General features: G+C 63.1%; 57 protein-coding genes (1 of these 57 running past the window's edge). 21 read left to right on the top strand and 36 right to left on the bottom strand.

Annotated features, from left to right (window positions below):
* The 34 genes from rpsH to AC1RQP_RS38865 form a co-directional block, all read right to left on the bottom strand.
* Positions 1-69, bottom strand: the 5' portion of a protein-coding gene (gene rpsH / locus AC1RQP_RS39030; RefSeq protein ID WP_131867594.1) for a 30S ribosomal protein S8. Its footprint begins 330 nt before the window's first position; 69 of the gene's 399 nt are visible here — the first part of the coding sequence; its start codon is at positions 67-69; the stop codon falls past the left edge of the window.
* A 14-nt stretch (positions 70-83) separates the two neighbouring features.
* Positions 84-389, bottom strand: a complete 306-nt coding sequence (gene rpsN / locus AC1RQP_RS39025; RefSeq protein ID WP_024342455.1) for a 30S ribosomal protein S14 — start codon at positions 387-389, stop codon at positions 84-86.
* 46 nt (positions 390-435) lie between these two features.
* Complete coding sequence (gene rplE / locus AC1RQP_RS39020) at positions 436-993, bottom strand: 50S ribosomal protein L5 (RefSeq protein WP_018647250.1); 558 nt, start codon at positions 991-993, stop codon at positions 436-438.
* On the bottom strand, positions 986-1300 hold the full coding sequence (gene rplX, locus AC1RQP_RS39015; protein ID WP_028177970.1) for a 50S ribosomal protein L24: 315 nt from the start codon (positions 1298-1300) through the stop codon (positions 986-988). Before rplX ends, rplE begins: the two co-directional genes overlap by 8 nt.
* Positions 1300-1668: a 50S ribosomal protein L14 gene (gene rplN / locus AC1RQP_RS39010; RefSeq protein WP_007603030.1), complete on the bottom strand. Its 369-nt coding sequence runs from the start codon at positions 1666-1668 to the stop codon at positions 1300-1302. The genes rplX and rplN overlap by 1 nt, the downstream gene beginning before the upstream one ends.
* A gap of 84 nt (positions 1669-1752) precedes the next feature.
* The gene (gene rpsQ, locus AC1RQP_RS39005) at positions 1753-2001 is read right to left on the bottom strand and encodes a 30S ribosomal protein S17 (RefSeq protein WP_028177969.1); all 249 of its coding nucleotides are present in this window, start codon (positions 1999-2001) and stop codon (positions 1753-1755) included.
* A 13-nt stretch (positions 2002-2014) separates the two neighbouring features.
* Positions 2015-2221 carry a 50S ribosomal protein L29 gene (rpmC, locus tag AC1RQP_RS39000; RefSeq protein ID WP_492942934.1) on the bottom strand — a complete coding sequence of 69 codons (207 nt, stop codon included), beginning with the start codon at positions 2219-2221 and terminating at the stop codon, positions 2015-2017.
* Positions 2222-2226: 5 nt separating this feature from the next.
* Entirely contained in the window at positions 2227-2640 is a 414-nt protein-coding gene (gene rplP, locus AC1RQP_RS38995; RefSeq protein WP_008136349.1) for a 50S ribosomal protein L16, read from the bottom strand.
* A 30-nt stretch (positions 2641-2670) separates the two neighbouring features.
* A complete protein-coding gene (gene rpsC, locus AC1RQP_RS38990) occupies positions 2671-3396 on the bottom strand; it encodes a 30S ribosomal protein S3 (protein WP_237861444.1) in 726 nt (241 codons plus the stop codon).
* Positions 3397-3413: 17 nt separating this feature from the next.
* Positions 3414-3797 carry a 50S ribosomal protein L22 gene (gene rplV, locus AC1RQP_RS38985; protein ID WP_492942932.1) on the bottom strand — a complete coding sequence of 128 codons (384 nt, stop codon included), beginning with the start codon at positions 3795-3797 and terminating at the stop codon, positions 3414-3416.
* A gap of 10 nt (positions 3798-3807) precedes the next feature.
* Positions 3808-4086: a 30S ribosomal protein S19 gene (rpsS, locus tag AC1RQP_RS38980; RefSeq protein ID WP_008136357.1), complete on the bottom strand. Its 279-nt coding sequence runs from the start codon at positions 4084-4086 to the stop codon at positions 3808-3810.
* Between the two features lie 12 nt (positions 4087-4098).
* On the bottom strand, positions 4099-4932 hold the full coding sequence (rplB, locus tag AC1RQP_RS38975; protein WP_239624447.1) for a 50S ribosomal protein L2: 834 nt from the start codon (positions 4930-4932) through the stop codon (positions 4099-4101).
* 12 nt (positions 4933-4944) lie between these two features.
* Positions 4945-5247, bottom strand: a complete 303-nt coding sequence (locus tag AC1RQP_RS38970; protein ID WP_007603019.1) for a 50S ribosomal protein L23 — start codon at positions 5245-5247, stop codon at positions 4945-4947.
* Entirely contained in the window at positions 5244-5864 is a 621-nt protein-coding gene (rplD, locus tag AC1RQP_RS38965) for a 50S ribosomal protein L4 (RefSeq protein ID WP_018647243.1), read from the bottom strand. Before rplD ends, AC1RQP_RS38970 begins: the two co-directional genes overlap by 4 nt.
* A 1-nt stretch (position 5865) precedes the next feature.
* Positions 5866-6579, bottom strand: a complete 714-nt coding sequence (gene rplC / locus AC1RQP_RS38960) for a 50S ribosomal protein L3 (RefSeq protein ID WP_239624449.1) — start codon at positions 6577-6579, stop codon at positions 5866-5868.
* A gap of 98 nt (positions 6580-6677) precedes the next feature.
* Positions 6678-6986, bottom strand: a complete 309-nt coding sequence (gene rpsJ, locus AC1RQP_RS38955) for a 30S ribosomal protein S10 (protein WP_002712302.1) — start codon at positions 6984-6986, stop codon at positions 6678-6680.
* Positions 6987-7069: 83 nt separating this feature from the next.
* Positions 7070-8260, bottom strand: coding sequence for an elongation factor Tu (gene tuf / locus AC1RQP_RS38950; protein WP_028177965.1), 1191 nt, complete (start codon positions 8258-8260; stop codon positions 7070-7072).
* A 40-nt stretch (positions 8261-8300) separates the two neighbouring features.
* Positions 8301-10373, bottom strand: coding sequence for an elongation factor G (gene fusA, locus AC1RQP_RS38945; RefSeq protein ID WP_239624451.1), 2073 nt, complete (start codon positions 10371-10373; stop codon positions 8301-8303).
* A gap of 33 nt (positions 10374-10406) precedes the next feature.
* Positions 10407-10877, bottom strand: coding sequence for a 30S ribosomal protein S7 (gene rpsG, locus AC1RQP_RS38940; RefSeq protein ID WP_018647239.1), 471 nt, complete (start codon positions 10875-10877; stop codon positions 10407-10409).
* Positions 10878-10892: 15 nt separating this feature from the next.
* A complete protein-coding gene (rpsL, locus tag AC1RQP_RS38935; RefSeq protein WP_007603006.1) occupies positions 10893-11264 on the bottom strand; it encodes a 30S ribosomal protein S12 in 372 nt (123 codons plus the stop codon).
* Positions 11265-12115: 851 nt separating this feature from the next.
* The gene (locus AC1RQP_RS38930) at positions 12116-14140 is read right to left on the bottom strand and encodes an ABC transporter ATP-binding protein (RefSeq protein WP_239624453.1); all 2025 of its coding nucleotides are present in this window, start codon (positions 14138-14140) and stop codon (positions 12116-12118) included.
* 115 nt (positions 14141-14255) lie between these two features.
* Complete coding sequence (locus AC1RQP_RS38925; protein ID WP_239624455.1) at positions 14256-16310, bottom strand: FAD-dependent oxidoreductase; 2055 nt, start codon at positions 16308-16310, stop codon at positions 14256-14258.
* 194 nt (positions 16311-16504) lie between these two features.
* Positions 16505-20701: a DNA-directed RNA polymerase subunit beta' gene (gene rpoC, locus AC1RQP_RS38920; RefSeq protein WP_492942927.1), complete on the bottom strand. Its 4197-nt coding sequence runs from the start codon at positions 20699-20701 to the stop codon at positions 16505-16507.
* A 128-nt stretch (positions 20702-20829) separates the two neighbouring features.
* Positions 20830-24954 carry a DNA-directed RNA polymerase subunit beta gene (gene rpoB, locus AC1RQP_RS38915; RefSeq protein WP_492942925.1) on the bottom strand — a complete coding sequence of 1375 codons (4125 nt, stop codon included), beginning with the start codon at positions 24952-24954 and terminating at the stop codon, positions 20830-20832.
* A gap of 483 nt (positions 24955-25437) precedes the next feature.
* Entirely contained in the window at positions 25438-25815 is a 378-nt protein-coding gene (gene rplL / locus AC1RQP_RS38910) for a 50S ribosomal protein L7/L12 (protein WP_028177960.1), read from the bottom strand.
* Between the two features lie 54 nt (positions 25816-25869).
* Positions 25870-26388 (bottom strand): 50S ribosomal protein L10, encoded by a 519-nt coding sequence (gene rplJ, locus AC1RQP_RS38905; protein ID WP_025037001.1) that lies wholly within the window; start codon positions 26386-26388, stop codon positions 25870-25872.
* Between the two features lie 588 nt (positions 26389-26976).
* The gene (locus AC1RQP_RS38900) at positions 26977-27930 is read right to left on the bottom strand and encodes a 2-hydroxyacid dehydrogenase (protein WP_492942922.1); all 954 of its coding nucleotides are present in this window, start codon (positions 27928-27930) and stop codon (positions 26977-26979) included.
* Positions 27931-28020: 90 nt separating this feature from the next.
* On the bottom strand, positions 28021-28713 hold the full coding sequence (gene rplA, locus AC1RQP_RS38895; protein ID WP_018647230.1) for a 50S ribosomal protein L1: 693 nt from the start codon (positions 28711-28713) through the stop codon (positions 28021-28023).
* A 6-nt stretch (positions 28714-28719) separates the two neighbouring features.
* A complete protein-coding gene (rplK, locus tag AC1RQP_RS38890) occupies positions 28720-29148 on the bottom strand; it encodes a 50S ribosomal protein L11 (protein WP_011088164.1) in 429 nt (142 codons plus the stop codon).
* A 134-nt stretch (positions 29149-29282) separates the two neighbouring features.
* Positions 29283-29837, bottom strand: coding sequence for a transcription termination/antitermination protein NusG (gene nusG, locus AC1RQP_RS38885; protein ID WP_028177956.1), 555 nt, complete (start codon positions 29835-29837; stop codon positions 29283-29285).
* Complete coding sequence (secE, locus tag AC1RQP_RS38880) at positions 29837-30028, bottom strand: preprotein translocase subunit SecE (protein WP_007611620.1); 192 nt, start codon at positions 30026-30028, stop codon at positions 29837-29839. The genes nusG and secE overlap by 1 nt, the downstream gene beginning before the upstream one ends.
* Before the next feature lie 338 nt (positions 30029-30366).
* Positions 30367-31635, bottom strand: a complete 1269-nt coding sequence (locus AC1RQP_RS38875; RefSeq protein ID WP_492942919.1) for a methyltransferase domain-containing protein — start codon at positions 31633-31635, stop codon at positions 30367-30369.
* An 82-nt stretch (positions 31636-31717) separates the two neighbouring features.
* A complete protein-coding gene (locus AC1RQP_RS38870; protein WP_492942917.1) occupies positions 31718-32740 on the bottom strand; it encodes a lysylphosphatidylglycerol synthase transmembrane domain-containing protein in 1023 nt (340 codons plus the stop codon).
* A 12-nt stretch (positions 32741-32752) separates the two neighbouring features.
* Positions 32753-33340 carry an SIS domain-containing protein gene (locus AC1RQP_RS38865; protein WP_492942915.1) on the bottom strand — a complete coding sequence of 196 codons (588 nt, stop codon included), beginning with the start codon at positions 33338-33340 and terminating at the stop codon, positions 32753-32755.
* A gap of 165 nt (positions 33341-33505) precedes the next feature.
* Between AC1RQP_RS38865 and AC1RQP_RS38860 the strand changes: the two genes are divergently transcribed.
* The 21 genes from AC1RQP_RS38860 (at position 33506) to AC1RQP_RS38760 (ending at position 55207) form a co-directional block, all read left to right on the top strand.
* A complete protein-coding gene (locus AC1RQP_RS38860; RefSeq protein WP_239624466.1) occupies positions 33506-34534 on the top strand; it encodes an SDR family oxidoreductase in 1029 nt (342 codons plus the stop codon).
* Positions 34535-34618: 84 nt separating this feature from the next.
* Complete coding sequence (locus AC1RQP_RS38855; protein WP_239624471.1) at positions 34619-36184, top strand: PfkB family carbohydrate kinase; 1566 nt, start codon at positions 34619-34621, stop codon at positions 36182-36184.
* Positions 36185-36210: 26 nt separating this feature from the next.
* On the top strand, positions 36211-37212 hold the full coding sequence (locus AC1RQP_RS38850; protein WP_492942913.1) for an NAD-dependent epimerase/dehydratase family protein: 1002 nt from the start codon (positions 36211-36213) through the stop codon (positions 37210-37212).
* Between the two features lie 5 nt (positions 37213-37217).
* Positions 37218-37829 (top strand): HAD family hydrolase, encoded by a 612-nt coding sequence (locus AC1RQP_RS38845; RefSeq protein ID WP_492942911.1) that lies wholly within the window; start codon positions 37218-37220, stop codon positions 37827-37829.
* Positions 37826-38863 (top strand): phosphotransferase, encoded by a 1038-nt coding sequence (locus AC1RQP_RS38840; RefSeq protein WP_492942909.1) that lies wholly within the window; start codon positions 37826-37828, stop codon positions 38861-38863. The genes AC1RQP_RS38845 and AC1RQP_RS38840 overlap by 4 nt, the downstream gene beginning before the upstream one ends.
* Positions 38838-39686, top strand: a complete 849-nt coding sequence (locus AC1RQP_RS38835; protein ID WP_239624478.1) for a transketolase — start codon at positions 38838-38840, stop codon at positions 39684-39686. Before AC1RQP_RS38840 ends, AC1RQP_RS38835 begins: the two co-directional genes overlap by 26 nt.
* Positions 39687-39696: 10 nt before the next feature.
* Positions 39697-40656, top strand: coding sequence for a transketolase family protein (locus AC1RQP_RS38830; RefSeq protein ID WP_492942907.1), 960 nt, complete (start codon positions 39697-39699; stop codon positions 40654-40656).
* Positions 40657-40664: 8 nt separating this feature from the next.
* The gene (locus AC1RQP_RS38825) at positions 40665-41771 is read left to right on the top strand and encodes a DegT/DnrJ/EryC1/StrS family aminotransferase (RefSeq protein ID WP_239624482.1); all 1107 of its coding nucleotides are present in this window, start codon (positions 40665-40667) and stop codon (positions 41769-41771) included.
* Positions 41761-42879 (top strand): DegT/DnrJ/EryC1/StrS family aminotransferase, encoded by a 1119-nt coding sequence (locus tag AC1RQP_RS38820; RefSeq protein ID WP_492942905.1) that lies wholly within the window; start codon positions 41761-41763, stop codon positions 42877-42879. The genes AC1RQP_RS38825 and AC1RQP_RS38820 overlap by 11 nt, the downstream gene beginning before the upstream one ends.
* Entirely contained in the window at positions 42876-43682 is an 807-nt protein-coding gene (locus tag AC1RQP_RS38815) for a sporadic carbohydrate cluster 2OG-Fe(II) oxygenase (protein ID WP_239624485.1), read from the top strand. Before AC1RQP_RS38820 ends, AC1RQP_RS38815 begins: the two co-directional genes overlap by 4 nt.
* Positions 43675-44067 carry an LIC12192 family sporadic carbohydrate cluster protein gene (locus AC1RQP_RS38810; RefSeq protein ID WP_492942903.1) on the top strand — a complete coding sequence of 131 codons (393 nt, stop codon included), beginning with the start codon at positions 43675-43677 and terminating at the stop codon, positions 44065-44067. The genes AC1RQP_RS38815 and AC1RQP_RS38810 overlap by 8 nt, the downstream gene beginning before the upstream one ends.
* 25 nt (positions 44068-44092) lie before the next feature.
* Positions 44093-44758: a class I SAM-dependent methyltransferase gene (locus AC1RQP_RS38805; RefSeq protein WP_492942901.1), complete on the top strand. Its 666-nt coding sequence runs from the start codon at positions 44093-44095 to the stop codon at positions 44756-44758.
* Entirely contained in the window at positions 44736-45308 is a 573-nt protein-coding gene (locus AC1RQP_RS38800) for a WbuC family cupin fold metalloprotein (RefSeq protein ID WP_239624489.1), read from the top strand. Before AC1RQP_RS38805 ends, AC1RQP_RS38800 begins: the two co-directional genes overlap by 23 nt.
* Before the next feature lie 17 nt (positions 45309-45325).
* Positions 45326-47077 carry a hypothetical protein gene (locus AC1RQP_RS38795; protein ID WP_492942899.1) on the top strand — a complete coding sequence of 584 codons (1752 nt, stop codon included), beginning with the start codon at positions 45326-45328 and terminating at the stop codon, positions 47075-47077.
* 344 nt (positions 47078-47421) lie between these two features.
* Positions 47422-49350 carry a hypothetical protein gene (locus AC1RQP_RS38790; protein WP_492942897.1) on the top strand — a complete coding sequence of 643 codons (1929 nt, stop codon included), beginning with the start codon at positions 47422-47424 and terminating at the stop codon, positions 49348-49350.
* 244 nt (positions 49351-49594) lie between these two features.
* A complete protein-coding gene (locus AC1RQP_RS38785) occupies positions 49595-50812 on the top strand; it encodes a class I SAM-dependent methyltransferase (protein WP_492942895.1) in 1218 nt (405 codons plus the stop codon).
* On the top strand, positions 50805-52010 hold the full coding sequence (locus AC1RQP_RS38780; protein WP_492942893.1) for a class I SAM-dependent methyltransferase: 1206 nt from the start codon (positions 50805-50807) through the stop codon (positions 52008-52010). The genes AC1RQP_RS38785 and AC1RQP_RS38780 overlap by 8 nt, the downstream gene beginning before the upstream one ends.
* A 3-nt stretch (positions 52011-52013) precedes the next feature.
* A complete protein-coding gene (locus AC1RQP_RS38775; RefSeq protein ID WP_492942891.1) occupies positions 52014-53054 on the top strand; it encodes a Gfo/Idh/MocA family protein in 1041 nt (346 codons plus the stop codon).
* Positions 53055-53282: 228 nt separating this feature from the next.
* The gene (locus tag AC1RQP_RS38770; protein WP_492942889.1) at positions 53283-53789 is read left to right on the top strand and encodes a hypothetical protein; all 507 of its coding nucleotides are present in this window, start codon (positions 53283-53285) and stop codon (positions 53787-53789) included.
* Between the two features lie 107 nt (positions 53790-53896).
* Positions 53897-54304 carry a hypothetical protein gene (locus tag AC1RQP_RS38765; protein WP_492942888.1) on the top strand — a complete coding sequence of 136 codons (408 nt, stop codon included), beginning with the start codon at positions 53897-53899 and terminating at the stop codon, positions 54302-54304.
* Between the two features lie 141 nt (positions 54305-54445).
* A complete protein-coding gene (locus AC1RQP_RS38760; RefSeq protein ID WP_492942886.1) occupies positions 54446-55207 on the top strand; it encodes a glycosyltransferase family 2 protein in 762 nt (253 codons plus the stop codon).
* Between the two features lie 397 nt (positions 55208-55604).
* On the opposite strand, the gene AC1RQP_RS38755 is transcribed toward AC1RQP_RS38760, so the two are convergent.
* The gene (locus AC1RQP_RS38755; protein ID WP_492942884.1) at positions 55605-56486 is read right to left on the bottom strand and encodes a hypothetical protein; all 882 of its coding nucleotides are present in this window, start codon (positions 56484-56486) and stop codon (positions 55605-55607) included.
* A 213-nt stretch (positions 56487-56699) separates the two neighbouring features.
* Positions 56700-57554, bottom strand: a complete 855-nt coding sequence (locus tag AC1RQP_RS38750; RefSeq protein ID WP_492942882.1) for a hypothetical protein — start codon at positions 57552-57554, stop codon at positions 56700-56702.
* Positions 57555-57671: the final 117 nt, after the last annotated feature.

The following is a 57671-nucleotide window of genomic DNA, read 5'->3' as shown; positions in this document are numbered from 1 at the left end:
GGACTTCGAACGCATCTGCGCGTTGCGGATACGGGTGATCAGATCGCTGATTGGATCGTGCGTTGACATCTAAACGACCCTCCTTACCAGCTGGACTTCACGAGGCCCGGGACCATGCCCTTGGAGCCAAGGTCGCGCAGCGCGATACGGGACAGCTTGTTCTTGCGGTAGTTCGAGCGCGGGCGGCCCGACAGCTCGCAGCGCAGGCGGATGCGGGTCGCCGACGAATTGCGCGGCATTTCCGCCAGCTTCAGGGTCGCGGCGAACCGCTCCTCCATCGGCAGCGTCTTGTCGGCGATGATCGCCTTCAACCGCTCACGCTTGGCGGCGGCGTTCTTCACCATCCGCTTGCGCCTGTTGTTCTTCTCGACTGAACTCTTCTTTGCCATGCTTGGCTCCTGGGTATCCGCGTTTGAGAGGCTCTAGGTCAGCGTCTCACTGCCGGAACGGGAAATTGAAAGCGGTCAACAAGGCCCTCGCCTCTTCGTCGGTCTTGGCCGTGGTGCAGACGGTGATGTCCATACCGCGGGCTTCCGTGACCTTGTCGAAGTCGATCTCGGGGAAAATGATGTGTTCCTTGATGCCGAGCGAGTAGTTGCCGCGGCCGTCGAAGCTCTTCGGGTTCAGGCCGCGGAAGTCGCGGACGCGCGGCAGCGCGACCGTCACCAGGCGATCGATGAACTCGTACATGCGAGCCTTGCGCAGCGTGACCTTGCAGCCGATCGGCTGGTTCTCACGCAGCTTGAAGGTCGCGATCGCGATACGCGAATAGGTCACGATCGCCTTCTGGCCGGCGATCTGGGTCAGCTCGGCAGCGGCGGTCTCGGCCTTCTTGCGGTCGTTGACGGAATCGCCAACGCCCATGTTCAGCACGACCTTGTCCAGGCGCGGAACCTGCATCACGTTCTCATAACCGAACTTCTCGGTCAGAGCCGTGCGGATCTTCGCATCATATTCCGCGCGCAGGCGCGGCGTGTAAGCGGCCTCAGCCATCGATCTCAGCTCCCGAGCTCTTGGCGATGCGGACCTTCTTGCCGTCCGCCAGAATCTTGAATCCGATGCGGGTCGGCTTTCCGTCCTTGCCGACATACGCGATGTTGGACAGTTGGATCGGCGCCTCTTTCGAGATGATGCCGCCCTCCTGGGCCTGCGTCTGCTTCTGGTGACGCTTGACCACGTTGATGCCGCGCACGAGCGCGGTCCCGGCGTCGGGACGCACCTCGAACACTTCGCCGGTGCGGCCCTTGTCGCGGCCCGTCAGCACGACGACCTTGTCGCCCTTGCGGATCTTCGCAGCCATCACAGCACCTCCGGCGCGAGCGAGATGATCTTCATGTGGTTCTTGGCGCGCAGCTCGCGCGGCACGGGCCCGAAGATACGGGTGCCGACCGGCTCGGACTGGTTGTTGATCAGCACGGCGGCGTTGCGGTCGAAGCGGATGACCGAACCGTCGGCGCGGCGGATGTCCTTGCGGACGCGCACCACGACGGCCTTCATCACGTCGCCCTTCTTCACCTTGCCACGCGGAATCGCTTCCTTGATCGACACGACGATGATGTCGCCGATCGTGGCGTAGCGGCGCTTGGAGCCTCCGAGCACCTTGATACACATGACACGGCGTGCGCCAGAATTGTCGGCCACGTCGAGGTTGGTCTGCATCTGAATCATTGATGCACCTCGTCCTCTTTCTCTTTGCGCCAGCCCAGCCGGCGCTCAACATTTCCCTGAAGTCAGTCGGCTAAAGCCAACAGATCAGGCGCTTTTCTTGTGTTCGCCCCGGATCACGACCCAGCGCTTCAACTTCGAAATCGGCTTCGTTTCCTCGATCCACACCATGTCGCCCGGCTTGAACTCGTTGCTCTCGTCATGCGCGTGGTAGTTCTTCGACCGGCGGATGGTCTTCTTGTAGATCGGGTGCGTGAAGCGGCGATCGACACGCACCACAATGGTCTTGGCTTGCTTGTCGCTGACGACCACGCCCTGCAAAGTACGTTTCGGCATCTTCGTAAGCCTCTTACTTCTTCTTGACGCGCGACTGCGCGGCGACGGTCTTGATCCGGGCGATGTCACGGCGGGCCTCGCGCAGGCGCGAGGTGTTCTCGAGCTGCCCGGTGGCGCGCTGGAAGCGCAGGTTGAAGCGCTCCTTCTTCAGGTTCAGGATGGCGTCATCCTGCTGGTCGGGGCTCATCGCGCGGATGTCTTCGATCTTCATCTGGGCCATGGCCATTACTCCGCAATGCGCTCGACGAAGCGCGTCTTGATCGGCAGCTTGGCTGCCGCCAGGGTCAGCGCCTCACGCGCCGTCTGGGTGTTGACGCCGTCGATCTCGAACAGCACCCGGCCCGGCTTGACGCGCGCGACCCACAATTCCGGCGAACCCTTGCCGGAGCCCATGCGGACTTCGGCCGGCTTCTTCGACACCGGAACGTCGGGGAACACGCGGATCCAGACGCGGCCGGCGCGCTTCATGTGGCGGGTCAGCGCGCGACGGGCGGCTTCGATCTGGCGCGCGGTGACGCGCTCAGGCTCGGTCGCCTTCAGGCCGAACTGGCCGAACGCCAACGTCGCGCCCGAAGACGCAACGCCGTGGATGCGTCCCTTGTGCGCCTTCCGGAACTTCGTTTTCTTAGGTTGCATCATGGCTTCAAGCCCTCAAATTCTTGGTGCAGCTCAGGCTGCAGCCGTGTCGCGGCGCTGACGGCCACCGCGATCGCCACCGCCGCCCGTCTCGCCCTCGGCCATTCTCTTGTCCTGGGCCATCGGATCGTGCTCGAGGATCTCGCCCTTGAAGATCCAGACCTTGACACCGCAGGTGCCGAAGGTCGTGAACGCGGTCGCAACGCCGTAGTCGATGTCGGCGCGCAGCGTGTGCAGCGGCACGCGGCCTTCACGGTACCACTCCATGCGCGCGATCTCCGCACCGCCGAGACGTCCCGAGCAGTTGATGCGGATGCCTTCCGCGCCGAGACGCATCGCCGACTGCACGGCGCGCTTCATGGCGCGGCGGAACGCCACGCGGCGCTCCAGCTGCTGCGCGATCGACTCGGCCACCAGCGTCGCATCGAGCTCCGGCTTGCGGATCTCGACGATGTTGATGACGACGTCGGACGAGGTGATATCCGCGACCTTCTTGCGCAGCTTGTCGATGTCCGCGCCCTTCTTGCCGATTACCACGCCCGGACGGGCCGAGTGGATGGTGACGCGGCACTTCTTGTGCGGACGCTCGATCACGATGCGGGCGACGGCCGCCTGCTTCAGCTCCTTGTGCAGGATCTCGCGGATCTTGACGTCCTCGTGCAGCAGCTTGCCGTATTCCTGCTTGCCGGCGAACCAGCGGGAATCCCAGGTCCGGTTGATGCCGAGACGCAGACCGATCGGATTGATCTTTTGACCCATCGTGTTCTCCTGCGCCCTTAAGCGGCTTCAGCTTCGACCTGACGAACGATGATCGTCAGCTGCGAAAACGGTTTGTAGACACGGCCCGAGCGGCCGCGGCCGCGGGCGGCAAAGCGCTTCATCACGAGGCCGTTGCCCACGAAGGCCTGCGCCACGACGAGATCGTCGACGTCGAGGTCGTGGTTGTTCTCGGCATTGGCGATAGCCGATTCCAGGCACTTCTTGACATCGACCGCGATCCGCTTGCGCGAAAACTGCAGGTCGGCGAGCGCAGCAGCTGCCTTCCGGCCGCGAATGAGCTGGGCAACCAGGTTGAGCTTCTGCGGGCTCACCCGCAGCATCCGGGCGACCGCCTTGGCCTCGTTCTCGGCGAGGCTCCGTTCGCGCTTAGGTTTGCTCATCGTTTGATCCTCAAGCCTTCTTGGCTTTCTTGTCGCCGGAGTGGCCATGGAAGGTCCGGGTCGGCGAGAACTCGCCGAACTTGTGACCCACCATTTCCTCGTTGACGGCCACCGGCACGTGCTTCTGACCGTTGTAGACGCCGAAGGTCAGGCCGACGAACTGCGGCAGGATCGTCGAGCGACGGCTCCAGATCTTGATGACGTCGTGACGGCCGGACGCGCGCGCGGCATCTGCCTTCTTGAGCAGAGAACCCTCGACGAACGGGCCTTTCCAGACTGAACGAACCATGTCCGGCGTTCCTTACTTCTTCCGCTTGTGGCGGCTTAGGAGAATGAATTTGTTGGTCGACTTGTTGGTGCGGGTCTTCTTGCCCTTGGTCGGCTTGCCCCACGGAGTGACCGGATGACGGCCGCCCGAGGTACGACCTTCACCACCGCCGTGCGGATGGTCGATCGGGTTCATCGAAACACCGCGGTTATGCGGCTTGCGGCCCAGCCAACGGTTACGGCCGGCCTTACCGATCGAGGTGTTCATATGATCGGGGTTCGACACCGCGCCGATCGTGCCGCGGCAACGGCCGTGCACCAGGCGCTGCTCGCCCGAGTTCAGGCGGATGATGACGTAGTCCTGATCGCGGCCGACGAGCTGGGCGTAGGTGCCGGCGGAACGGGCGAGCTGGCCGCCCTTCCCGATCTTGACCTCGATGTTGTGGATGATCGTGCCGACCGGCATGTTGCCGAGCGGCATGACGTTGCCCGGCTTCACGTCGACATAGTTGCCGGCGACGATCGTGTCACCCACGGCCAGGCGCTGAGGCGCCAGGATGTAGGCCTGCTCGCCGTCCTGATACTTGATCAGCGCGATGAAGCCGGTGCGGTTGGGATCGTACTCGAGACGCTCGACGGTCGCGGGGACGTCGATCTTCTCGCGCTTGAAATCCACGGTGCGCAGCGTCCGCTTGTGACCGCCGCCGCGGAAGCGCACGGTGATGCGACCGGTGTTGTTGCGACCGCCCGCGGAGTGCTTGCCCTCGGTGAGCGCCTTGACCGGCTTGCCCTTGTACAGGGCCGAACGATCGACCATGACCAGCTGGCGCTGGCCCGGCGTCGTGGGATTGAATGTCTTCAGTGCCATCGTCGTACGACCTTACAGACCGGTGGTCACGTCGATTCGGTGACCCTCTTCGAGGGTCACGATCGCGCGCTTGGAATTCGACTGCGAGCCGAGATTGCCGCGGAAGATCTTCGTCTTGCCCTTCCGGACCAACGTGTTGACGCTCTTGACCTTGACGTCGAACAGCTTCTCGATCGCTTCCTTGATCTGCGGCTTGGTCGCCTTTGCGGCCACCTTGAACAGCACCTTGTTGTGCTCCGAGGCGATCGTCGCCTTCTCGGTCACGACCGGCGACAGGATCACGTCGTAGTGGCGAGGCTCGATGTTCTTCGTCATTTGAAGCGCGCCTCCAGCGCATCGATGGCGGCCTTGGTCAGAACGAGCTTCTGACGGCGCAGGATGTCATAGACGTTGATGCCCTGGATCGGCAGCACGTCCATGTTCGGGATGTTGCGGGCCGCGGCGGCAAAACCGTTGTTGAGCTCGGCGCCGTCGATGATCAGCGCGTTGGTCAAGCCCAGACCCGAGAAGTGACCGAGCAGCGCCTTGGTCTTGGCGGCTTCCAGCGCGGCCTTCTCGATCACGACGAGATCGCCGTCCTTGGCCTTGGCCGAGAGCGCATGCTTGAGGGCGAGCGCGCGGACCTTCTTCGGCAGGTCGGTGGCGTGCGAACGCACCACCGGACCGAAGGCACGGCCGCCGCCGCGGAACTGCGGCACGCGGGCCGAGCCGTGACGAGCACCGCCGGTGCCCTTCTGCTTGTACATCTTCTTGCCTGTGCGCCATATCTCGGCGCGACCCTTGGCCTTGTGCGTGCCGGCCTGGCGCTTGTTGAGCTGCCACTGCACGCAGCGCGCGATGATGTCCTCGCGCGGCTCGAGGCCGAAAATGGCGTCGGAGAGCTGGACCGAGCCGGCTTCCTTACCTTCGAGGGTGGTGACCTTCAATTCCATCTCACGCCTCCTGCGCAGCCGGAGCGGCTTCCGCGTCGCCAGCAACCTTGAACTTGCCGGGCTTCGGGGCTTCCTTCGGCAGCGGCTTCTTGACGGCGTCGCGCACGCGGATCCAACCGCCCTTGGAGCCGGGAACGGCGCCTTCGACGAGGATCAGGCCGCGCTCGACATCGGTCTGGACGACGCGAAGGTTGAGCGTGGTGATGCGGTCGACACCCATGTGGCCGGGCATCTTCTTGTTCTTCCAGGTCTTGCCGGGGTCCTGACGGCCACCGGTCGAACCGATCGAGCGGTGCGAGATCGACACACCGTGCGTGGCGCGCAGACCGCCGAAGTTCCAGCGCTTCATGCCGCCGGCGAAGCCCTTACCGACCGAGGTGCCGGTGACGTCGACGAACTGGCCGACGACGAAGTGATCCGCCTGGATCTCGGCGCCGACCGGGATCATCGCATCCGCGCTGACCCGGAATTCCTCGACCCGGCGCTTCGGCTCGACCTTGGCGACCGCGAACTGGCCGCGCTCGGCCTTCGGCATGTAAACGGTCTTGCGGCCGCCAGAACCGAGCTGGAGCGCGACGTAACCGTTCTTCTCTTCGGTGCGGTGGCCTACGACCTGGCAATTGCCGAGCTTCAGCACGGTCACGGGGATATGTTCGCCGGCCTCCGTGAAGACCCGCGTCATCCCGACCTTTTGTGCGATCACTCCGGAGCGCATCGGCTTGCTTCCTGTTCTTTCTGTCCTTGCGGACTAGCTAATCTTCGTAGTGAGCAAGACCCGGTCCGAGAACCGGTGCCCACTTCTCGGGGTCTTGCTCAGAGCTTGATCTCGACGTCGACACCGGCGGCCAGGTCGAGCTTCATCAAAGCATCGACGGTCTGCGGGGTCGGATCGACGATGTCGAGCAGGCGCTTGTGGGTGCGCATCTCGAACTGTTCGCGGCTCTTCTTGTCCACGTGGGGCGAACGGTTGACGGTGAACTTCTCGATGCGCGTGGGCAGCGGAATGGGTCCGCGGACCTGCGCGCCGGTGCGCTTCGCCGTGTTCACGATCTCGCGGGTCGACGTATCGAGGATACGATGGTCGAACGCCTTGAGACGGATACGAATGTTTTGGCCGTTCATTGCCGTGCTTTCTCTAGTGAGTGGCGAGTAGCGAGTAGCGAATAGAATCCCCTATTCGCCACTCACCATTCCCTATTCGCTTGTTACTCGATGATCGAGGCGACGACGCCGGCGCCGACGGTGCGGCCACCTTCGCGGATCGCGAAGCGGAGCTTCTCTTCCATCGCGATCGGCACGATCAGGTGCACTTCCATCGCGATGTTGTCGCCCGGCATCACCATCTCGGTGCCTTCCGGCAGGTGCACGACACCGGTCACGTCGGTGGTGCGGAAGTAGAACTGCGGACGGTAGTTGGTGAAGAACGGAGTGTGGCGACCGCCCTCTTCCTTGGTGAGGATGTAGGCCTCAGCCTTGAACTTGGTGTGCGGCTTGACCGAACCGGGCTTGGCCAGAACCTGGCCGCGCTCGACGTCCTCGCGCTTGGTGCCGCGGAGCAGCGCGCCGATGTTGTCGCCGGCCTGGCCCTGATCGAGCAGCTTGCGGAACATTTCAACGCCGGTGACGGTGGTCTTCTGGGTGGCGCGGAGACCTACGATCTCGATTTCCTCGCCGACCTTGACGACGCCGCGCTCGACACGGCCGGTCACCACGGTGCCGCGGCCAGAGATCGAGAACACGTCTTCCACCGGCATCAGGAACGGCTGGTCGATCGGGCGCTCCGGCTGCGGGATGTACTCGTCGACGTTGCGCATCAGCTCGAGGATGGCGTCGTGGCCGAGCTTCTTGTCGGAGTCTTCGAGAGCGGCGAGCGCCGAACCCTTGATGATCGGGATCTTGTCGCCGGGGAATTCGTACTTCGAGAGCAGTTCGCGGACTTCGAGCTCGACGAGCTCGAGCAGTTCCGGATCGTCGACCATGTCGCACTTGTTGAGGAACACGACGAGCGCGGGGACGCCGACCTGGCGGGCGAGCAGGATGTGCTCGCGGGTCTGCGGCATCGGGCCGTCAGCGGCGGACACGACCAGGATCGCACCGTCCATCTGGGCGGCGCCGGTGATCATGTTCTTCACGTAGTCGGCGTGGCCGGGGCAGTCGACGTGGGCGTAGTGGCGATTCTGGGTCTCGTACTCGACGTGCGCGGTCGAGATCGTGATGCCGCGGGCCTTCTCTTCCGGCGCCTTGTCGATCTGGTCGTACGCGGTGAACGTCGCACCGCCGGTCTCGGCGAGGATCTTGGTGATCGCCGCGGTCAGCGACGTCTTGCCATGGTCGACGTGACCGATGGTGCCGATGTTGCAGTGCGGCTTGTTACGTTCAAACTTTGCTTTGGCCATTTGACTCTCCGTTCAATCGTCAGCTTGAGACCGACGACAATCAGGCAAACTTCTTCTGGACTTCTGCCGACACGTTGGCCGGCGCTTCTGCGTAGTGGTCGAACTGCATGGTGAAGGTCGCGCGACCCTGGCTCATCGAGCGCAGATTGTTCACGTAACCGAACATGTTCATGAGCGGCACCATCGCGTTGATGACGTTGGCGTTGCCGCGCATGTCCTGTCCCTGGATCTGACCGCGCCGGGAATTCAGATCGCCGATGACCGAGCCGGTGTAGTCTTCCGGGGTCACCACTTCGACCTTCATGATCGGCTCGAGCAGGACGGACTTGCCCATCTGCAGCGCTTCGCGGAAGCAGGCGCGCGAAGCGATCTCGAAGGCGAGCGCCGACGAGTCGACGTCGTGGTACTTGCCGTCGACGAGCGTCACCTTGACGTCGACCACGGGGAAGCCCGCGACCACGCCCGACGACAGCACGCTCTCCAGGCCCTTCTCGACGCCGGGGATGTATTCCTTCGGCACCGCGCCGCCGACGATCTTCGATTCGAACTCGTAGCCCTTGCCGGGCTCGTTCGGCTCGACGATGAACGACACGGCCGCGAACTGGCCGGTACCGCCGGTCTGCTTCTTGTGGGTGTAGCTGTGCTCCACCCGCTTGGTGACGCGCTCACGGAAAGCCACCTGCGGCGCGCCGATATTGGCGTCGACCTTGTAGGTGCGCTTGAGGATGTCGACCTTGATGTCGAGGTGGAGTTCGCCCATGCCCTTCAGGATAGTCTGGCCGGACTCGTGGTCGGTCGACACGCGGAAGGACGGATCCTCCGCAGCGAGCTTTGCCAGCGCCACGCCCAGCTTCTCCTGGTCGGCCTTGGACTTCGGCTCGATCGCGATCTCGATGACCGGCTCGGGGAACTCCATCTTCTCCAGGATCACCTGCTTGTCGGGATCGCACAGCGTGTCACCGGTGCGCGCTTCCTTCAGGCCCGCCAGCGCGACGATGTCGCCCGCGTAGGCTTCCTTGATGTCCTCGCGGTTGTTCGCATGCATCAAGAGCATGCGCCCGATCCGCTCCTTCTTCTCGCGGGTCGAGTTCACGACGCCGGTGCCGCTCTGCAGAACGCCGGAGTAGATGCGGCAGAAGGTGATGGTGCCGACGAACGGGTCGTCCATGATCTTGAACGCGAGCAGCGCCAGGGGCTCCTTGTCGTCCGCCTTGCGCACGACTTCGTTGCCCTTGTCGTCGGTGCCCTTGATCGCAGGCACGTCGAGCGGCGACGGCAGATAATCGACGACGGCATCGAGCAGCGGCTGCACGCCCTTGTTCTTGAAGGCCGAGCCGCACAGCACGGGATAGAACGCGCCGGTCAGCACCGCCTTGCGGATCAGCCTCTTCAGCGTCGCCTCGTCCGGCTCCTTGCCGTCGAGATAGGCGGCCATGGCGTCATCGTCGAGCTCGACGGCGGCTTCCACCATCTTCTCGCGGTATTCCTTGGCCTGGTCGACGAGGTCTTCCGGAATGTCGACATAGTCAAACTTGGCGCCGAGCGCTTCATCATTCCAGACGACGCCCTTCATCTTCACGAGGTCGACGAGACCCTTGAAGTTGTTCTCGGCACCGATCGGAAGCTGGATCGCGACGGGCTTCGCGCCCAGACGGTCGACGATGTCGGACAGGCACTTGAAGAAGTCCGCACCGATCTTGTCCATCTTGTTGGCGAACACGATGCGCGGAACCTTGTACTTGTCGCCCTGGCGCCAGACGGTCTCGGTCTGGGGCTCGACGCCCTGGTTCGAGTCGAGCACGCAGACGGCGCCGTCGAGCACGCGCAAGCTGCGCTCGACCTCGATGGTGAAGTCGACGTGGCCAGGCGTGTCGATGATGTTCAGGCGCTTGCCGTTCCAGAACGCGGTGGTGGCAGCCGAAGTGATCGTGATGCCACGCTCCTGCTCCTGCTCCATCCAGTCCATCGTCGCGGCACCTTCGTGCACTTCGCCGATCTTGTGGCTCTTGCCGGTGTAATAGAGGATGCGCTCGGTCGTCGTGGTCTTGCCGGCGTCGATATGCGCCATGATACCGAAGTTACGGTAATCCTCGATGGCATGTTGGCGGGGCATGGGTCGTTCCTTGCGAGTCCGAGTGTGGCGCCGTTACCAGCGATAGTGCGAGAAGGCGCGGTTGGCTTCCGCCATGCGGTGCACGTCTTCGCGCTTCTTGACGGCGTTCCCCCGATTATTCGATGCATCCAAGAGCTCCGCCGAGAGCCGCTCGGTCATCGTCTTCTCGTTGCGCTCGCGCGCAGCCGCGATCAGCCAGCGGATGCCCAGGGCCTGACGGCGGGTCGAGCGAACCTCGACCGGAACCTGGTAGGTCGCGCCGCCGACGCGGCGGGAGCGCACCTCGATGGTCGGCATGACGTTCTCGAGCGCCTGCTCGAACACGCCGAGCGGGTTCTGCTTGGTCTTGCTTTCGATGATACCGAACGCGCCGTAGACGATACCTTCGGCGACCGACTTCTTGCCGGCGTACATCACCGAGTTCATGAACTTCGTGACGATGATGTTCCCGAACTTCGGATCGGGAAGGACTTCACGCTTTTCAGCAGAATGGCGACGAGACATGGACCTGGTTCCCGCTTACTTCGGACGCTTGGCGCCGTACTTCGAACGACGCTGCTTACGGTTCTTGACGCCCTGGGTATCCAGAACGCCGCGGAGGATGTGGTAGCGCACGCCCGGCAAGTCCTTGACGCGGCCGCCGCGGATCATGACCACCGAGTGCTCCTGGAGGTTATGGCCCTCGCCTGGGATGTAGCCGATCACCTCGAAGCCGTTGGTCAGGCGCACCTTGGCGACCTTACGAAGCGCCGAGTTCGGCTTCTTCGGGGTCGTGGTGTAGACGCGGGTGCAAACACCACGCTTCTGCGGCGACTGCTGCAGCGCCGGCACCTTCTTGCGCGACTTCTGCACTTCACGCGGTTGAGCGATCAGCTGGTTGATCGTCGGCATCCTGGCCTTACCCTTTGTTCTGCCGCGGCCCCTTCCGGGTCCGCTGTCTTGCCGCGGCCCGTTGCCGGAACCGCAAATTCTTTCGAGCCACCCGCCCGACGAGGCCGCCTCATGCGAACAATCCGCACAAAGCGAAATTGCGCCAACCACTCCATCAACGAGCGGAAAGCGCTTCGACGCCACAGAGGACCGCAGTATCGAGGCCGCTCGGCGTAAAGCCGCGGCCCGTGCACTGAGGTCATGCATCCGAATTCGATCTCAAGAGAACGTGCTCAAGAGACCTAAAGTCGCACTGGCATTGCCTAGCTATGATCGACAGCGTTTGAGCGGCATTCGTCGAGGTTGGTGCCCGCCTTGAGCGATCCCTCGTGGAACTGGTCCTTTGGGATCAACGGGTGGCCCGTTCCGACGCTGGCGATGCTCACCGCCTGTCGTTAAGTGAGGCGCTTTCTATAGGCGAGAATCGGTCCAGTCAAGGCGAAACGACAGTCAGAAAGCGCTTCATGCGCCTGCAGAAATGGCCTCTTCGGTGCCCTCACCGTGCCGGCCCGATCGTGGAACGAAGGACCTGCTTCGTCGGCCTCGACGATATTATACCCGGATTAAATATACTTTTATTACCAAACCGAGGCCCTTTTCCCAGCTTGTGAGCGAATCCGCCTTGTGCGGCGGGGATCCAGTGCAATTGCCTGCCGTGACACCCGGTCGCGCCAGCGATCTCCGGGCAGCGCGGATCGATCGGCAGGAGTTGATGCCACCAACCTGAGGAAGCCAAAAATCAGCGGCTCGGCTCCGGCCGAACGATTTGCATCCGGGAATCACCGAGCCGGAGCTGCAGTGCCCGGCCCCGGTCACTCCTCGTCCTCTTCGTCATCGTCTTCGTCGTCATCGCTTCTGTCGTCGTGAGCCGGCGCGCCATGCGGCTGGTGGATCTGGTCGTTCCACAGCTTGCGATAGGTGCCGTTCTTGGCGAGCAATTCGGCATGGGAGCCGCGCTCGATCGCCCTGCCCCCTGAAATCACGATGATCTCGTCCATCTCGACCACCGAGGTCAGGCGGTGAGTCGACCAGATCATGGTGCGGCCCTTGGCGATCTTGAGCAGCGTGCGGTTGATCGCCGCTTCCGTGGTCTGGTCGAGTGCCGAGGTGGCTTCGTCCAGCAGCAGCACCGACGGGTTGCGGATGATTGCGCGTGCGATTGCGATGCGCTGGCGCTGGCCGCCAGACAGCGTGTCTCCACGCTCGCCGACCGGCGTGTCGTATCGCTGCGGCAGGCTCATGATGTAGCGGTGGATCTCGGCCTTCTTGGCCGCGTCCTCCACCTCCGCGTCGGTCGCCCCCTCTTTGCCGAGCCGGATGTTCTCGCGGATCGACATGTTGAACAGCATGTTCTCCTGGAACACCACCGCCATGCTCCGGCGCAGCGAATCCAGCGTCACCTTGCGAACGTCGACGCCGTCGATGGTGACGCGGCCTTCGTCGGGCACGTAGAGCCGCAGGATCAGATTGAGCAGCGTGCTCTTGCCGGAGCCACTCGGGCCGACGATCGCGATGCGCTTGCCGGCATTGAGCTTGAGGCTGAGATTGTCCAGCACCGGCGTCTGACTGCCCTCGTACCGGAAGGTGACGTGATCGAAAGTGATGTCGTTGGTGATGCGCGGTAGATCCGGCGCGCCGGGGCGATCGGCGCCGCGGGTCGGCTCGTCGAGCAGTTCCTGGATGTGGCGAATCGCGGCGGCCGAGGAGATCGACACCGGGATGAAATGCATCACGTGAGCGATGTTGTAGGAAACCTCCCAGAACGCACTCTCGAAGGTGACGAAGGTGCCGATGGTGATCTGACCCTTGGTTGCGAGATACGCGCCGATCGCGAGCACCACGAGGTGCAGGAGCAGCACCGAGATGGTGACCGTCCGCTCCACCATGGTCGAGAGAAAGGCGGCCGAGGCGATCTTGTTGCGGGTCTCGTCGTTCCGCAAGGCGAAGAAGCCGAACATCTTGCGTTGCAGGCTGAACGCCTTGATCACGGCCTGGGCGGCCACGTTCTCCTGCACCATGCCGAGCAGCGCCGACTCGTTGAGCTTCTGCTCGTAGTTGGCCTGCACCGCCTTGGACGTCAGGATCCGCGGGCCGATCAGCGTGATCGGAAACACCAGCAGCGCGACGACGGCGAGCTGCCAGTTCAGGAACAGCATCAGGATGATGCCGGCCACCAGTTCCAGGAACGGCAGCGCGGCACTGTTGGCAAAGGTCTTGACCGAGCCTTCAAAGGCCGAGAGATCGACCGAAAAGCGCGACAGGATCTCGCCGCGCCTGGTGCGGCCGAAATAAGCCGCCGGCAGGTCCTGGACGTGCTCGAACAGGCGCTTGCGGACGTCGGAGATGATGCAGGCGGCGAGGCGCGCATCCCAGCGCTCGTACCAGACGGCAACGATCGAGGTGAAGATGCCGGCGACCGCAAGCACGCCGAGGATCTTGTACAGCGCCTGGAAATCCTCCTCGCCGAGCGCTTCGTCGATCAGGAACTTGAGACTTAGCGGCATGATGACGTTGAACAGCGTCTCCACGAAGACGCCGAACGCCACGAATGACAGCATCCGCTTGTAGTTCGTCAGATAGGGCTTGACGAACCCGACGATGGTCGCGAGCGCGCCGGCGGCTTCGCTCGCGGTATAGACGACGAGGTCCTCGTCCTCATCGTCCTCGTCGAGCTCCAGCTCGTCGTCCCCCTCGTCTTCGCCGTCCTCGTCGTCTTCGAGGTCCGGCTTGGTCGCGGAGGCGAGCTTGTCGTCGAGTTCGACCGCCTCGTCCGTGGCGAGCTTCTGTTTGTCGGCAGAGACGGGCTTGTTGTCGGGCAAGAGAGGCTTGGATGCCATGAAACCAACCGATGCTGACGGCCGGCATGACCGCAGAGAATGCGCTATTGCACCGATTCTATGCGATCAGAATGAATTCGGCAAAACAATTGGCCAATCGATCCGCGCCCCGCGGCTAGTCCTCGTCCTCGACCTTGTCGAAGAAGGAATAGCGCAAACTGTCGGCGTCGGCATACCACTGCCCCGGCCCCTTGTTGGCGGCGAGCGTCGCCTCCCAGAGCGCATCGGTGCAATCCTTGCGGTGCATCGAGAGGTCGAAACCGTTGCCGAAGAACAGTTCGGACCATTCCCACCAAGTGGCGAGCTTCTTGACCCCGCGCAGCAGGTCGTAGCGGTCGATCAGCGCCGGCGCCATGTCCGAGGTGATCGAGCCGAACACGAGGCCGGTCTTGACCACGCGGTTGAGCTCGCGGATCGCACGGGCCACCTGCTTCGGAGACACGTGGCAGAGGCTGGTCTCGAACACGAAGTCGAACATGCCGTCCTTGAACGGCATGTCGGTGATCGAGCCGAGCTTGTTGTACTTCTTCAGCGCTTTCGGCGTCTTGGCGTGGATGGCGCGGTTGTTCTCGATTCCCCACGCATCGATGCCGCGATCACGCAGCGCGCCGACCAGTTCGCCGCTGGCGGAGCCCGCGACCAGCAGCTTGGCGCCCGTCGCCTTGCCCCAGACGATGCCGATCAGCCTGGTGAGGTAATCGGGATCGGTGAAGTGCCGCCACGCTTCATGATAGGGGCCGAGGCCGCGATAGTTCTCGAAATAGTCGCGATCGATCTTGTCCGACAGCGGCTTGTCGTCCTGTGAGCGCTCGCGGCGCAGGCGCATCATCTCGGTCAGGATGATGTCGGTCGCCGCATCCGAAGAATCGAGCAGGCCGTTCAGCGTCGAGTCGAACAGATAGTCGCCGACCACCACGATGCCGGGATGCTCCTTCGGCTCGGGCCGGTGGTTGGTCATCACGTCGCGTACGGGCAGACCGCCGGGAATCGCGTTCACCGACGACAGCCAGCGGTGGATCTTGCCTTCCATGAAATGCGAACGCGCATCGCCGAGAGAAGCCGGCAGCGATTTCAGGGCGGCATCGATCAGCTCCTGGTCCGACAGGTTGGCGAAAGCCAGCGCGTCGGAGCCGGGAATGAGCCAGTTCAGAACGCCATGCTTGCCGACGTCGTGGCGCGCGCCCTCGTTGTAGACGCAGCAGCCGCCGAAAGCCTCCGACATGAACCAGGCGCCCGGAATCTTCTCGCCCCAGAACGGCTCGTCGAACAGGATCGAGACGCGCAAATAGTGCGCGGGGCGGTCGAAATAGGCGACGTGCTTGACCATCGACTTGCGCAGCTGCTCGCCCTCCCAGCTGAGGGTGGCGAGCCACGAATGCGGCAGGCAGACCAGGACGAGATCGAAGTCGCGCGTCTCCGGTCCCTTGCCGTTCATCATCTTGAGCTGATAGCGGCCGGTCGGCGCCTTGCCGACGGTGAGCACGCGGTGATTGAGCTGGATGTCGGCATTGACCTCCGACTGCAGGCATTCGATCAGCTGCTCGTTGCCGTTCTGGATGGAATAGAGGCCGATATAGCCGTCGACGTCCATCAGATAGTTCTTGAGGGCGTTGAGACCGTTGGTGTTGTGGCTCTCGGTCGCGATGTCGGAGCGCGCCATCACCTTGAAGAAGCGCTTTGCCGTCTCGTCCTCGACCTCCTCGTCGAGCACCTGCTCGGCGGTCTTGTAGGCCCAGGGATTCTCGTTGTCGTGCGCGCCGACGCCCTCGTAATATTCGACCGGCGACAACATCTCGGTGCAGCGCTCGCGGAATGCCTCGATCGCGGCCGCGGTCTTGGCACCGTATTTGCGGCGCATGCCGGGCACGTCATTGAGGAGCTCGCCGCCGAAATGCACCTGCTCGGCGTCCATCGGAATGGTCTGGAGGCCGAAATGCTGGATCAGCTCGCGCAGCGGGTCCGGCCCCGTCATCGAGTAGTCGTAGATCTCGGCAACGCCGGCCTCGTACATCGCGGGCGCCGAATCGAATTTGCGCGTGACGATCTTGCCGCCCAGCCGGTCGGAGGCCTCGTAGATGGTGACGCGGCAGAGATCGCCGAGCTTACGCTTCAGATACCAGGCGCTCATCAGCCCGCCGGGGCCGCCGCCTACGATTGCGAGATCAAGCATGTGAGTTCCGTGGTCCTCCGGCGCTGCCCCCCATCACGGGACCACCGGTCTAAGCTCTCCTAGCAGAAGCGCTTTTACGGCTGAAGGAAAGATGAACAAAGGCTGATCCTGCATCGCAGCAAGCAATCAAAGCAGCAAAAAGGCCGGCAAAAGCCGGCCTTTTCGTTGTCCTCGGTATTCCTACGGATGAACGATCATTCCGCAGGCGGCAGCGCAGGAAGCTCAGCTTCCGGTGCCGGCGACACGACGGCCGTCTGCTTCTCGCGCTCGTCCAGGATCAGCTTGTCGCGCTTCATGGCGACTTCGCGGATCTTGGCCATGGAGGCGCCCGTGCCCGCCGGGATCAGCCGGCCGACGATGACGTTCTCCTTGAGGCCTTCGAGCGGATCGATCTTGCCGTTGACCGCCGCCTCGGTGAGGACGCGCGTGGTCTCCTGGAACGATGCCGCCGAGAAGAAGGACCGGGTCTGGAGGCTCGCCTTGGTGATGCCGAGCAGAACCGGCGTTCCCGTGGCGGGCTTCTTGCCCTCTTCCTTGGCCTTCACGTTCAGCGCGTCGAACTCGATCTTGTCGACCTGCTCGCCGGAGATCATGTCCGTATCGCCCTGATCGGTGATTTCCACCTTCTGGAGCATCTGACGGACAATCACCTCGATGTGCTTGTCGTTGATGAGCACGCCCTGCAGCCGGTAGACCTCCTGGATCTCGTTGACCAGATAGGCCGCGAGTTCCTCGATGCCCTTCACCGCAAGGATGTCGTGCGGTGCCGGATTGCCCTCCACGATGAAGTCGCCCTTTTCGACGACGTCGCCGTCCTGAAGGTGGATGTGCTTGCCCTTCGGGATCAGGTACTCGCGCGGCTCGTCGGTCTTGTCCATCGGCTCGATCGAGATGCGGCGCTTGTTCTTGTAGTCGCGCCCGAACCGGATGGTGCCCGCGATTTCGGCGATGATCGCCGCATCCTTCGGACGCCGAGCCTCGAACAGTTCCGCCACCCGCGGCAGACCGCCGGTGATGTCACGCGTCTTGGCGCTTTCGGTCGAGACACGGGCGAGGATGTCGCCCGGCTGTACCTTGGCCCCGATGTCGACCGAGAGAATGGCATCGACCGACAGCATGTAGCGGGCATCGCCGCCACGGGCGAGCTTGAGCACCTTGCCGTCCTTGCCCTTCACCACGATGGCCGGACGCAGGTCCGCGCCGCCGCGCGTCGAGCGCCAGTCGATGACCACGCGCTTGGCGATACCGGTGGCTTCGTCGAGCGTTTCCGAGATCGACTGTCCCTCGACCAGATCCTCGAAGCCGATCGTGCCTTCGACTTCGGTGAGCAGCGGCCGGGTGTAGGGATCCCACTCGACGATGCGCTGGCCGCGCTTGACCATGTCGCCCTCGTCGACGTGCAGGCGCGAACCGTACTGGATACGGTGCGTCGCACGCTCGGTGCCGTCGGCATCGACGATCGCGACAACCATGTTGCGCACCATCGCGATCAGGTGACCTTCGCTGTTGCGGGCGATGGCCTTGTTCCGGATCACGATCTTGCCGTCGAAATTGGCTTCGACGAACGACTGCTCGTTGAGCTGCGCCGCACCACCGATGTGGAAGGTGCGCATGGTGAGCTGGGTCCCCGGCTCGCCGATCGACTGCGCCGCGATGACGCCGACTGCTTCGCCGTGGTTGACCGGCGTGCCGCGGGCGAGGTCGCGGCCGTAGCACTTGCCGCAGATACCGTTGACGAGCTCGCAGGTCAGCGCCGAGCGGATCTTCACCTCCTGCACGCCACCCTGCTGAATGGCCTCCAGGTGGCTCTCTTCCATCAGCGTATCGCGCTTGATGATCACCTTGCCCGAGCTGTCACGCACGTCTTCGCAGGCCGTGCGTCCGAGGATGCGCGAGCCGAGCGAAGCCACCACGGTGCCGGCATCGACGATGGCGCGCATCTTGATGCCGAGCTTGGTGCCGCAGTCGCTCTGCGTGATGATGCAGTCCTGCGCCACGTCGACGAGACGACGCGTCAGGTAGCCGGAGTTCGCGGTCTTCAACGCGGTGTCCGCGAGGCCCTTGCGGGCGCCGTGGGTCGAGTTGAAGTACTCGAGCACCGAGAGGCCTTCCTTGAAGTTCGAGATGATCGGCGTCTCGATGATCTCGCCCGACGGCTTGGCCATCAGGCCGCGCATGCCGGCGAGCTGGCGCATCTGGGCCGGCGAACCGCGGGCACCGGAGTGGGCCATCATGTAGATCGAGTTGATGTCGGCGTCGGCTCCGCTCGCCGTCTTCTTGGTGGCGGAGATCTCCTTCATCATCGCCTTGGCGATTTCTTCCGTGGCCTTCGACCAGGCGTCGACGACCTTGTTGTACTTCTCGCCATGCGTGATCAGACCATCGTTGTACTGCTGCTCGAAATCCTTCGCCAGCGTACGGGTGGTATCGACGATCTTCCACTTGCCGTGCGGCACGACCATGTCGTCCTTGCCGAACGAGATGCCGGCCTTGAACGCGTTGTAGAAGCCGAGCGCCATGATGCGGTCGCAGAAGATCACCGTCTCCTTCTGTCCGCAGTGACGGTAGACCTGATCGATGACGCCGGAGATCTCGCGCTTGGTCATCAGCTTGTTGATGATCTCGTACGAGATGCGCGGGTTCTTCGGCAGCAAATTGCCGAGCATGACGCGGCCGGCGGTGGTCTCGATCCAGCGCCTGGAGACCTTGCCGGTCTCGTCCATGCCTTCCCACCGGTACTTGATCTTGGTGTGGAGGTGGATGACCTTCGCGTGCAGCGCGTGCTCGAGCTCGGCCATGTCGCCGAACACCTTGCCCTCGCCGGGCAGGCCTTCGCGCATGATCGAGACGTAGTACAGACCGAGCACGATGTCCTGCGACGGCACGATGATCGGCTGGCCGTTCGCCGGATGCAGGATGTTGTTGGTCGACATCATCAGGACGCGCGCTTCCAGCTGCGCTTCGAGCGACAGCGGAACGTGCACGGCCATCTGGTCGCCGTCGAAGTCGGCGTTGAACGCGGAGCAGACCAGCGGGTGGAGCTGGATCGCCTTGCCCTCGATCAGCACGGGCTCGAACGCCTGGATGCCGAGGCGATGCAGCGTCGGTGCGCGGTTGAGCAGCACCGGATGCTCGCGGATCACCTCGTCCAGGATGTCCCAGACCTCGGGCCGCTCCTTCTCGACCAGCTTCTTCGCCTGCTTCACCGTGGTGGACAGGCCCTTGGCGTCAAGCCGCGAATAGATGAACGGCTTGAACAGCTCGAGCGCCATCTTCTTCGGCAGGCCGCACTGGTGCAGGCGCAGCTCGGGACCGACCACGATCACCGAACGACCCGAATAGTCGACGCGCTTGCCGAGCAGGTTCTGACGGAAGCGGCCCTGCTTGCCCTTGAGCATGTCGGCGAGCGACTTCAGCGGGCGCTTGTTGGCGCCCGTGATGACGCGGCCGCGGCGGCCGTTGTCGAACAGCGCGTCGACGGCCTCCTGAAGCATGCGCTTCTCGTTGCGGATGATGATGTCGGGCGCGCGCAGCTCCATCAGCCGCTTCAAGCGATTGTTGCGGTTGATGACGCGGCGGTAGAGGTCGTTGAGGTCCGAGGTCGCGAAGCGGCCGCCGTCGAGCGGCACCAGCGGACGCAGGTCCGGCGGGATCACCGGCACCACGGTCATGATCATCCATTCCGGCTTGTTGCCGGAGTGGCGGAACGCTTCCACGATCTTCAGGCGCTTGGCGAGCTTCTTGTGCTTGATGTCGGAGTCGGTCTCCTGCATCTCGACACGCAGGGAAGCCTCGAGCTTCTCGAGGTCCATGCCCTTGAGCAGCTCGCGGATCGCTTCGGCGCCGATCATGGCGGTGAAGGAATCCTGGCCGTACTCGTCCTGCGCCTTCAGATACTCGTCTTCCGACAGCAGCTGACGGTCCTTCAGCGCGGTGAGGCCCGGCTCCAGCACGACGTAATATTCGAAGTAGAGGATCCGCTCGAGATCCTTCAGCGTCATGTCGAGCAGGAGGCCGATGCGCGAGGGCAGCGACTTCAGGAACCAGATGTGGGCGACGGGAGCTGCGAGCTCGATATGGCCCATGCGCTCGCGCCGGACGCGCGACAGCGTAACCTCGACCGAGCACTTCTCGCAGATGATGCCCTTGTACTTCATGCGCTTGTACTTGCCGCACAAGCACTCGTAGTCCTTGATCGGCCCGAAGATGCGGGCGCAGAACAGGCCGTCGCGCTCGGGCTTGAAGGTGCGGTAGTTGATGGTCTCCGGCTTCTTGATCTCGCCGTAGGACCAGGACAGAATCTTCTCTGGGGACGCGATCGAGATCCGGATCTGGTCGAAGACCTGAGCCGGCGTCGTCGGATTGAAGAGATTCATAATTTCTTGGTTCATCGTCTTCTCCTCGCGTGCCGGTCGCCTCCGGCCGCAAATTCGAAAATCATTCAACGAGGCGCCCTGCCCTCAAGGCCTCGGGAAGGGCGCCGATGCCCGGCCGCGAAGGCCGGGCATGAAAGGTCGAATTACTCGGCCGCTTCCGACGTCGGCGCCGGTCCCATCTTGGAGTTGTGCAGGTCGACGTTGAGGCCGAGCGAGCGCATTTCCTTGACCAGCACGTTGAACGATTCCGGAATACCGGCCTCGAACGTGTCGTCGCCGCGCACGATCGCCTCGTACACCTTGGTACGGCCGGCGACGTCGTCCGACTTCACCGTCAGCATCTCCTGGAGCGTGTACGCCGCGCCGTAAGCCTCGAGCGCCCACACCTCCATTTCGCCGAAGCGCTGGCCGCCGAACTGCGCCTTGCCGCCCAGCGGCTGCTGGGTGACGAGCGAGTACGGACCGATCGAACGCGCGTGGATCTTGTCGTCGACCAGATGGTGCAGCTTGAGCATGTAGATGTAGCCCACCGTCACCTTGCGATCGAACGGATCGCCGGTGCGGCCGTCATAGACGGTCGACTGACCCGAAGCGTCGAGACCGGCAAGCTTCAGCATCTCCTCGATGTCGGCTTCCTTGGCACCGTCGAACACCGGCGTCGCGATCGGCACGCCGCGGCTGAGGTTGTGGCCGAGTTCAAGCAGCTCGTTGTCGTTGAGCGACTTGATCGTCTCGTCCTCGCCGTAGACCTTCTTCAAGGTTTCCTTCAGCGGCTTGATGTCCTGCTTCGACAGGTACGCATCGACCGTCTGGCCGATACGCTTGCCGAGGCCGGCGCAGGCCCAGCCGAGATGGGTCTCGAGGATCTGTCCGACGTTCATGCGCGAGGGCACGCCGAGCGGATTGAGCACGATGTCGGCATGCGTGCCGTCTTCGAGGAACGGCATGTCCTCGATCGGCACGATCTTCGACACCACGCCCTTGTTGCCGTGGCGGCCGGCCATCTTGTCGCCGGGCTGGATCTTGCGCTTCACCGCGACGAAGACCTTGACCATCTTCATCACGCCGGGCGGCAATTCGTCGCCGCGCTGAAGCTTCTCGACCTTGTCGAGGAAGCGCTGTTCCAGCCCCTTCTTCGACTCGTCGTACTGCTTCCGCATGGCCTCGATTTCGGCCATCAGCTTGTCGTTCGGCGAAGCGAACAGCCACCACTGCGACTTCGGGTACTCCTCGAGCACCGCACGGGTGATCTTGGTGTCCTTCTTGAAGCCTTTCGGACCCGCAATGCCCTGCCGCCCCTCGAGGAGCTCGGCAAGACGGTTGTAGACGTTGCGGTCCAGGATCGCCTGCTCGTCGTCGCGGTCCTTGGCAAGGCGCTCGATCTCTTCCCGCTCGATCGCCAGCGCACGCTCGTCCTTGTCGACGCCGTGACGGTTGAACACGCGCACTTCGACGATCGTGCCCTGCACGCCCGGGGGAACGCGCAGCGAGGTGTCGCGGACGTCGGAGGCCTTCTCGCCGAAGATGGCGCGCAGGAGCTTCTCTTCCGGCGTCATCGGGCTTTCGCCCTTCGGCGTGATCTTGCCGACCAGGATGTCACCGGCGCGCACTTCCGCACCGATGTAGACGATACCGGCTTCGTCGAGGTTCTTCAGCGCTTCTTCCGAGACGTTCGGAATGTCGCGGGTGATTTCCTCAGGTCCGAGCTTGGTGTCGCGGGCCATCACCTCGAACTCCTCGATGTGGATCGAGGTGAAGACGTCTTCCTTCACGATCCGCTCCGACAGCAGGATCGAGTCTTCGAAGTTGTAGCCGTTCCACGGCATGAACGCGACCAGCACGTTGCGGCCGAGCGCGAGCTCGCCGAGATCGGTCGACGGACCGTCAGCGATGATGTCGCCCTTCTTGACGATGTCGCCGACCTTCACCAGCGGACGCTGGTTGATGCAGGTCGACTGGTTCGAGCGCTGGTACTTCATGAGACGGTAGATATCGACGCCCGACTTGGTCGGATCGAGATCTTCCGTCGCGCGGATGACGACGCGGGTCGCATCGATCTGGTCGATCACGCCCGAACGGCGCGCCGCGATCGCGGCGCCCGAGTCACGGGCAACCACGCCCTCCATGCCGGTGCCGACGAACGGCGCCTCGGCGCGAACCAGCGGCACCGCCTGGCGCTGCATGTTCGAGCCCATCAGCGCGCGGTTGGCGTCGTCGTTCTCGAGGAACGGGATCAGCGCCGCGGCGACCGAAACGAGCTGCTTCGGAGACACGTCCATGTAGTCGACCTTGTCGGGCGTCATCGGCACGACGTCGCGGGTTCCGCTCGAGCGGCAGACCACCAGGTCTTCGGTGAAGCGGCCCTTGGCGTCGACCGGCACGTTGGCCTGGGCCACCGAATAGCGCCCTTCTTCCATCGCCGACAGGTACACGACCTCGTCGGTGACGCGGCCGTCCTTGACCTTGCGGTACGGCGTCTCGACGAAGCCGTACTTGTTCACGCGCGCGAAGGTCGCGAGCGAGTTGATCAGGCCGATGTTCGGACCTTCCGGCGTCTCGATCGGGCAGATGCGGCCGTAATGCGTCGGATGCACGTCGCGCACCTCGAAGCCGGCGCGCTCGCGAGTCAGACCGCCCGGTCCGAGCGCCGACAGGCGGCGCTTGTGGGTGATCTCCGACAGCGGGTTGGTCTGGTCCATGAACTGCGAGAGCTGCGAGGAGCCGAAGAACTCGCGCACGGCGGCGGCCGCCGGCTTGGCGTTGATCAGGTCCTGCGGCATGACCGTGTCGATATCGACCGAGGACATGCGCTCCTTGATCGCGCGCTCCATGCGCAGGAGGCCGATGCGATACTGGTTCTCCATGAGCTCGCCGACCGAACGCACACGGCGGTTGCCGAGATGGTCGATGTCGTCGATCTCGCCCTTGCCGTCGCGCAGATCCACCAGCGTCTTGATGACGGAGAGGATGTCCTCCTTGCGCAGCGTGCGCTGGGTGTCGGGCGCATCGAGGTCGAGGCGCATGTTCATCTTGACGCGGCCGACCGCGGAGAGGTCGTAGCGTTCGGCGTCGAAGAACAGCGACTGGAACATGGCCTGCGCCGATTCCAGCGTCGGCGGCTCGCCCGGACGCATCACGCGGTAGATGTCGAACAGCGCGTCCTCACGCGTCATGTTCTTGTCGGCTGCAAGCGTGTTGCGGATGTAGGGGCCGACATTGACATGGTCGATGTCGAGCAGCGGCAGCTCCTTGTAGCCCTGCTCGTTGAGCGCCTTCATCAGCTTGTCGGTGATTTCCTCACCGGCCTCGGCGTGGATCTCACCGGTCTTCGGGTTGACGAGATCCTCGGCGACGTAGTTGCCGACCAGCTCCTCGTCGGCCATGCGCAGCGCCTTCAGCCCCTTCTCCTGGAGCTGGCGGGCGGCGCGGACGGTGAGCTTCTTGCCCGCCTCGAGCACGACCTTGCCGGTGTCGGCGTCGATCAGGTCGTTGACGGTCGAGTAGCCGCGGAAACGGTTGGCGTCGAACGGAACGCGCCAGCCTTCCTTGGTCCGCTTGTAGAGAATCTTCTTGTAGAACGTGGACAGGATCGCCTCGCCGTCGAGGCCGAGGGCGAACATCAGCGACGTCACCGGAATCTTGCGGCGACGGTCGATACGCGCATAGACGATGTCCTTGGCGTCGAACTCGATGTCGAGCCAGGAGCCGCGATACGGGATGACGCGGGCGGCGAACAGCAGCTTGCCCGAAGAATGGGTCTTGCCCTTGTCGTGGTCGAAGAACACGCCGGGCGACCGGTGCATCTGCGAGACGATGACGCGCTCGGTGCCGTTGACGATGAAGGTGCCGTTCATCGTCATGAGCGGGATGTCGCCCATGTAGACGTCCTGCTCCTTGATGTCCTTCACCGACTTCGCGCCGGTTTCCTCGTCGATATCGAACACGATGAGGCGCAGCGTCACCTTGAGGGGTGCAGCGAAGGTCATGCCGCGCTGGCGGCACTCGTCGACGTCATATTTGGGCTGCTCGAACTCGTAGCGGACGAATTCCAGCATCGAGGTGCCCGAAAAGTCGGAGATCGGAAACACCGAGCGGAACACCGCCTGCAGACCCTCGTCGAGACGGCCGCCCGGGGGTTCGTCGACCATCAGGAACTGGTCATAGGACGCCTTCTGAACCTCGATGAGGTTCGGCATCTCGGCGACTTCCTTGATGTGTCCGAAGAACTTGCGAACACGTTTGCGACCGGTGAATGTCTGCTGCGCCATCGTGGCCTCTCATTTTCGTCGCCCGCTCTGGGCGCGCCGTCCGGAACGCGGCTGCCACCGCTCTCCGGGTTGAATTTTCGAACCCGCCTTGGGGGCCAGAGACGCAGCTTCAGGCTTGAATGTCCTGAATCTGTTCTTCAGACCTTCAAAACGCAAAACGACGCGCGGGGCGCAAGAGCGCACCCGCCCGTCACAACGATCGTCTTCACGGACTGCAAAAGCCCGAAATAGCCTGCTCTCCCAACGGCTTACAGGGAAATCCGGAATCCCTGCCCACCGCGCTTTCGTGCTGCCGACCCGATATGGGGCGACAATAGTGCAGATTCGAGGGGTAAACCCTCAAATCCCCACACTTTTTCGTGTTCGGCCTGCGTCGGGACGTTCCGTCGCACGCCTTTTACATCCGGCCCACCCCTCTCAAGGAGCGGACCGGGATCCCGGACCTCGCCGATGCGCGGCCGGGATCCCGTCAGCAAGCGTTGCTTACTTGAGCTCGACCTTGGCGCCAGCCTTCTCGAGCTGGGCCTTGATCTTGTCGGCTTCTTCCTTGTTCACGCCTTCCTTCACCGGCTTCGGAGCCCCCTCGACGAGGTCCTTTGCTTCCTTCAGGCCGAGACCGGTGATGGCGCGGACTTCCTTGATGACCTCGATCTTCTTGTCGCCGGCGCTGGCGAGAACGACCGTGAACTCGGTCTTCTCTTCCGCCGGAGCGGCAGCGGCACCACCAGCAGCCGGGCCGGCCACGGCGACAGCCGCGGCGGCCGAAACGCCCCACTTCTCTTCGAGGAGCTTCGCCAGTTCGGCAGCCTCGAGCACGGTGAGGCTCGAGAGGTCGTCAACGATCTTCTGCAAGTCAGCCATTGTTCAGTTTCCTTACGTGTAAGTCTGGTTCGGGTTTGAGTTTTGCGAAGGGCGTCAGGCCGCTTCGCCCTTTGAGGCATGAGCCTGGATGACGCGCGCGAGCTTGCCCGCGGGCGCATTGGCGAGCTGGGCCAGTTTGGTCGCCGGGGCCACGATGAGGCCGACGATCTTGCCGCGCAGTTCGTCAAGCGACGGCAGCGAGGCAAGCGCCTTCACGCCGTCGACATTCAGGACGGTCTTTCCCATCGACCCGCCAACGATGACGAACTTTTCGTTCGCCTTGGCGAATTCGATGGCGACCTTTGGCGCCGCTACCGGATCGTTCGAAGTGGCGATCACGGTCGGTCCCTTCAGCATGGGGCCGATGGCAACGACGTCAGTGCCTTCAAGAGCAATTTTGGCGAGACGGTTCTTCGAGACCTTCACCGCAGCACCCGCCTGCTTCATCTGCTGGCGCAGCTTCTGCATCTGGGCGACGGTGAGGCCGGAATATTGAGCAACGACCGCGACGCTCGTGGTCTTGAAGACCTCATTGAGCTGTTCGACCGCTTCTTTTTTTGCCGCTCGTTCCACAGCAAGCTCTCTCCGGTTGGCGGTCATCGCGAGAAGCGGGACCGCCGGGTTGCACCCATCGTCCCACCCAAAACCTGAACCTCGGGGCCAAAACCCTTCGGACACGCGCCGGGCAAGACGACAATTCAAAGCCTGCCCTCCGGGAGCCCCTTGGAGGCCCACGGCGTGTCGAGGTCCGAACCAGACCCGTTTCGCGAACCCAACCGTTGAAGCTGGGCGCGAAGTGAAATCCGGTCTTCACCCGTCTATGCAGGCCATGCGATTAAGCCGTTGAGAAATCGAAATTTCCCGCAGGCGCCTGCAGTCTTGGACAGGACGAGGCCAGCCGGCGAACCGTCCGACCTCTGCCCGCATCCCACCAACCGACGGGTTTTCCTTCCTTTTCGGGCAAATCCTTGCGGACGTCCTGAAAAGGAATGATCTCCTGTCGCGTCAGGTTTTCGGAATGCGTGCACGAACGCGCCAGCCGAGGCCGGCACGTCCGGAGGCGGTTCTTTAACCGCTCTCTGCCTGCTTGCCAAGAGCAAAATTCACACCAGTTCCAATCGATTGCCGGCCAGGCTTGATCTCGGCCGACAAGGCCCGATTTCAAGCCGATTTAACCGCATAAGGGAGCGATTTGCCCTCGAAGAACGCGATCAGGTTGGCCAGGACGCAATTCTGCATGGCAACGTGTGATTCCAGGGTGTGGCCGCCGATATGCGGGGCGAAGACCACGTTCGGCAGCGCCGTCAGCGCATCGGGGGCGTGCGGTTCCGTCTCAAAGACGTCGAGGCCGGCGCCGGCGATGGTCTTGTCGGCGAGCGCCGCGACCAGGGCTTTCTCGTCGATGACGGAGCCGCGGGAGATGTTGACGACATAGCCGTCCGCGCCGAGTCGCCGAAAGATATCGGCATTGACGACATGCTGGGTCTCGGCCCCTGCCCGGACCGCGATCATCAGTACGCTGCACCAGTCGGCCAGCGCCTCCAGAGAGGAAAAATATCGATAGGGCAGATCGTATTTGGTGCGGCTGAAATAGCCAACCTCGCTCTCGAAAGCCGCGCAGCGCACGGCGATCTTGCGGCCGATCTCGCCCATGCCGTAGACCCCGATGCGGCGGCCGGGCATGCCGGCCTGAGGCCGCATCATTGGCGACTGTTTTGACGCCGCCCAGTCGCCACTACGGACATATTGGTCGGCGACCAGAAGCCGCCGCGTCGCCGCGAGCATCAGGGTCATCGCGATATCGGCGACCGAAGCCGCATTGGCGCCCGGGCTGTGGCCGACGGCGATGTTGCGCGCGGCGGCTGCCTTCAGATCGACGCCGTCATAACCGGTGCCGTAGCAGATGATGGCGCCGAGCCTTGGAAACAGGTCCATCGCCTCCGCGCCGAGCGGGGTCCCGCCCGCGGTCAGCATCGCGCGAATGCCCCTGAGCTCATCCGCCGGAAAAACCTCGTGCGCGGGCTTGCCAGCGGTGTCGAGCAGTTCGAACCGCTCGGCGAAACGCGCCATCATCGTTTTCGGAAAGCGCGAGTAGATCAGGACCTTGTCAGCCATTGTTCTTGTTTCCGGAGAGCGCGGCCACAAACGACGAGGGGCGGAATCGGTTGCCCAATTCCGCCCCTCGCCTCATGCAATTTCCGAACCTTAGCCGAGAATGGTGCCCGGCTCGACCTTCACGCCCGGGCCCATGGTCGAGGACACCGCAACGCGCTGGATGTAGGTACCCTTGGAACCAGCCGGCTTCGCCTTGGAGACGGCATCCGCCAGGGCCTTGATGTTCTCGACCAGCTTCTCCTCGGAGAACGAGGCCTTGCCGACGCCGGCCTGCAGGATGCCGGCCTTCTCGACGCGGAACTCGACCGAGCCGCCCTTGGCACCCTTCACCGCGCCGGTGACGTCCATGGTCACGGTGCCGATCTTCGGGTTCGGCATCAGGCCGCGGGGGCCGAGCACCTTACCCAGACGGCCGACCAGCGGCATCATGTCGGGGGTGGCGATGCAGCGGTCGAAGTCGATCGAGCCGTTCTGCACCTTTTCGACCAGGTCCTCGGCGCCGACGACGTCGGCACCGGCCGCCTTGGCCTCGTCGGCCTTCGCGCCCCGGGCAAACACGCCGACGCGGAGCGTACGGCCGGTACCGTTCGGCAGGGTCACGACGCCGCGGACCATCTGGTCGGCGTGACGCGGATCGACACCGAGATTGATCGCGACCTCGATGGTCTCGTCGAACTTCGCCTTCGCGCGCTCCTTGACCATCTTGATGGCGTCCGCGAGCGGGTAAAGCTTTTCACGATCAATGCCTTCGCGGGCTTTGTTCAAACGCTTTCCGATTGCCATGACCGCTTACCCCGCAACTTCCAGACCCATCGAACGGGCAGAGCCCTCGACCATCTTCATGGCCGATTCGATGGTGTCGCAATTCAAGTCCTTCATCTTCTTCTCGGCGATCTCGCGCACCTGCGCCTTGGTCACCTTGCCGGCCTTGTCGCGGCCCGGCGCCTTCGAGCCGGACTGGATCTTGGCGGCCTGCTTGAGGAAGTAGGACATCGGCGGCGTCTTCATCTCGAAGGTGAAGGAACGGTCCGCATAGATGGTGATGATCACCGGGATCGGGGTGTTCTTCTCTTCCTTCTGGGTCTGGGCATTGAATGCCTTGCAGAACTCCATGATGTTGAGACCGCGCTGACCGAGCGCGGGACCGATCGGGGGCGAAGGATTCGCCGCGCCGGCCGGGACCTGAAGCTTCAGGTATCCGGTCACTTTCTTTGCCATGTATCACTCCTGTTGTGCCGGCATGTCGCCGGCGGTTTCAGGTTCGTGGTCGGGATCGATGTGCGGCTGGCAACCGCCTTCGTCCTCCCACGGCCTCTTGTCGCGCAAGGCCTGAAGCCTCACGCCTCGTCCGGTCAGACCTTCTCGACCTGACCGAATTCCAGCTCGACCGGCGTTGCGCGGCCGAAGATCGACACCGCGACCTTCACGCGCGAGCGCGCCTCGTCGATTTCCTCGACGACACCCGAGAACGAGGCAAACGGGCCGTCGGCCACGCGCACATTCTCGCCGATCTCGAACGACACCGACGCCTTCGGCCGTTCCACGCCCTCCTGCACCTGGTGCAGGATGCGCATGGCCTCGGCCTCAGAGATCGGCATCGGCTTGTTTTCCGCGCCGAGGAAGCCTGTCACCTTCGGCGTGTTCTTGATCAGATGGAACGCCTCGTCGGTCAGCTTCATCTTCACCAGCACATAGCCCGGGAAGAACTTGCGCTCGGCATCGATCTTGCGGCCGCGGCGCACTTCCGTGACCTTCTCGGTCGGAACCAGCACCAACTCGAACAGATCCTCGAGGCCGCGCTGCTTGGCCTGCTCGCGGATCGATTCGGCGACCTTCTTCTCGAAGTTCGAATAGGCGTGAACGATGTACCAGCGCTTGTCGGACAATTGAGCGGTTGCCGTTGCCATCAGTGAATGCCCAGGAGGAAGGTGATGAGGTAGCGGATGATCTGGTCGGCGGCGAAGAAGAAGATCGAGGCGACGGCGACCATGACGAACACCATGATGGTGGTGATCGTGGTCTCACGACGGGTCGGCCAAGTGACCTTGGCGGTCTCCGAACGCACTTCCTGCAAGAACTTGAACGGGCTGACTGCCATCGTTTTGATGTCCAACGTCCGTCGACAGACGCGAATGAATTTCGGGGATCCGAACAGCCGCCGTTGGCCCAGCCCTCTGTCTCGAAGGATGAGCCGGAAACCGGGCTCGATTGTTCGGGGATTTCAAAGCCGCGCCGGAGATCCGCGTCTAACGGGCCGGCTGCGAGTGCCGGGTAAATACTGCGGATGGGGCCAAAGGTCAAGATACGGGGCTTCGCGGCGAGAAGCCGGCGTCCTCAGGCGACCATGCACACCCCAAGGAGGATCAAGGACTTATTCCCCGTCCCAGCGGGGGCGAGATCAGCCCCGGAACCTCCCTGACCAACCCGCCGCCCGGATCAGTCGGCCCGGTCGACCATGGAGACACCCGGGAGCGGCACCACGAATTTTCCACCCTCGGCGAAATAGCGGGCGTGCTTGGCCCGGATCGGGTCGACATAGCGCCAGGCGAACACCACGACGAACGCGGGCTTGCGCTCGTAGAGGGCCGCCGGGGGCAGAATCGGAATGTCGTAACCCGGGCCTGCCATCACGTTCCCCTTCTTGGGGTCGTCGTCCACCAGGAAGTCGATCTTGTTCTCCAGGCCGAACTGCGGGAGCAGCGTCGTGGTGCCGACCGAGACGCCGTAGCCGGCGACCAGCTGCCCTCTCGCATGGGCGGCATCGGCCATCGCGACCAGCTCGTCGCGGATGGCCGCGATCCTCTTCACATAGGGCGCATAATAGGCCGGCTGATCGACGCCGAGCCGGTCTTCCTCAGCGATGAACTTCGCAACCTCCGCTGACGGCTTCTTCGTACCGCCGGCGCGCTGGACCGTCACGCGGATCGAGCCGCCCTTGGTCCAGATGTGCTGAACGTCGATCACTTCCATGCCGAGCCGCGCGAAGAAGCGCGTCAACGGCTTGATGTTAAAATAGGACAGATGCTCGTGATAGACGGTGTCGAGCAGGTTCTTCTCGGTGACATCGACGCCGTACTGCGTCTCGAAGACGAACAATCCATCCGGCGCGAGCACGTCGCGAACCCCGATCACCAGCGGATCGAGATTGTCGACATTGGCGATCATGTTGTTGGCGATCACGACGCTCGCCGCACCATGGCTTTGCAGGATGCGGTGCCCGATCGCGTCCGTGAAGAAATCGCCGATGGTCTCGATCCCGGCTTCCGTCGCACGCCGCGCGATGTCGACAGCGGGATCGACACCCAGCACCCGCATGCCGCGCTCCTTGAAGAAGCCGAGCAACGATCCATCATTGCTGCCGAGTTCGACGACCAGCGAGCCCGGCGCGATCCCGAAGCGGCTGACGACGTCGTTGGCATAGCCTGCGAAATGCTCCCGCAAGCCGAGCGAGAGCGAGGTGGTATAGACGTAGTTGCGGTACTGGATCTCCGGATTGCCGACATGGAGAATCTGGAGGTGGCCGCAGTCCCGGCACAGATGCAGCGCCATCGGTACCGCGGCCCGGAAGACCGGATCGTCGACGCTCGCGTCCGGCACCTGGAAGTTCGGCGTGCCGATGGGCATGCCGGCCATCGGCACGACCAGCTCCTGCTTGTCCGAATGGCAGAGGCGGCAAGTTTGGCGGACGTAGAACAGGTTTTTCATCGTGGAACCGAGATATGAGATATGCGAGCGAGTGAGACAGCCCCACCCTGTGAAGACCAGATCGGCAACGGGCTCAAGCAGGTCATGAGTGGCTCGAGACTTCGGTGCCCTGCCCCAGCGCGAAACCGGGCGCTTCCTCCGCCGCCCTGGCGGCCTTGTCCGCGGAATACGACCCGCGCTCCGGACTCGCCAGCCAGATCACGCCGCCGACGAGGCCGACGATCACGCTGATGGCACCCAGCAGGAGTGAAACCGAAAGCGCTTCCTCGGACGGCACGCCCGCAAGACCGAGACATGCGACCATCGCCCCTTCGCGAACGCCCCAGCCGCTGATCGAGATCGGAACGGCCGTCAACAGCACGACCGGCGGAATCAGGATGCCGGCGTCGAGGATCGAGAGCTGCGCTCCGACACCGCGCGCCAGAGTGTAGCAGGCCGCCGCCGTCACGAGATGGATGAGGAGCGCGGATCCGAACAGCAAACCACGGCGCTCGGATTGCAGCAGAAGAAACCTGACGAGCGCTCCGAACCGGACGAAGCTTGCGATCGCGGGAAGCGCGATGAGGCGTTTCGGCAGACGGTCGAGCGTCAACAGGACCACGGTGCCGGCGACGCCCGCCAGCGTCAGTCCGCCGATGGCCAGGATCGCGGCCGGATTGGACACGCGTGACAGCAGAAACGGCAATCCGGCCACCATCAGCACGATCAGCCCGATCAACGCCGTGAAGCGGTCTGCCGCAACGCCCTTGACCGCCTCCGACCACTGCACGCCACGTTGGCGGAGCAGCCACATCCGCACCGCGTCCCCGCCGACCGACGACGGCAACACCTGATTGAACCAGAGGCTGATCATGAGGATCCGCCAGCCCGCGAGCCAGTTCAGCGGCACGCCGAGCGCACGCATGATCAGCTCCCACCGGCCGTTGAGCACGAAGGTCTGAAAGAAGATCAGCGCAAACGCGACGACGAACAGGACAGGATCGACCGAGACGAGATGGGTTCGCAATTGGCGCAGGTCGAGGCCGCGCGCGATGTAGACCAGCACCGCGACCGACAGCAGCAGCTTCACCGAAAACAGGGCCGCATGCTTGAATCGCGACTGCATCGGATGCCCGCCTCAGGACGCCGGATATTCCGCACGACCGATGACGAGGTCGATTGCGGCCATCATCCAGAACTGGTGCGTGGTCTCGACAATGTTGTAGCTGCGGCTGTCGACCCAGAAATTGACGTCGCCGAGATTGCGCAGCGGATTGTCCGCATTCATGCCCGACAGCGTGATCACGTCGAGCTTCATCGTACGCGCCTGCGCAACTGCATTGAGAATGTTCTTCGAACGTCCGGACGAGCTGATCGCGACGAGGCAATCGCCGCCGCGGGCATTCAGCCGCACTGCGTGCGCGATCCAGTCCTCGAAGCCGTAATCGTTGGCAAGGCACGACATCATGCTCGCATCGCTGAAGCAGAGTGCAGGCACCGACGCATTCTTCGCCAGATCGATCGCCAGATGCGAGGCGATGCCGGCCGAGCCGCCATTGCCGATGAAGATGACACGACCGCCCTGCTCTCGCGTACGCAACCAGGACGCGCGCGTGGCGGAGATCCTGGCAAAAATACCGTCGTCGATCGCCGTCGCGCGATGCAGGCGGCCCACGTAGTCGTCGAGAAAGGCCTTATGCTCGGGATCGACGGACTCGGCAGGCATGGGCTGGCGGCTCGATTGCAACATGTCCGGGTGATACCGGCTATTACCAAGGATTGCAAAGGTATAATACTTGCAAAGTTTCCGAGCGGCTGGTAGTCGGCTTTCGGGTTTCACTCAACATTGGCGAGCCTGTTTCGCTGGGCATTCGCGTCACGGATGTTCCCCATGAAATGCATCGTTACTGGCGGCGCCGGTTTCATTGGCAGCCACCTCGTCGATCGCCTGCTCGACGATGGCCATGAGGTCATTGCGCTCGATAATTTCGTTATCGGACGCGCCGAGAATCTGGCCGCGCGCGCCAGTTCGAGCCAGTTGAAGGTCGTGCGGGCGGACGTCACCGACCTCGACGCGATCAAACCGTATTTCCACGGTATCGATTGGGTCTTCCATCTCGCGGCACTGGCTGACATCGTTCCCTCGATCGAGTCCCCGATCCCGTATCACCGCGCCAACGTCGACGGCACGGTCAATGTTCTTGAGGCTGCGCGGCACGCGGGCGTCAGCCGCTTCGTCTATGCGGCGTCATCGTCCTGCTACGGCATCCCCGACACCTATCCGACGCCGGAGAGCGCCGAGATCCGGCCGATGTATCCCTACGCACTCACGAAGAATCTCGGCGAGCAGTGCGTCATGCACTGGTGCCAGGTCTACAAGCTGCCTGCCGTGGCGCTACGCCTGTTCAACGTGTACGGGCCTCGCCATCGCACCACGGGCACCTACGGTGCCGTGTTCGGCGTGTTCATGGCGCAGAAGCTTGCGGGCAAGCCCTTCACCGTGGTCGGCGATGGCGAGCAGACCCGCGACTTCACCTTCGTCAGCGATGTCGCCGATGCCTTCGTGACCGCGGCGCGCTCCGATGTCTCGCATGAGATATTCAACGTCGGTTCGGACAACACCTACAGCGTCAACCGGCTGGTCGAGCTTCTCGGCGGCGACAAGGTCCATATTCCCAAGCGTCCCGGCGAGCCCGATTGCACATACGCCGACATCACCAAGATCAAACGGGTCCTGAAATGGGCGCCGAAGGTGAAGTTCGAGGATGGCGTCGCGACGATGTTGAAGTCGATGGACCAGTACAGGGACGCGCCTCTGTGGACTGTGGACAAGATCGCCGATGCCACCAAGGACTGGTTCAAATATCTCGGCGACGACGGCGATGCGGCGTCCGGCACTCCGCAGAAGGCGGGCCGTTGAGCAGACTCGTTCGACCCCGGCGTTCGTGCCGCCAACCGATCATTTCCGGGCCGGCCAGACCGACCCGCGCTTTGGATAATTCACATGGGTAATATTCCGACGGACAAGCCGACCGTTCATCCGGCGCCGCACCAGAAGATCAAGACGGTCGAGGAACTGGGCGAGATCGCGCGGGCCGCGCAGGCCGAGGGCCGGACCGTTGCGCTCTGCCATGGCGTGTTCGATCTCGTGCATCTCGGCCACGTCCGGCACATCCTGGCGGCACGCAACGAGGCCGATGTGGTCATCGTGACCGTCACGGCGGACCGCTTCGTCAACAAGGGGCCGGGACGGCCGATCTTTCCGGAGAACATGCGTGCCGAGATGCTGGCCGCGCTCGGCACCGTCGACTGGGTCGGCATCAACCGGACATCCAGCGCCGAGCCGATCCTCGATACCGTGCGCCCAGACATCTACGTGAAGGGCTCCGACTACGAGAATCCCGAGGACGACGTCACCGGCAAGATCGCGGTCGAGCGGGAGGCCGTCGAACGCCATGGCGGCCGCATCGTCTTCACCCGCGACGTGACCTTCAGCTCGTCGTCGCTGATGAACCGCTACTTCGACATCTACGATCCCCCTCTGCGCGATTACCTCCAGAAGGTGCGCGAAGGCGGTGGCGCCGAGCGCCTGCTGAAGCTGATCGACAAGATCCAGGACATGCACGTCGTGCTGGTCGGCGATACCATCATCGACGAATATCAGTACGTCACGGCGCTCGGAAAGGCCTCGAAGGAGAACATTGTCGCCACTCTGTTCAAGAACGGCGAGCAATTTGCCGGCGGTGTCATTGCCGCGGCCAATCACGTGGCGAGCTTCTGCAAGTCGGTGGAGATCGTCACGACGCTGGGTGGCAAGGACTACCCCGAAGAGTTCATCCGCGCGCATGTCCGCCCGAATGTCACGCTCACCCCGATCCGCATTCAGGGCCGCCCGACCACCCGCAAATTGCGGTACGTCGAGATGGGCTACCTGCACAAGCTGTTCGAAGTTTATACCATGGACGACACGCCGCTCGACGAGGCCGAGCGCAAGGAGATCGACCGTGTCACCGCCGAGCGCGTGCGCGGCGGTGACGTGGTCATCGTCACCGATTTCGGCCACGGCATGATCGCACCCAGCACGATCGACACGCTGATCGCAAACTCCAAGTTCCTTGCGGTCAACGCCCAGAGCAACAGCGGAAACCACGGCTACAATCTGATCACGAAATATCCGCGCGCCGACTACGTCTGCATCGACGCGCCGGAAGCGCGCCTGGCGGCCACCGACAAGTTCAGCGACATCGCGTCGGTGATCCAGGACCGCCTGCACCGCAAGATCGATTGCGACAACATGATCATCACGCACGGCTCCTTCGGCTGCTACCCCTTCTCGTCGAAGACCGGCGTCGCACGCGTGCCCGCCTTCACCAAGACGGTCGTGGATACGGTCGGTGCCGGCGATGCCTTCCTGACAATTACGGCGCCGCTGGTGGCAGCCGGCGGCAACATCGAAGACGTCGCCTTCATCGGCAACGCGGCGGGCGCGATCAAGGTGGGCATCGTCGGCCACCGCAGCTCGGTCGAAAAGGCGCCGCTGGTCAAATTTGTCACCGCGTTGTTGAAGTGACGCGAACGGGAATCTGGAGAACGACAGTGATTGGTCAGAAATGGAATGTGATGGTTACCGGTGGCGCCGGCTATGTCGGCAGCGTGCTGGTTCCCCAGTTGCTGGCGGCGGGCCACAAGGTCACCGTGCTCGACCTGTTCATGTATGGCGAGGACGTCTTCAACGCCGTCCGCGACAATCCCAATCTGCGCCTGATCAAGGGCGACATCCGCGATGAGGCCGCGATCAACGAGGCCCTGCGCGGCAACAATGCGGTGATTCATCTCGCCTGCATCTCCAACGACCCCTCGTTCGAACTGGATCCGGCGCTCGGCAAGTCCATCAACTACGACTGCTTCCGTCCGATGGTGCGGGCTGCGAAGAAGGCCGGCATCAAGCGCTTCATCTATGCGTCCTCGTCCAGCGTCTACGGCATCAAGGACGAGGCCGAGGTGACCGAGGAGTTGTCCTGCGAACCGCTCACCGACTACTCGAAGTTCAAGGCGATGTGCGAGACCGACCTTGCCGAAGAAGCCGCATCCGGCTTCGTCACCTGTACGGTTCGTCCCGCCACCGTCTGCGGCTACGCACCGCGGCAGCGGCTCGACGTCGTCGTCAATATCCTGACCAATCTCGCGGTCAACACCGGCCGCATCCGCGTGTTCGGCGGAACGCAGAAGCGGCCCAACCTGCACATCGAGGACATGTCCGCGGCCTATCTGTTCCTGCTCCAGCAGGATGACGCGAAGATCGACGGCAAGACCTACAACATCGGCTACGAGAACCACTCGCTGATGAAGATCGCCGACATCGTCAAATCGGTGGTCGGAGACAATGTCGACGTGGCCGTCGAGCCGACCGACGATCTCCGTTCCTATCACGTCTCATCGGAGAAGATCCGCCGCGAGCTCGGATTTGCGCCGACGCACACGATCGAGCAGGCCGTATCCGGCCTCGTGGACGCCTTCAAGGCCGGCCGCCTGCCGAACTCGCTCAACGATCCCAGGTATTTCAACATCAAGATGATGCAGAACATCAGCCTGAAGTGAGCGGCGTGCGGATCGGCATCGACTTCGACAACACGATCATCTGCTACGACAAGGTCTTTGCCGCCGTCGCGCGGCAGCATGGGCTGGTGCCGGAGGGCTGGGACGGGCTGAAGACCGAGGTGCGGAACTATCTGCGGTCCCGCGCGGGCGGCGAGCTTGCCTGGCAAGGACTGCAAGGCTTCGTCTATGGCAAGGGAATTGGCGGCGCCGAGATCTATCCCGGAGTCCGCGAATTCCTCTCAACGTGTCGCACGGCAGGCGCGAGCGTCTATATCGTCAGCCACAAGACGCAGTTCGGCCATCAGGATCCCGACCGCGTCGACTTGCGCGAGGCCGCGCGCGGCTGGTTGAGGGGTGCAGGTCTCGTCGACGCCGCCGGTGCGGCGCTGCCCGCGGGCAACATTTATTTCGAGGACACGCTGGCGGCGAAGGTCGAGCGGCTTGCGAGCCTGAAGCTCGATGTCTTCATTGATGATCTCGTCGATGTGTTCGAGCAGCCACATTTTCCGAAGACGACGCGATCGATCCTGTTCACGCAGTCGCGGCCTCCCCATCCCGCGCATTGCGAGCCGATCGCGACCTGGGCCAACATCCGCCGCGGAGTGTTCGCGCAATGAGCGAGCCGGACATCAGCGTCCAGGATGCGGTCTCGATCGGCAGCCGCCTCTCCGGCGCGCGGGTCGCGGCCGCCCAACCGGCGCGGTCCGGAGGCAACAACCGGGTGTTTCGGCTGGAGATGGCGGAGGGACCGCCCCTCGCCCTCAAGCACTATCCGTCCGATGGGCGTGATCGCCTGGGACAGGAATATGACGCGCTCTCGTTTCTGTCGCGCCACGGCATCACGTCGACGCCGCGGCCGATCGCGAAAGATCCGGCTGCGTTCTGCGCATTGTATCAATGGTTCGACGGTGATGCGGCAGTTCTGCATCCCCAGGACGATGATGCCGATCAGCTGGCCGATTTCCTGATCGAGCTGCAAAGGCTCCGCAACGCGGACGGCGCGCAGAATTTGCGGAGCGCGTCAGCCAGCATCTTTTCGCCCGAGGAAGCCATCGCGCAGTACGAGCAGCGCCTGGACGGACTGCGGCGCGCATCGCAGGATCATCCGGACCTGCGCGCGTTCATGGACGGCAGCCTGGTTCCCAGCACCGCCATCGCAATCCGGCAACTCCGTCGACGCTATGCGGAACTGGGCCTGGATCCCGCAGCGGTCCTTGTGCCCGCCCATCGCGCATTGAGCCCGTCGGATTTCGGACTGCACAACGCGCTGCGCGCCGACGACGGCAGACTGCGATTTATCGACTTCGAATATTTCGGCTGGGACGATCCGGTCAAACTCGTGACTGACACCGCGATCCATCCGGGCAGCGATCTGCCGGCTGCCGGCGCGAACCGATTGATCGAACGGCTCTCGCGCGCCTTCGAAGCTGGGGATGACGCGTTTGCGATCCGCCGTGACGTACTGTATCCTGTGTTCGGGGCGATTTGGTGCCTGATTGTCCTGAATGCCTATTTGCCGGAAAGCCGCTCCCGGCGCGCTCTGGCTGCGCAAGGTGGCGATCTGACGGTCCGCCTCGCCGGCCAGCTCGACAAAGCCCGCCGGCTCCATCAAACGATTTGCCAACGTGATCCAGATCTCACCCCACGCTGAAGCCGCCCTCACCTGCACGCTGGACGAGCGCAGCCTTTATCTGCGCCGCCTGGTCCTCGGTTCTGTCCGCTCGGCCGGACGCGGCCATGTCGGTCCGGCTCTGTCGCTGATCGAGATGGTCCGCGTGCTCTACGACGACGTGTTGCGGATCGATCCCAACAACCCGCGCGATCCCGATCGCGACCGCGCGATCCTGAGCAAGGGACACGGTTGTCTGGCGCTCTATGCGCTCTTGGCCGATCGCGGCTTCTTTCCCCTGTCAGAGCTGGACGGCTTCTGCGGGTCCGACAGCATCCTGGGCGGACATCCCGAATACGGCATGGTGCCGGGCGTCGAGGCCTCGACCGGCGCGCTCGGCCACGGCCTGTCGATCGGCGTCGGACTCGCGCTCGCCGCACGCATGCGCGAACGCAGCTACCGGACCTTCGTCTTGCTCGGCGACGGCGAGATCAACGAGGGATCGGTGTGGGAAGCCGCCATGGGCGCGGCCAAGCACGGGCTCGACAACCTGGTCGCGATGATCGACTACAACAAGCTCCAGAGCTACGGGCCGACCGACTACGTCCTGCCGCTGGAGCCGCTTGCGGACAAATGGCGCAGCTTCGGCTTTGCCGTGCAGGAACTCAACGGCCACGACGTCGGCGCGCTGCGCACCGTCCTGAAGCAGGTCCCGGCCGTTCCGGGCAAACCCACCGCAATCATCTGCCATACCGTCAAGGGCAAGGGTCTGCCGCCGGCGGAATCCAACGCCGATTGGCATCACAAGAACAAGCTGACCGACAGCGAGCTCGACGCCATCCGCGTCGCCGTCGGCGATTTTTGATCGGCTCCCCATGCGCAACACCGCGATGAACATGGTCCACAAGCTCGCCGCGCGCGACGAGCGGGTGCTTTACATCGGCTCCGATCCCGGCGCGGGCACCTTGCGCGCAATGAGCAAGGAGTTTCCCAAGCGTCATCTGATCGAGGGCATCTCGGAGGCGCACATCATCGGCATGTCGGCCGGTCTGGCGATGGAGGGCTTCGTGCCCTACGTCAACACCATCGCGACCTTCCTCACCCGCCGCTGCTACGAACAGGTGGCCGTCGACCTCTGCCTGCACAATCTGCCGGTGCGGCTGATCGCCAATGGCGGCGGGCTCGTCTATGCGCCGCTCGGCCCCACCCACCAGGCGATCGAGGACATCGCCATCATGCGGGCGCTGCCGAACATGACGGTGATCTGCCCATGCGACGCCGACGAGGCGGCGCGCATGATGGAGCAGACGCTCGACTGGAAGGGTCCGATCTACATCCGGCTCGGCAAGGGCGGCGACGCCATCGTCTCCAAGGCCGAGCACGGCTTCGAGATCGGCAAGGCCATCCTGATGCGGCCGCCGGGCGATGTCCTCATGGTGACCACCGGCATCATGCTCCAGCGCGCCCTCGCGGCGGCCGACCTTCTGGCCGCGCAAGGCATTCGCGCCGGCATCCTGCACATGCACACGGTGAAGCCGCTCGACACCGCAGCCCTGCTGCAGGCGGTCCGCGGCACCAGGCTCGTGGCGACGCTGGAGGAGCACGTGCCCTCCGGTGGCCTCGGCAGCGCGGTCGCGGAGGCCTTGATCGACAAGCTCGGCTCCGGCTTCCCTGCGATGCTGCGTCTGTCGCTGCCGGACCGCTTCATGCACAATTACGGCTCGCAGGACTCGCTCCTGAAGAAGCACGGCCTTTCCGCTGGTGCGATTGCGACCTCGATCGAGCATGCGCTCGCCGCCTCGCGCACCTCCTCCCCTCAACTTCATTCCACCTGACGGGTCACATGTACGACGTTCGATATTCCTACCTGCTCGAGCAATTCGCCGACCCCGCTCCGATCCTGGCCGAGATCGGCCGGCTGGTTGCGACCGGTGACTTCACCCTTGGCAAGCCCGTCGCCGAATTCGAGAAGCGCTTTGCCGAGCTGATCGGCGTGCGTCATGCCATCGGCGTCGGATCGGGCACCGACGCGCTCAAGCTGCCGCTCAAGGCGCTCGGCATCGGCCATGGCGACGAGGTCATCACCGCCGCCAACACGTTCATCGCCACCGTCGGCGCGATCGCGGAGACCGGCGCGACGCCGGTGCTGGTCGATTGCGACGATTCCTTCTGCATGAACGTCGACCAGGTCGAAGCCGCAATTACCAAGAAAACCAAGGCGATCATGCCGGTCCAGCTCACCGGCGAGGTCACCGACATGGGCAAGCTGATGGCAATCGCGCAGCGCCACAATCTTCCGGTCGTCGAGGATGCCTGCCAGGGCATCCTGTCGGAGTTCGCCGGAAAACGCTCCGGCACCCACGGCATCGCGGCCGGCTTCTCGCTGCATCCGCTCAAGAACCTCAACGTCTGGGGCGATGCCGGCGTCGTCGTCACCAATGACGACGGGATGAACGAGCGGCTCCGCCTCATCCGCAACCACGGCATGAAGAACCGCGACGAGATCGCGATCCTCGGCTGCAACTCGCGGCTCGATTCTCTACAGGCGGTGGTGGGCAACTGGCTGATCGGCCAGACCAGCGAGATCACGCGACGCCGGATCGAGAACGCCGCCTATTACGACGCGGGCCTTGCCGGCCTGCCCGGCCTGCGCATCCCGCCGCGCCGTCCCAACGTGAAGCACGTCTACCACCTTTACATGGTGTTCGCCGAGCGCCGCGACGAGCTCTACAAATATTGCCTGGAGAACGGCATCGAGGCGAAGATCCACTATCCGATCCCGCTGTATCAGCAGGAAGGCCTCAAGCATCTCGGCTACGCGCCCGGCACCTTCCCGGTCACCGATCGCCATGCCAAGGAAGTCATCAGCTTCCCCGTCGACCAGCATCTGACGCGCGCACAGCAGGACCGCGTCATCGAGACCGTCAGGAAGTTCTGCCATGGACGCTGACACCGGCCGCCGGCGCATCGGCTACGTCAATCTTCCCGCGCAATTCGAGGAAGAACGCGCCGAGATCATGCAGGCGGTCGAGGGCGTGTTCCAGCGGGGCGATTTCATCGGCGGGGCGGCGGTCGCAAAGCTCGAGGATGAACTGTCCACGTATCTCGGCTCGCCCCATGTCGTGACGCTGAATTCCGGCACCGACGCGCTGATCCTCGCCATGCGCGCGCTCGACATCGGCCCGGGCGACGAGGTCATCACCCCGCCGAATTCGTTCGTGGCATCGACCGCGGCGATCATCGCGGTCGGCGCCACGCCGGTCTTTGCGGACGTGCTGCCGGACCAGAACATCGATCCGGCCGCGGTCGAGGCTGCCGTCACGGCGCGCACCAAGGCGATCATGCCGGTGCATCTGACCGGGCGCATGGCCGACATGGCCCCGCTGATGGCGATCGCGGGCAAGCACGCGCTCGCCGTGATCGAGGACAGCGCCCAGGCGATCGGCTCGACCTGTGACGGCCGGATGAGCGGCACCATCGGCACGTTCGGCTGCTTCTCTGCCCATCCCTTGAAGAACCTGAACGCCGCGGGCGATGCCGGCTTCCTCGTCACCGCCGACGCCGAGCTCGCCGGGCGAATCCGCCGGCTGCGCAATCACGGCCTGATCAACCGCAGCGACGTCCAGGAATGGGGCATCGTCTCGCGGCTCGACACGCTTCAGGCCGAGGTGCTGCGCATTCGGCTGCGTCACCTGCCGTCGGTGATCGAACGCCGGCGGCGCAACGCCGCGCAATACCGCGCGGAGCTCGCGGGCCTGCCGCTGTTCATTCCGCCCTGCCGCAACATCGAGTTCAACACCTTCCACACCTTCGTCGTGCAGACCGACCGTCGCAACGATTTCCAGAAATATCTTGCCGACAAGGGCATCGAGACGGCGATCCACTACCCCGTCCCGATCCACCTGCAGCCGGCGGCGGCGCATCTGGGTCATGGCCGCGGCGCGTTCCCGGTGACGGAACGGCAGGCAGACCAGATCCTCACCCTCCCCATCAACCAGTTCCTCTCGGCCTCCGACATCAGCTATATTTGCGCGACCGCCCGGGAGTATTTTGCATGACGGACACGGACTTCCTGCACGCCGACGAGCAGGCGCTGGCGCAGCGCTTCATCGACGATGGCTTCGTCACCACGCCGGCTGACGATCGCGCCGGGCTCGACCGGATCCAGCGTCGTGCCGCCGAGCTCGCGGCGGACTATCTCAAGCTGCCGCACAGCAACGATCCCTACGCGATGCTCGACACCATCCACACGCGGGTGAGCGTGGATGATCTGAACGGCCTGCGGCTGCACGTCTTCAACGGCCTCAACGCCGAACCGTGGTTCCGGCCGACCTACTTCCGTCTGGCGCGCTCGACGATCGAGACCATCGTCGGCAACGAGCTCTGCATGCAACGCCGCGTCAATCTCAGCATCCAACTCCCCGGCGACAGCTCGTCGCTGCTGGCCACCCATTCCGACGTCTGGTCGGGCGACTCGCCGTTCGAAGTCGTGGTGTGGGTGCCGCTGGTCGACGTGCGCCGCACCAAATCGATGTATCTGCTGCCGCCGTCCCTGAACGGCGAGATGCAGGACCGGATGGCCAGCCTGCGCAGCGCCGAAGAGCTGTACAAGACCATCAAGCCGCACGCGACTTTCATCGAGATCCCATACGGTCACGTGATGCTGTTCAACCAGACCCTGATGCACGGCAATCGCGTCAACGAGGAAGCCGGCACGCGCTGGAGCATGAACTGCCGCTTCAAGAGCATCATGTCGCCCTACGCGGACAAGCGCTTCGGCGAGTTCTTCGAGCCGATCCTGCTGCGCCCGGCGACTCGCGTCGGCATGCAATACAAGCTGCCCGGAGGCTTCCATGGCTGAGCGAGCCGGCCACCGCGGCTATATCGGCGCCCGGCCGCTGAACGGCAGCCGCACCCCGCAGCACGTCCAGAACATCGTGATCCGCGACTACGCGCGGCGGAAGAACCTGCATTATCTGTTGAGTGCCGCCGAGCACACTATGCCCGGCAGCTACATGGTGATCGAGGACATCCTGGACGAGTTGCCGCGGCTGCGCGGCCTGATCCTCTACAGCATCTTCATGCTGCCGCCCGACGAGGCACGGCGGCGGCAGATCTACGACCGCGTGCTGCGCGAGGGCTGCGACCTCCACGCAGCGGTCGAGGAGATCACGCTGTCGTCGCAGAAGGACATCCAGGCGGTCGAGGACATCCTGCTCGTCAATAAGTTCGCGACCATCCTGTGACGATGGCGCGGGGCGGTTGACGATCATGGCCGAGATCAACCTGCTGCAGCCGATGCACGCGTCGACCAAGAGGAACTACGTCCAGCGCGTGGTCGAGCACGACAAGGCGGAATCCGCCACCGTCGCGCGGCAATGGGGGCGCGACTATTGGGACGGCGAGCGGCGCTACGGCTACGGCGGCTATCGCTATGACGGCCGGTGGCGACCGCTGGCCCAGACCCTGATCGATCGCTACGGCATCAAGCCCGGCATGAGCGTGCTCGACGTCGGCTGCGGCAAGGGCTACCTGCTCTACGAGTTCACCCAGCTCGTCCCCGACCTCAGGATCGCCGGCATCGACATCTCCGACTACGGCATCGCCAATGCCAAGGAGGAGGTGCGGCCGCTGTTGACGGTCGGCAGCGCCGTCGAGCTCCCCTATCCCGATCACAGCTTCGATCTCGTGGTGTCGCTCGGCGTGCTGCACAATCTTCCGCTCGAGGACGTCTTCCGTGCCGTGTCGGAGATCGAGCGCGTCGGACGCGGCGCCTCGAAATATCTGATGGTCGAATCCTTCCGCAACGAGCGCGAGAAGGCGAATCTGCTTTACTGGCAGCTCACCTGCCTGAGCTTCCACGGTCCGCAAACGTGGGCCTGGATTTACGACAAATGCGGGTATCGGGGCGACCATGGGTTCATCTTCTTCGAATGAAGCAGGCCTGCGCCGGCCGTCCTCGTTGCGCGCGCAAAATCCGGAAGTATACTATTCGGACGACGCGATCGTCACGGCAGACGACGCCACGATCGCGGAGCTGAAGCGTATCGCCGCCGGCAACCCGCGCCTGCGCAGCCGGCTTTGCACGCATCCCGATCCTTCCTCCGGCCTGCACGAGATGCTGATCGTGCATCATCGCGAGGCCTATGTGCGGCCGCACAAGCATTTTGGCAAACCCGAATCGTTTCACCTGATCGAGGGCACCGCGCAGGTCGTGATCTTCGAGGACGACGGCCGCATTCGCGACGTGCTCGAGATGGCACCCTACGGCCAGGGCGCCCTCTGCTATTACCGGATGCCCGAGAAGGTCTACCACTCGATCCTGATCACCTCGGAGTGGCTGGTGTTTCACGAAACCACCGCCGGTCCGTTCGATCCGTCCCGCACCGCATTTCCCGACTGGGCCCCGGACGGCAGCGACGCTGCCGCGGTCCAGGACTATGTCACGAAAATCGGCGCGCTCGCTGCGGAACATCGAGGCGGCTGAGGCAAGGCCTGGGGACGATGGACGATTCTGCCAATTCCGATGACATGACGGCGACAGGAGCCGCGGCTCTCCGACAGCGATCCCGACCGGGCATTGGATTTGTCTACGCGGCCCTCGCTCTTGCTGCTATTGCAAGCGCACCTGCACTGCTCGCGCGTGAGGTCTTCGGCGACGACTGGACCGTTTATTACATCTATTGGACCGAAGGCACAGCCGGCGTTGCCCGCGTGCTGTGGGAGTCCGCACACGCCGGCTTCGCGATTCCCATGACGCTGTTCGTCTGGCTCCTGAACGATACTCCCGACGTCGCCGCCCGCTTCGCTGGACTCGCTTGCCATCTTGTGAACGGCGTGTTGCTCTATTCCGTCCTATCGCGCTCTTCTCTCACAAGAATGATCGCGGCACTCGTTACCGCCCTGTTCTTGCTCAGCCCGTTCTATGCAATTCGCCTGACTCAGAATGCGGTCTATGATTTCTTCCTGCTCTTCTATCTGCTGTCCTATGAGCTGTCCTATTCGAAAGTCCGTGCGCTTCGATGGGCCGCGCCATTTAGTCTGCTTTTCTCGTTGTCGCTCGAGACACTGATCGCCCTCGAACCGCTCCGCGTCGCGCTTGCGTGGTCTAGCCCTGAGCATTGGAGGCAGAAGCTCGCGCGTCTTGTACCGTTCTGGCTGGCTGTTGCAGCCATGATCGTTCTGCGACTGACAATTCTGGGGAAGAGCGGTCACTACGCCGGACAATATAGTTTCGCGAACGATTTCACGATCATAGGCAATGCGCTTTATGCTCATCTCATGGCCTTCCCGCACGGCCTAAGCTACGCCTACTCTCACGGGTTCGCGCTGCTGGGGTTTCCTGCTTCCGTGGTCCTGACATTGGCCGCGATCACCGTGTTTCCTCTGTTCTCTTCGAGAGCATTGTGGACGCCCTGGGTGCTGAACAGCCGCTCGACCAGGAATGCGACACTTCTGCTGCTGATGTTGGGAGCCGCGATTGCCCTTATTGGGGCGCTGCCCTACGCACTTACCGGAATTTATGGCGACGTGACGCGGGGCGAGTCGAGGCTGCTCTTTCCCTCGCAGTTTGGCGTCTTGATCCTGATTGCGACCATTGTACAGGCAATTCCGGGATTGCGCGTACGCGCGGCGGTCGCGGGAGGCTTGATCGCGATCTTCGCATTGTCGTTGGCTCACGATTCCAAATGGCTGCTCTACGACGGGTTGCTCAGTAGCGACATGCTGCGGCAAGTTCGAGCAGCTTTGCTCGCAGATCCCGAGCCAAAGGTGGTGAAGCTCCAGGTCGAGGATTCGCACGTGTTCTCGTTCCGCTCACGATGCCTTGGCGCCAATGATATGAACGTGGCTCAGATGATGCTGCGCGATGCAAATCGAGAGCGGTCGTTCGTCTATACTGATTATTGCGGGGATTTCACCGATCCTCATTTCGTCGTGAACGGCAACTGCCCGGTTTCATATCTCGAGACCTTTCCTTGTCCGCCCCGCCGCGAGAGCTGGCGTTATCGCGCAGCACCGGGACTTCCGCGGCCCGACGACATTGGCTTCGTCGCGTTGCTGACAGCGGTCCTCGGAAACAGCCTCTCGGCCACGGAAGGCCGCGGTGAACTGGTGCAGCTGAAGGACGGAGAGCCGGCGCCTTTGGCGAGAGCCGAGTATCGGCCACCTTGCGACCGGCCCGGCGTCCGAGCGTCGGCCTGGTTGCTGGCTCTCCCCGCCCCCGCATGTGATGGTGCCGCCTCTGGAGTTCGCTAAACCACGCGTTGCGATGATCGAGCCGGCACGCGCGGCCCCGGATTTTTTGCCCGAAATGAACAGGCATGCCGTCAGCCATGAAGGGTTCCAGCGCCCGTCATTTCGAACGCAACATGCCACGCCAGAGGCAACCACGGGCTTCGCGGGATTGTTCAAGGAACGCTGTGGTGGTAGAAGCGCGGCGCAAGGGGAAGTTGAGGCAATTGGGGACTGGACGTGATTTCAGAGAGAGTTAGATTTTCCGCTGTGTTCGACGCAGCCTCCTCCACGACTTCGATCGTAGCCAGCCTCGAGACCTCCTAGTGGAGTACACAAGGGAATTCTCGATTGCCGCCAGAGCAGTTGTGGCCGCCCTGCTGGGATGCGCCGTCGCCTATGTGGTGCTGCTGCTGTTGAAAAATCACCTTCCGTCGTTTCAATCGAATTTCGTCGAAGGCTTCGATATGGCCTTGGCAGACAGGAATTGCGACTTCTGCAAGAAGGCGTTCTACGGCTCGTTCTTCCTGTCCGGGCCGATTGCGGCCGCAGCTGCATTGTATGCGACGCATCGATCATCGGGCTCGCTCACACTGAGCACCATCACGGCGAGCCTCGTCTACCTTGCACTCCACGCCGCCAACGATACGGGCAGGTCCGGGATCGCGATCGCCTTGCTGGCGGCCGCGGCCATCACCGTCGGTCTCAATCGAGGCGCCAACAATTACTTTCCTGCTGCAAGTCCCTCGACCGACACCCGGTTCAGCGTGGGGGCCGCCGATCTGCTCGTGATCGTATTCCTTGCCCTGCTGCTGGTCCCCTCCGACCTTGAAGGCGTAACGGCGGCCGTGAGGGACGAAGCGCACAAGGTAAGTTACTTCATCGGTCCGGCGCTCTATGGCTACGCCCCCGGTCTCGTTCCGGGATTGGACTTCCATTCGCATTATGGCCCCGCGCTCGGCTGGTTCTTTCATCTTATCATGGGAGACGGCTGGAAATCGGCGGCCATGCGAGCGGTCGGATTGAACATCGCGATCACGCTTGCAACGTACATCCAGGCCTACTTTCTTCTGAACTATTTGATCCGGTCGAAACTCGCCGCAATCGCCATCATCACGGCTCTCGCCGTGCTGGCTTTCTCCACAACCGGCCAGTTCTACTCGCCGTCTGCCTACCCGACGCGATTTCCTCTCTTGATCGTCTTTGCCCTCGCGATCAGCCTGCACTGCACCGCTCCGGGGCGCCTCACATGGCTGATCGTATCGGCCATCATGTGCGCCGTCTCGCTGCTCTGGCAGACCGAGATCGGACTGTTCTTCCTTGTGACAGGCACCTTTGTCGCCGCGATCGCCGGAGGTTTTCCGAGCTATCGCAATGCACTTGTGTTCGCAGTCACATCGATTGCCGCTGCAATCTTGATGTGCCTGGTGCTGTTCGGATCGAGAGCCTTCTCCCTGGACTTTCTGATCGAATGCTTCCGCCCGCTCGTACTCTACGGGACGGGATGGGGAAGCACGCCCATCAAATGGGACTTCGGCTGGGGCATCATCTACAATCTGCCGCTACAAATCGTCGGATGCATCACCGTCGGCTGGGCCTCAATTCGGCTGTCACGGCCCTGTGATTCCGCGCAGGACCGGTTCGTGACAGGGATTCTTCTGACACTGTCGATGATTGGCATGGCGCTGATGATCAAATGGGTCAATCGAACGCTCGACGCTGTCTGGCACCAGAACGCGTTGCCGCTGGTGATCGTCTCGGCTTGGTGGATCCGTCAATTTTCAGCCGGGTGGCAACCGTCGTTCCGAAGAGCCGCCGGCGCTACAGCGGCCGTTGCCACCATTCTTGCGCTGCTGCTCGTGCAAGACGAGAATAATCCACACCTCTACGGCCTGAGATCGTATGCAACTTATCCCAGCCTTCTGAGGTGGCCATTCGTCTCGAGCCCACCCGTCACGTGGCAGGAGGACCTTGACCAGATCACCGAGACTGAAACCAAGTTCATCCAGGAAAAAACCAGGCCAGACGAGAGGGTCCTGGTCATCGCCCTCAGGGATTGGGCCCATCTGGCGCAGGCCCATCGGGCGCCACTGGCCTATTTCATGCCGTTCTTGGTGTCCTTTGACGCGCGGTTCCTGGATCGCTCGATGAACCCGGCGGACCGGCTGTTTTATGATAGGATGGTGGAGCGCAGGCCGGAGTATCCCTATGTCCAAGAGGCCATGAAGCGGATCAAGAGAGATTTCGTGGCAGTGGAGACCAGGGGTAATTTGACACTCTATGAGCGGCGGCATTGACCTCGGCCGTGCTCGCGGCCCTTGAGAGCGCACATAGCTGGCCGTATCCACCTCCAATTGATGGGCGGCGGCACATCTTGCAAGACCTATCAACGGCTGCTACCTGCTTTGCCCGAGGACGCATCGGCCGGAGGAATGCTCCGCGCAACCCGGATATGATGTATCCGGGACCGTCTCGTTGCCGGCCACGGCGGCTTTCATTGAAGGTCGCCTCGTCAGACCTGCCCAAATGCGAGAATAATCAGTGACCGACCATTGCCGCCTTTGCCATTCGACCAACCTGCGACCGGTCATCGACCTCGGCCTGATGCCGATTGCTCATAGGCTTCGGCACAGCCGAAACGAGCAGGAGGAACGGTATCCGTTCGAGGTGCTGGCTTGCGGCGAATGTGGCCTGCCGCAGATCGTCAAGCCGATCGATCCCGAAATTCTGTATCGCCAATTCAATTACAATTTCAGCAGCTGGAAGCCGGAGCCGCACCAGGCGGACGAGCTCGACACCATCGCGAAGTTCTCGAAGCATCAGTCCGTGTTCGAGATCGGATGCAACGATGGCCTGTTCATGGACAAGCTGCGCGAGCGCGGCGCGAAGGTCTTGGTAGGCGTGGAGCCCAACCCTGTGTCGGGCAAGATCGCCCGCGAGCGCGGCATCAAGGTCTATTCCGACATGATCAGCCCCGCGCTGTGTCACGACGCCGTTGCCCAGGCCGGCAAGTTCGACCTCGTCGTCTCGCGCCAGGTGCTGGAGCACATCGTCGATTTCGAGAACTTCTTCGACTGCGTGAAGATCGCGCTGCGCGAGGATGGGCTGCTGTTCATCGACGTGCCTGATTTCGCCCCCGGCTCGGCAGCGGGCGATCTTTCCGTGCTCTGGGAGGAGCACGTCAGCTATTTCACCGAACCGACCCTGCTCGCTCTGCTGGCGCGCCATGGCTTCGAGGCGGTGTCCGTGAAGAAGTACAATTTCAGCGGCGGCAGCCTCGCGATCGCGGCCCGTCGTGCCGCGGGCCGCGTGACGCCGCCGCCCGCGCCGTCGGGAGTCGGCGAGAAATTCGGTCAACGTGCACGGGAATATGGCGCGCGCCTTCGTCCGATCCTCGCGAAGGCCCGGGCCAATGGTGCCGAGATCGCCATCTACGGCGCCGGCTGCCGCGCCTGCACCTTCACCAACGCCCACGAGCTGGCGGATCTCGTCGACCTCTCGGTCGACGATCAGAAAGAGCGGCAGGGCTTGTTCCTGCCCGGCACCGGCATTCCGATCCGCTCGCCGGAGGATCTCGCCAGCAAGTCAGAACCGCTCGTCTGTCTTCTCGCCGTGAACGAGGAGAACGAAGCCAAGGTCAGCAGCCGGCTGCGCGAGAACGTGAAACGGCCGCTGCACGTCGTTTCGATCTTCGCGCCCTCCGACATCTGGAGCGAGCTCGACCGTCTCGAGGCGGCCGCAGGGTCGCTGCATGGTTGAGGACAAGCTCTTCAACTACTACGAACGTCAGGACGTTCTGCCGACGTTCGGAAATTTCAAGTCGTCCGCCGAGCTCGAGGCTTACGGCGGCCAGCGGCGCGAACTGTTCTCGGACAAGCTGGTGCTGCCACCGCGGCTGTTCCGCAATGCCGAGGTGCTCGAATTCGGTCCTGATTCCGGCGAGAACGCTCTGGTGTTTGCGGGCTGGGGCGCGAACATGACGCTCGCCGAGCCGAACCGGCATGCACACCCGAAGATCCAGGCCTATTTCGCTCATTTCGGCCTGACCGAACGTCTCCGCGAGCTTGCACTCGCCGATGTCGAGGGATTCCGCAGCGACCGCGGGTTCGACATCATCGATGCCGAAGGATTCATCTACACGGTGCAGCCGACTGAAAATTGGCTCGGCGTCTTCCACCGGCTGCTCAACCCCGACGGTTACGCCGTCGTGTCCTACTACGAGCGCCATGGCGGATTCTTCGAGCTCGCGCTCAAGGCGATCCATTCGGCCGGCAAGGCATTGACCGGCCGTCCTGCGCTCGAGACGGCGAGGATGCTGTTCGATGCGAAATGGAGCAGCATTCCGCACACCCGCAGCTTCGAATCCTGGCTGATGGACGTGCTCGAAAATCCCTTCGTCCGGCATCGGTACTTCCTCGACGCGGCGGCCTTGTGCACGGCGGCGCATGAACAGGGTTTCGACATCCATTCGGCATGGCCAGCCTATCGCGACAGCTTGGACGTCTACTGGCACAAGAAGGTTCTGCCCAACGACGAGAAGCTGCGGCGCACGGCGCGCCATCTGGACCGCAGCCGCCTGAGCTTCCTTGGCGGACGAAAGCTCTATCTGGTCGGCAACGCCGATGCAGTGGAGGCGATCTCGGCATCGATCGAGACGCTGGTTCCCGACGTTGATGCGATGATCGACGATCCCTTCGGCGAGAGCCTGCCGCGCGTGGTCGCGAACCTCGCGTCCCTGCGCGAGACGATCCGGACGACGGACATTCTCGCCGACGATGCTGCCGACATCGAAGCCATCACGGCAACGCTCGATAGTTTCCATCGCATCTTTGGCGCGATCGGGCGACGGGATGCGTCCGCGGTCACTGCCCTCACCCAGACGGATCCGGCGTTCATCAACACCTGGGGACAGCCGGCGCACTTCCTCGTCATCCGAAAGCGCTCCAAGGAATCATAGCCAGTGAAGCCAGGCATTGGCATCATCGGGACGGGCATGGTCGGCCAGATGTGCCACCTCGCCAATTTCGCTGCCAATCCCGCCTGCCGCGTCGTCGCGATCGCCGATCTCCGGCCGGATCTTGCTGCCGCCGCGGCGCAGAAGTTCGGCATCTCGCGGGTCTACGGCACGCACCGGGAGTTGCTTGCGGACAGCGCGGTGTCCGCCGTGGTCGTCGTGACGAAGCGGCGCGCGACCGGGCCGATCGTCCTGGACGCGTTGAACTGCGGCCGCCACGTGCTGTCGGAAAAGCCGATGGCCTACACGACGGTTCAGGCCGAGACACTGGTCGAAGCCGCGCGGCGACAGGACCTCATCTACAGCATCGGTTATATGAAACGACACGACGCCGGCGTGGCACGCGCGCTGGCCGAGTTGGCGCGTATCCGCGCAGACCAGTCGCTCGGACGCATCGTGGCTGCCCGAGGCTGGTGCTTCGGCGGCGACACGGGCCGCGCGCAGGACAATTTCGTGATGACCGGCGAAGCGCGTCCGGACGGGCTCGAACTCTGGGAGGATGGTCCCGACTGGATGCCGCGCGCGATGCGCCCCGGCTACGACAATTTTCTGAACGTCTTCAGCCATATCATCAATCTGGCGCGCTACCTGCTCGGACCATCGCCGACGCTCGCCGAAAGCTCGATCGAGACCTCCGGAGCCGCGTGCATGACCCTCGACTTCGACGGCATCGCTTGCACGCTGGATCTCGTGAACGGGTCCGAAGGCGCCTGGCGCGAGGGACTGACGATCGATTTTGAGCGCGGTGCGGTGACCATCGAGTTGCCCGCCCCCTTCGCCAAACAGGAGGCGCAGGTCATCGTCGATCATGACGGCGAATCAACTCGGCTGGTGCGCGCAGCCAGCTGGGCATTTCAGCGCCAAGCCGATGCCTTCGTCACCGATATCGTCGAGCGAAGAATACCCTTGGCCTCCGGCGCGGATTCAGTGACCGACATCTCGCTTGCAGAGACGGTCTGGAAGCGGCGGGCTAGCGGCAAAGCATGATCGCGCTTTAGCCGCTGCACCCTTGCTCGCGCTGTCGAGCGGATGGCCAGCGTCATTCAAGTCGAGGTCAAGACTCTCGGACCGAGGAATGGCATCGCGACACACGATTGGCATGCCCGTGTGACGACCGCAAGTCCGGGGCGCCGGGCTCTCTTGACCGGAAAAATGCGACCTCCTATAGACTTTCGCTCTGGCTGGGCCTGAGAGGCGTCCGGGGCGATTTACGCAATGAACATGCTACCGGGCCCGGCGCAGGCCGCTGCAATTGGTCTCAGCATCGCCTTTCCACTCCTGTTGCTGTGTTACGCGCGCATCGCCGCCACCGGCGGATCCGGCCGCCGCTTCCGTCTGGCCTGCGTCAGCGTCGTCGTGCTTTTCGCGATCGCCTGTATCGCGCTTCCAGGTCAACGCCACGTCGACGACGTGCTTGGCGGTCTGCTCCTGCTGGCGACGGCGATGATGTTTTGCTACATCCTGTTCAGCCTGCTGGCCTGGGGCTTTACGGTCACGCTGCTCACGGCACTGGTCAAGTCCGGACGTCCTCTCACTTTGGACCAATGGGCTGCGGCCTACATGCAGGGCGGCGACCTCGGCACCTTCGCGCACAACCGCCTGAAACTCCTGATCAGCTCGAGGCTAGTGGTGACGGCGGACGGCCGGCTGGCCCCGACGGCCAAGGGGGTAGCGGTCGCACATCTGGTCAAACTCGTTCGTTTATCGTCGGGTCTTGGGTGAGCAGCACAATGTCCTTCGCTGTCGGACTTGTCGCCGTCGTCGTCTTCGCCCTGCTGGCGCCTGCCTTGCAGCTCATGGCCCGCGCTCGCGCATGGGCGCTCGGACCCGTGATCCTGCTCGCGATCGCCGCGGTCGTCTCGCATGGTCTCGGCGTGATGCTCGGAATTTTCGCCATCCCGCAATTTCAGTATTGGAACGCCGCGTCGATTTTCGGATTTTGCGTCATGGCTTACGTTTTCGCCTTTGGCGCAGTCTATAAATCGGTCTCCCTGGACATCCTGCGCGGCCTCGTCGACCGGCCCGGTCGCAGGGCCCCGGTTTCGGACATCGCCGAAAGGCAGGTTCCGGATCTCTTCCGGGGACGAATTGGGAACCTGGTCGATGGCGGCCTGGTCGAACCGGTCGATTCGCACTTCAGGGCGACGGCGGCGGGCCGGAATATGGCAGGCCGCATCGGACGGCTGCGCCGCGCCTTCGGCATTGGCGATACCGGCCTCTACGATTTTTCCGATTAGTTGCGCGAAACACACACATCCCGCCTTTCGTGTCCGGTTGTGTGGACCATGTCCGGGAGCCACATTGTTCGCTCGGCTCAGATGACCTAGAGTTGCCCCGGGGTTCTACCAGTCAAGGGTAGCCGGCAACGGCGGCATAAGATGACACCTTCCAGGGCGGCTAAAAGGCTTACGATCGTCATCCCTGCACTGAACGAGCAGGATAAGATCGCCGACACCATTGGCGGCGTGCTGCCGCTCGCCTGCGAGCTGCTCGACGACTTCGAAATCTTCCTGATTGACGACGGCAGCACTGATGCCACCGGCGCGATCATGGACGAGTTCGCGGCGGGCGAGCCACGCATCATCGTGCATCACAACGCCGAACGGCGGGGTGTCGGCGCCGGCTTCGAATTCGCCCTGTCACGCGCGAAGTTCGATGCCATCACGCTCATTCCCGGCGATCACGCCTTCCAAAACGAAGGGATCGCCCGGATGTTCAAGGCGGCAGGCGCCGCCGACCTCGTCATCACCTATCGCGACAACCAGTCGGACCGCTCCATCAACCGCTCCCTCCAGTCGCATTCCCTGCGGTTCATCCTGAACTGCCTGTTCGGCTTCTGGCTGTCCGACTACCACAGCATGATCGTCTACCCCGTGAAATGGCTGCGCCAGATCGCGGTCAAGGCCGACGGCTACGGCTATCAGATCTGCGCATTGATCTCGCTGCTCCAGCTCGGCCTCACCTACGTGCAGGTGCCGGTCAGCCTGAACGCGGAGCTGAAGGGCTCTTCCCGCGCGCTGCGGCTGCGCACCTATTTCGAGCTCATCGGGACGATCTTCTCGCTGATCCGCCGCGTTCCCATCCGTCACGTCGATCTCAGCCAGGTTCCCGGCGACCGCGAGCGGGTCCCGGCGCGCTAGGCGGGGCCTGGCATTTGAACGTCGAGAATTGGGACCCGCTCCTTGGCGATTCGTCCGTGGGACGCACCGTCCCTATCCCGCCAGCATCTAGCTTAAGCAATTGATTTGACTGGCAGGAGTGGCAGGGCTCGAACCTGCGACCCCCGGTTTTGGAGACCGACTGGGATGCTCCCCGGCGATCCTTGAAAAGTCCTAACAGTACTGTTCTGTAAGGCTTTTTTCGCTTCAAACGTCGTTCCAGTTTTGTTTGCTCCCTTCCCGTATTGAGTGGTCTGTTAGCAAATCGGTTAGCAAACCGTTCTCGGATTGTTGCCTCACCACAAGGTACCGGCCCGGTACCTTAAAGCCGTCCTCCAACCAGCCGGGACCGCGCGGATGCGGGGCTGCGCAAGGCGGCTTAAAACGCGGCACGGTCCGTCTCTTGCGCGATCAGTACATCTGCAGCAGTCACGCCCTCCTCGGTCAGGCCGATGCTGGAACGTTCGTAGAAGGCCACGGATAGGCCCCGGCGTTGTCCGTAGAATTCGGTGATGAGACCCCGCTTGCTCAAGCGACTGCAGGCGCGGCGAAGCGCGGCTTGCGTTCGATTGTATCGAGCTTCGCCAACCTCATTCGGTGAGAACGCGAGCGCATCGACATGCCCGCCCTCGCGAACAGGGAAATTGAACAGGTCGCGCAATATTTCCGGAATGCTGCAGTTTTTTGGAATGTACGGGTTTGTCTTGAGCCAAAGCCCTGACGCCTTCACCTTGTCATCGCCGATCATGTCAATGAACGCCTGCATGACCTTGTCGCCAGTTAAAGCTTCACCCTTGATGTCGATCTCGAAGAACCAGTCACGCCCGTAACTCGGCCACGGATGAAACAACCATTCCGAATCTTTCAAGGCGAATTGCGCAAAAGCCATCCCCGAAGGGGCGGCAAGGTCAAACAAGCGGCTCAACTGGACATTGCATTGCTCGCCCGTAGCCTCCTTGGCAGCATCTCCGATCATCTGCTCAGCGAAAGCAACCTCCTCAAAAAACGATGTCCACTGGTCCATGTCCAACCGGTCAGCGCGCCCATCTGCCAGCGCACCAAAGTGGCGCTTGCGCACTTCGAAAATCTTGTTCAGTGCATTCGTCAGCGCGTCGTTGAGCCACGGCGGAGCGGGTAAGCACAACGTCACGCCCTCACGCGGCTCGATCTTCTGCCTCTTGTCGATCATGGCATGGCGTGCATAAATGAGGATGCGCTTTTGCAAGGCGCTGAGTTTAGAAACGGTTACATCCTTTTGCATTGCACGACCTTATAACCTGTTCGTCTCACCTCCACCGCATCACCAACCACACCGAGAACAGCAGCCACGCCAGCACGACTGCGACGATGAGGATGGATGTCATTCACACCGCCCGTCACGAAAGACGATGGCGCGCTTCAATATCTTGGCGTGCTCCTCATTCGCTTTCGCGGTCTCATTGGTTTCGTGACGTGCGGCGCGTCACGGAATTGATCATCCCTTGCCCTTATTCCACGTGGCCAGAAAGTCCCCCATCGATTTCTGCTCGGCTTCGAACACGACACGGCAGCGCTCCCACGCCACCGGCTCGATGTGCTTCATGATCTCGGCCTCGACACGGGCGCGCAGATCGTTCGGGTCCATCGCGTCCAGCTCCCAGCACAGCCGCCCGTACTCACTCCGAAACCACGGTGCGCGCGGGTCTTTAGCCTTCTCACTGACATTGAAGGCGGGCCGCCTGCCGAGCAGGTCGCAGTCGGCGCGAAGCAATGCAATCCGCCTGATCGTGATGTGATCGCCACCATAGCGGACAAGCCGTTCGGGGATGTCGCGCTCCGACATGTACAGCCCGCTTGGATCGAAATCGCCGACGTAGAGGATCGTCAGCGGCGTGCCGCTATCGGTTTCCGTCACATCGTTGAGGCTCGTCGCACTGCCGAAGCCGTGCATGACGCGGAAGCCAACGCCATATTGGTCAAACACGGGCTGCAACACACCCCGGATCGTGCCTTTCTCACTCCACACTTCGATGCGCTCTGGCTGCTGTTGCCAGAAGTCGCGCCGATACCACCGTGACACATCGCTCATGTACGCGGCGGGATTGTCCCACGTCGGCACCTGCTCAAGGGTTCGGGTCTCATCAACGATCCACTCCCATGGGATCGTACCTTCTTCACGCGCCTCCTTGAGCAGCCGATAGACAGTCGGCATCCTGTCCATCGAGTCGATCAGGTTCAGCGAGAACAGCTTGTAGCCGACACCACGCCCGGTAATCGGCTGGCTGGCTGCGGCGATCTCGTACATGGCCTTGATGATGTCGAGTGACTTCTGCGCCCGGCCACGACCCATTTTCGATCCTGTTCGAAAATACTTCCCCGGCACACAACAACCCGCCCCGTTCAATCAAGAGCGGGCTGTGTAGAGCCAAAATTTTGGAAGGTGCTGCGCGTTGCCAATAAGCCTGAC

The sequence above is a fragment of the Bradyrhizobium sp. GW821-FHT13H06 genome (assembly GCF_058803975.1).
Note: the sequence above shows the minus strand (reverse complement) of the source record. Positions and strands in the feature narration are given on the sequence as shown.

Coding starts and splice junctions, on each gene's coding strand:
- rpsJ (WP_002712302.1), bottom strand. CDS start 6,986: ATGAACGGCCAAAACATTCGTATCCGTCTCAAGGCGTTCGACCATCGT.
- rplL (WP_028177960.1), bottom strand. CDS start 25,815: ATGGCTGACTTGCAGAAGATCGTTGACGACCTCTCGAGCCTCACCGTG.
- rplP (WP_008136349.1), bottom strand. CDS start 2,640: ATGATGCAACCTAAGAAAACGAAGTTCCGGAAGGCGCACAAGGGACGC.
- AC1RQP_RS38810 (WP_492942903.1), top strand. CDS start 43,675: ATGGCTGAGCGAGCCGGCCACCGCGGCTATATCGGCGCCCGGCCGCTG.
- rplB (WP_239624447.1), bottom strand. CDS start 4,932: ATGGCACTGAAGACATTCAATCCCACGACGCCGGGCCAGCGCCAGCTG.
- AC1RQP_RS38925 (WP_239624455.1), bottom strand. CDS start 16,310: ATGCTTGATCTCGCAATCGTAGGCGGCGGCCCCGGCGGGCTGATGAGC.
- rpsQ (WP_028177969.1), bottom strand. CDS start 2,001: ATGCCGAAACGTACTTTGCAGGGCGTGGTCGTCAGCGACAAGCAAGCC.
- rpsS (WP_008136357.1), bottom strand. CDS start 4,086: ATGGTTCGTTCAGTCTGGAAAGGCCCGTTCGTCGAGGGTTCTCTGCTC.
- AC1RQP_RS38805 (WP_492942901.1), top strand. CDS start 44,093: ATGGCCGAGATCAACCTGCTGCAGCCGATGCACGCGTCGACCAAGAGG.
- rpoB (WP_492942925.1), bottom strand. CDS start 24,954: ATGGCGCAGCAGACATTCACCGGTCGCAAACGTGTTCGCAAGTTCTTC.
- AC1RQP_RS38875 (WP_492942919.1), bottom strand. CDS start 31,635: ATGAAAAACCTGTTCTACGTCCGCCAAACTTGCCGCCTCTGCCATTCG.
- AC1RQP_RS38780 (WP_492942893.1), top strand. CDS start 50,805: ATGGTTGAGGACAAGCTCTTCAACTACTACGAACGTCAGGACGTTCTG.
- fusA (WP_239624451.1), bottom strand. CDS start 10,373: ATGCCCCGCCAACATGCCATCGAGGATTACCGTAACTTCGGTATCATG.
- AC1RQP_RS38795 (WP_492942899.1), top strand. CDS start 45,326: ATGGACGATTCTGCCAATTCCGATGACATGACGGCGACAGGAGCCGCG.
- rplX (WP_028177970.1), bottom strand. CDS start 1,300: ATGGCTGCGAAGATCCGCAAGGGCGACAAGGTCGTCGTGCTGACGGGC.
- AC1RQP_RS38760 (WP_492942886.1), top strand. CDS start 54,446: ATGACACCTTCCAGGGCGGCTAAAAGGCTTACGATCGTCATCCCTGCA.
- AC1RQP_RS38970 (WP_007603019.1), bottom strand. CDS start 5,247: ATGACGAAGAACATCGAGCCTCGCCACTACGACGTGATCCTGTCGCCG.
- AC1RQP_RS38870 (WP_492942917.1), bottom strand. CDS start 32,740: ATGCAGTCGCGATTCAAGCATGCGGCCCTGTTTTCGGTGAAGCTGCTG.
- rplC (WP_239624449.1), bottom strand. CDS start 6,579: ATGCGCTCCGGAGTGATCGCACAAAAGGTCGGGATGACGCGGGTCTTC.
- AC1RQP_RS38900 (WP_492942922.1), bottom strand. CDS start 27,930: ATGGCTGACAAGGTCCTGATCTACTCGCGCTTTCCGAAAACGATGATG.
- rplD (WP_018647243.1), bottom strand. CDS start 5,864: ATGGAATTGAAGGTCACCACCCTCGAAGGTAAGGAAGCCGGCTCGGTC.
- rplE (WP_018647250.1), bottom strand. CDS start 993: ATGGCTGAGGCCGCTTACACGCCGCGCCTGCGCGCGGAATATGATGCG.
- AC1RQP_RS38815 (WP_239624485.1), top strand. CDS start 42,876: ATGACGGACACGGACTTCCTGCACGCCGACGAGCAGGCGCTGGCGCAG.
- AC1RQP_RS38820 (WP_492942905.1), top strand. CDS start 41,761: ATGGACGCTGACACCGGCCGCCGGCGCATCGGCTACGTCAATCTTCCC.
- AC1RQP_RS38770 (WP_492942889.1), top strand. CDS start 53,283: ATGAACATGCTACCGGGCCCGGCGCAGGCCGCTGCAATTGGTCTCAGC.
- rplK (WP_011088164.1), bottom strand. CDS start 29,148: ATGGCAAAGAAAGTGACCGGATACCTGAAGCTTCAGGTCCCGGCCGGC.
- rpsN (WP_024342455.1), bottom strand. CDS start 389: ATGGCAAAGAAGAGTTCAGTCGAGAAGAACAACAGGCGCAAGCGGATG.
- rpmC (WP_492942934.1), bottom strand. CDS start 2,221: ATGGCCCAGATGAAGATCGAAGACATCCGCGCGATGAGCCCCGACCAG.
- rpoC (WP_492942927.1), bottom strand. CDS start 20,701: ATGAACCAAGAAATTATGAATCTCTTCAATCCGACGACGCCGGCTCAG.
- AC1RQP_RS38825 (WP_239624482.1), top strand. CDS start 40,665: ATGTACGACGTTCGATATTCCTACCTGCTCGAGCAATTCGCCGACCCC.
- secE (WP_007611620.1), bottom strand. CDS start 30,028: ATGGCAGTCAGCCCGTTCAAGTTCTTGCAGGAAGTGCGTTCGGAGACC.
- rpsL (WP_007603006.1), bottom strand. CDS start 11,264: ATGCCGACGATCAACCAGCTGATCGCTCAACCGCGTGAAGTGCAGAAG.
- AC1RQP_RS38930 (WP_239624453.1), bottom strand. CDS start 14,140: ATGGCATCCAAGCCTCTCTTGCCCGACAACAAGCCCGTCTCTGCCGAC.
- AC1RQP_RS38840 (WP_492942909.1), top strand. CDS start 37,826: ATGAGCGAGCCGGACATCAGCGTCCAGGATGCGGTCTCGATCGGCAGC.
- rpsC (WP_237861444.1), bottom strand. CDS start 3,396: ATGGGTCAAAAGATCAATCCGATCGGTCTGCGTCTCGGCATCAACCGG.
- rplV (WP_492942932.1), bottom strand. CDS start 3,797: ATGAGCAAACCTAAGCGCGAACGGAGCCTCGCCGAGAACGAGGCCAAG.
- AC1RQP_RS38755 (WP_492942884.1), bottom strand. CDS start 56,486: ATGCAAAAGGATGTAACCGTTTCTAAACTCAGCGCCTTGCAAAAGCGC.
- AC1RQP_RS38860 (WP_239624466.1), top strand. CDS start 33,506: ATGAAATGCATCGTTACTGGCGGCGCCGGTTTCATTGGCAGCCACCTC.
- AC1RQP_RS38855 (WP_239624471.1), top strand. CDS start 34,619: ATGGGTAATATTCCGACGGACAAGCCGACCGTTCATCCGGCGCCGCAC.
- AC1RQP_RS38865 (WP_492942915.1), bottom strand. CDS start 33,340: ATGCCTGCCGAGTCCGTCGATCCCGAGCATAAGGCCTTTCTCGACGAC.
- rpsG (WP_018647239.1), bottom strand. CDS start 10,877: ATGTCTCGTCGCCATTCTGCTGAAAAGCGTGAAGTCCTTCCCGATCCG.
- AC1RQP_RS38800 (WP_239624489.1), top strand. CDS start 44,736: ATGGGTTCATCTTCTTCGAATGAAGCAGGCCTGCGCCGGCCGTCCTCG.
- rplA (WP_018647230.1), bottom strand. CDS start 28,713: ATGGCAATCGGAAAGCGTTTGAACAAAGCCCGCGAAGGCATTGATCGT.
- rplN (WP_007603030.1), bottom strand. CDS start 1,668: ATGATTCAGATGCAGACCAACCTCGACGTGGCCGACAATTCTGGCGCA.
- nusG (WP_028177956.1), bottom strand. CDS start 29,837: ATGGCAACGGCAACCGCTCAATTGTCCGACAAGCGCTGGTACATCGTT.
- AC1RQP_RS38750 (WP_492942882.1), bottom strand. CDS start 57,554: ATGGGTCGTGGCCGGGCGCAGAAGTCACTCGACATCATCAAGGCCATG.
- tuf (WP_028177965.1), bottom strand. CDS start 8,260: ATGGCCAAAGCAAAGTTTGAACGTAACAAGCCGCACTGCAACATCGGC.
- AC1RQP_RS38830 (WP_492942907.1), top strand. CDS start 39,697: ATGCGCAACACCGCGATGAACATGGTCCACAAGCTCGCCGCGCGCGAC.